Here is a 57,671-nt window from a genome sequence, read left to right on the forward strand (position 1 = left end):
CAAAATGATTTAAATGTGTATTTTAGTGATAGAATAAAATAAAATGACACAGTTTATTGAACACTCCCTTTATTATCGGATTTGGAACTTGTGCAGCTTATTTTAAATTGAATTTGCATTAATCTTTATAAAATCTTTATACTTCTCCCTTACTATTTTATATTCTATTTATAAACCCTGCCGTATCTTTGCTAGGTGAAATTTGGATTTGCACTTTTAGCAAAAAAACAACAAAAAGCACATAAAAATGAAGAAGATTTGGCAGTTTAGTTTACCGTTACTATTAGTTTTTTCTTTTACAGGAAAAGCCCAAACAATAGATTCGTTGAAGATTGATTTTTCGGGATTTATAGAAAGTTACTATGTGTATGATTTTAATCAACCATCAGAAAATCAGAAGATTCCTTTTCTATACAATTACAATCGACATAATGAATTTAACATCAATAATGCGTTGCTGAGAGTAAAAGCAAATTATGAAAATGTCTATGCTTCTTTCGCTCTTCATTCAGGTACATACGTAGAAGATAATTATGCTGCCGAAGATATAAAATTCATTAGCGAGGCAATTGTTGGAATTTATTTAGATGATAAAAGAAAGCACGCTATTGAAATGGGAATTATGCCAAGTTACATCGGTTTTGAAACAGCTACATCATCTTCCAATTTGACATTGACCCGTTCGATGTTGGCTGAAAATTCACCTTATTTTATAACAGGGATAAAATACCAATTTCAACCTTCTGAAAAATGGACTTTTACCACACTTTTGACCAATGGTTGGCAACGAATTTCTAAACTTGAAAAATCAGCACTTCCGGCTTTTGGTTCTCAAATTACGTTTAAACCCATAGAAAATGCAACCTTTAATTGGAGTACTTTTATTGGAGATGAACCAACTGAATTTGGTCTAAAAACTCGTTATTTCAGTAATTTGTATTTTGATTATCAATGGAATGGAAGTTGGCGAACTATTGCCGGTTTTGATGTTGGAGTGCAAAAATCAAGTATTGGTGAAAATTATGAAAATTGGTTCAGCCCGGTTTTTATCGCTCAATATTCTTTTAATTCTAAATGGCAAACTGCCTTTCGAACAGAATATTATCAAGATGAAAACAATGTGATAATTAATGTAAATGATATGGCCTTCAAAACTTTTGGAAATTCGCTCAATGTAGATTTTTTACCAACTAAAAATGTAAAAATCCGAATGGAAGCCCGTTGGTTAAAGTCTGAAGAATCAATTTTTTTGAAAAACAATCAAATAGTTGATAATAATTTCTTCATAACTACAAGTATGTGTTTTGAATTTTAATTTTTTTCTTTCTATTTTTTCTTCGCCATCCCCGTAGAAATAAGATTAGAAATTACCACAGCAGGATATAAAATTCCAACAGCAGACAAAAAGACTGAAGTCATTCGTGCTGCCGCATTGGTTGGGATTAAATCGCCATAACCAACAGTAGTTAAGCTGGTCATGCTGTAATAAATAAAGTTAGGAAAATTGAGTGTTTCTTCGTCGGGTTTCCATCCACCTTCTAGGGAATTTCCGAAGACTAGATGAATAAGTTCTAATAGTGAAACCCCAATCAAACCCAACATTAAATAAACATTTACCGCACCAATGATTCTGTAATAGGTGATTTCTTTATCTCTGAAAAGTAATTTTAAGTTGACAATAATCAGTAAAATTAGGTTCATTAGCATTACGACTTGTTCCCAAAAATAGAATTCGCTATCCGAATCACTAAAACGAATGAATCGTAAGATAACCTGAAGCAAAAAGAAACTTATCGTTAATACTTTAAACCATAAGTGATCTGACGAAAAAATTCCAATTAAAAAAAGAAAAAGGTAAATCGCATTGAGTGAATATTCTCCAATGATTTTTGCATCAATTAAAATCGGAACAATAAAATTTAGACACAACAAAACAATCAGTAAACTGATGAAACTGGTATCAGACAGCCAGAATTTTTTGATTTTTTTGAAGAAATCTATTATCATAATAGTTTAGCAGTCAGCCAAATTCACTCCAACCGCCAATCCACCTTCACTGGTTTCTTTGTATTTGGAGTTCATATCTTTGGCGGTTTCCCACATGGTGTTGATTACTTTATCTAACGGAACTTTTGCATTTAAAGCATCGGTTTCCAAAGCTAATTCAGCCGCATTAATCGCTTTTATCGCACCCATCGTATTGCGTTCGATACACGGAATTTGAACCAAACCTCCAATTGGGTCACACGTCATTCCTAAATGATGTTCCATCGCAATTTCGGCAGCCATCGTCACCTGAGCAGGAGTTCCGCCCATCAATTCACATAATGCTGCTGCGGCCATTGCACTCGATACGCCAATTTCAGCTTGACATCCACCCATTGCGGCAGAAATGGTAGCTCCTTTTTTGAAAATACTGCCAATTTCTCCCGCAACTAATAAAAATTGTTTGATTTCTTTTTCTCCGGCTTCGTGGTTTTCAATTACTAAATAATACATCAAAACAGCAGGAATAACACCAGCACTACCATTGGTTGGAGCAGTGACAACCCGACCTAAAGCGGCATTTACTTCATTCACCGCCAATGCAAAACAGCTTACCCATTTTAGAATTTGACGAAACTTAACTTCTGTTTTTCTGATGGTTTCCAGCCATTCCTGCGGATTGGAATAAGGAAGATTTCCTTTCAAACCTTCGTGCATATCAAATGCTCTTCGTCGAACGTTTAATCCGCCGGGCAAAATTCCTTCGGAATGACAACCGATATAAATGCATTCTAACATTGTATCCCAAATTCGCATTAACTCGTGGTTAATTTCTTCTTCGGAACGCATCGATTTTTCGTTTTCATAGACAATTTCAGAAATCGATTTATTTTCTTTTTTACAATAGTCTAATAATTCATCTGCTTTTTGAATAGGATAGGGGAAAGCACATTTTATTTCTAATTTCTTCTTCGCATTGGTTCGTTCTTCTTTTACCACAAATCCGCCACCAATAGAAAAATAAGTTTCACTAAATTCTTTATCTGATGTGAACAAAGTAAAAGTCAATCCATTGGCATGAAAAGGGAGGAAATTTCTATTGAAAACAATATCTTTTTCAAAATCAAAATCTACCAGAATTTCATTTCCTAAATTGATTTTTTTGGACGTTTTTACGGTTTGAACAATCCCATCAATGTCAGCAATCGGGATGGTTTCCGGATCTTGTCCGCTTAGTCCTAATAGTATTGCTAAATCGGTGGCGTGTCCTTTTCCCGTTAAGGAAAGCGAACCATATAAGTCTGTTTTTATTCTAACAGCTTGATTCAGCATATTTCCTGCTCTACATTCGGCCAAAAAACGTTCGGCCGCTCTCCACGGTCCGAGCGTGTGCGAACTCGATGGTCCAACACCAATTTTAAGCATATCAAAAACAGAAATACATTCTTCCATAACGCAAACGATTTAGTAGAGCAAATATAGTATTTAGTTTGTACTAAAACTAAGGGATGTAAAGTTGAAATTACAAATCGCTTTAGTTCTATGGTTTAGAAAATAACTTATATTTGGGTTCTAAAATTTTAATTATGAATAGAATTCTGTCTCTACTTTTGCTATTGGTTTGTACTTCAGTGTTTTCTCAATTGCAATCGCCCACAGATTATTTGCCAAATTATGGGAAGCAAGTAACTTTTTATCACCAAGTTGAAGATTATTTTACGCATTTAACTAAAAATTCAGATTGGATAAAACATCAAAAGTATGGTCAGACTACTCAAGAGCGTAATTTGAATGCCTATTTTATTTCTACTCCTGAAAATTTAAAGAATTTAGAAACCATTCGAAAAAATCATTTGAATGAAATAGGTTTGTTTCCTTCAAAATCATCCGGCTACAAAGAAGTTAATGTAATTTGGTTAAGTTTTAATGTTCATGGCAATGAAATCGGAGCTATTGAAAGTTCGCTTGCCATTGCATTCGAATTGATTAACCCAAATAATGCAACTACAAAAAAATGGTTAGAAGATACCGTTGTCATATTAGATCCGTGTTTAAATCCCGATGGTTTTTCGCGATATGCCAATTGGCTTCGTGATATTTCAGGAAAAAAAACACATCCCGGATTAACCGATCGTGAACATATGGAACCATGGCCAGGCGGTCGTCAAAATCATTATGTGTATGATTTAAATAGAGATTGGGCTTGGCAAACACAGTTAGAGACGCAATTGCGAATGAATTTGTATCACGAATGGATGCCAATGGTTCATGTTGATGTGCACGAAATGGGATTCAATGAGCCTTACTTTTTTCCACCGGCAGCCGAACCTTTTCATGAACAAATTACACCGTTTCAAAGAGATTTTCATAAAAAAATAGGGGAGTTGACTTCCAAAAAATTTGATAAAGAAGGCTGGATGTATTATTCCGGAGAACGATTTGATTTGTTTTATCCGAGTTATGGCGACACCTATCCAAGTTTTAACGGAGCCATCGGAATGACCTATGAACAAGGAGGTATTGGAGCAGGCAGAGCCGTTTCGCTTAAAAATGGCGATATTTTGACCATTCAAGATAGAATTGATCATCACAAAACAGCCATTTTAGCAGCAGTAGAGTTATCGTATGTATTGAAAGAAACGTTGCGAAAAGAATTTAGAAATTATTTTAAAGACAGTCGTTCAAAACCTAAAGGAAAATACCAAACCTATGTAATTAAAAATAATTCAAAAAATTATGAATTACTAACATTATTAAATAGAAACAGAATTGAAAGCACTTTTGCTGATGAAACCCGAAAAGTATCAGGTTATCATTATCAATCCAACAAAGAGAAAGCATTTACTATTGAGCCCAATGATATAATTGTTTCTGTAAATCAACCTCGTGCTGTTTTAACTCAAGTTTTGTTTGAACCACATCACAAATTGTCCGATAGTTTGTCGTATGATATCACCGCTTGGGCACTTCCTTTGGCATACGGAGTTGAGAGTTATGCAGTAAAAACACCTTTGTCTTTAAAGACTAAAAGTAAGATTGATATAAAATCTAAAGAACCAAAAACTTCTGTTTATGCGTTTTATGTGCCATGGAATGATAGAATATCAGCTAGAGTTTTGAGTCAATTGCATCAAAATAAAATTAAAGTACGCTATGCCAAAAAAGACATTTTATTTGGAAATCAAAAAATTGAAAGAGGCGGACTAATTATTACCAAAGGCGATAATTCTAAAGTTGAAAATTTTGATAGTGTTGTTGCAAAATTAATACAAGAAAAATCAGATTATGCCTTGTTGGAAAGTGGTTTTGGAGAAAAAGGAGGCGACCTTGGAGGCGAAAATTATCCTTTGTTAAATGCACCGAAAGTTTTGGTTTTAGGAGGAACTGGTGTTAGCAATATTGATTTTGGACAAGTTTGGTTTTATATGGACCAAGTGGTGGAATATCCGTTGAGTATTGTTGAGGTAGCAAATTTTAATAGAATAAATTTAGCTGATTATACCACTTTAATTATGCCTGATGGTTGGTATAATTTAACAGATATTCAGAAAAAACGAATTGATGATTTTGTGGATAGAGGCGGAAAAGTAATTGCTATTGATGGAGCGTTGAACTTTTTTGAAGATAGAGAAGGTTATGGTTTGACGGCTTTTGCAACAGAGGATGAAAAAACAGCAGCTCAAAAAGCCAAAGAAGAGGAGCAATTAAAAAATCGTTATTTAGATTTTGAAGGTTATGAAAGAAGGTCTATTTCTAGTTTTATTCCGGGTGCCATTATTGAAAACAGATTGGATAAAACACATCCTTTGGCATTTGGATTAGGAGATAATTATTTTAGTTTGAAAACTTCCGATAGAAATTTCAAATTATTAAAGAATGCTCAAAATGTGATTTATGTTCCTAAAAACTACTTGAGTTTTGGTTTTATTGGAAACAAGCTAAAAAAATCGATTGAAGATTCAGTCACATTTGCCATTGATTATAAAGGTTCCGGAAAAGTGATTTACATGATAGACAATCCCTTATTTAGAGGATTTTGGGAAAATGGAAATTTATTATTTAGTAATGCGTTGTTTTTAGTGGATTAATTTTAATCTAAAATTTATGAGAAAGAAAACACTATGTTCTTTAGGTTGCTTTTTTTTGTTTTTATTCGGATTTTCGCAAACCGTTCAAGAGCGAATAGATCAAGGTGTTGCTCTGCATGAAGAAGGTAACTACAAAGAAGCCATACAAGTTTATGAGAGTATCTTAAAGGATGATTCCAAAAATGCTGATGCAAATTATGAAATAGCATTAACTTATTCATCAATAAAAGAATATGAGAAAGCAATTAAACATTGTGATGTTGTTATCAAATCCAAGTCTGAAATAAGTCATTTAGCATATTTAGTTAAGGGAGCTTGTGAAGATTATCTTGGAAAACCTGAAAAAGCAATAAAAACTTTCAAACAGGGAATAAAGTTCAATTCTGATTATCATCAGCTATATTATAGTTTAGCACTGACATCTTATAACCTTAGAAAATTTGATGATGCGGAATCGGCATTACTAAGCGGAATAAAAGTAAATCCTTTTCATTCCAGTAGTCACATGTTATTGGGTTATTTGAAAAGTGATCAAAAAGAAAGAAGTAAATCGTTACTGTCATTCTTTTACTTTTTGATTTTGGAGCCAACCGGAAATAGAGCCGATCAGGTATTTAAACTGATTGAACAACAACAAAAGCAAAATGTTCGAAGAGAAGACAGTAAAAACATTACTATAAATATCAATTCTAATTTTGATAAAAATGATTTTGGAACTGCAGAAATGATGTTGTCCTTATTAGAAGCAGCCAAAACAACAGAAATCAATGAGAACAAGTCTGAATTTGAAATTTTTTCAGATTCAAATGCTTCTTTTTTTAAAATTTTAGGCGAGCAACGTAAAGATAAAAAAGGATTTTATTGGGATTTTTATGTAGATTTTTTCTACGAGTTAGTTCAAGATAAACCGATGTATGAAGCATTTTCAAATCAAATTTATCAAACTAAAAATGATCCTGACAACAAACAATGGTTGATTGATAATCCAATTCAAATTGAAAAATTATATTTTTGGTTGAAAACATATAAAGTGAAGATTTGATTATTTGATTACTCGATGAGTTGTCAATTTTCACATCCAAAAAAAATGTCATAATGTCATATTTTTTCTGATACGTCAGTTAAAATATGACATTTGTTTTTGATTTCCTTAGTTGGCACAATCCTTGTCATTTAGCAAAACAAGTTGTAAAAAACGAATTAAAAAAAGACATCAAATAAAAAAATTATGAGTAAAATAATTGGAATCGATTTAGGAACTACCAACTCTTGTGTATCCGTTATGGAAGGTGGAGAACCGGTAGTAATTGCAAATGCTGAAGGTAAAAGAACAACCCCATCAGTAATTGCTTTTGTGGAAGGTGGCGAAATTAAAGTAGGAGATCCTGCAAAAAGACAAGCGGTGACTAATCCAACCAAAACCATTGCGTCTATCAAACGTTTTATGGGTAATAAATATTCTGAAAGTGCAAAAGAAGCCGGAAACGTTGCTTACAAAGTAGTTAAAGGTGACAATGATACACCACGTGTTGATATTGACGGCCGTTTGTATACGCCACAAGAATTGTCAGCCATGACACTTCAAAAAATGAAAAAAACGGCTGAGGATTATTTAGGTCAAACAGTAACGGAAGCGGTTATCACTGTTCCTGCTTATTTTAATGATGCTCAACGTCAAGCTACAAAAGAAGCAGGTGAAATTGCAGGTTTAAAAGTTATGCGTATTATCAACGAACCAACTGCTGCTGCGTTAGCTTATGGTTTGGATAAAGCTGGTAAAGATCAAAAAATTGCGGTGTACGATTTAGGTGGAGGTACATTTGATATTTCTGTACTTGAATTAGGTGATGGCGTTTTTGAAGTATTATCAACAAATGGAGATACTCATTTAGGTGGTGACGATTTTGACCAAGTAATCATCGATTGGTTGGCCAATGAATTCAATAGCGAAGAAGGTGTTGATTTACGTAAAGACCCAATGGCATTGCAACGTTTGAAAGAAGCAGCTGAAAAAGCTAAGATTGAATTATCATCTTCTACGCAAACAGAAATCAACTTGCCGTATGTTACGGCTACAGCAAGCGGACCAAAACACTTAGTAAAAACATTAACCAGAGCTAAATTTGAGCAATTGGCTGAAACTTTAGTAAAACGTTCTATGGAACCTGTTGCAAAAGCATTGAAAGATGCAGGTTTGTCAACATCAGATATCGATGAAGTAATCCTTGTAGGTGGTTCAACAAGAATGCCTGTTATTCAAGAACAAGTTGAAAAATTCTTCGGAAAAAAACCATCAAAAGGTGTAAATCCTGATGAGGTGGTTGCAGTTGGTGCAGCTATTCAAGGTGGTGTTTTAACCGGTGATGTAAAAGATGTATTGTTGTTAGACGTTACACCTTTATCTTTAGGAATTGAAACAATGGGAAGTGTAATGACAAAATTAATTGAGTCAAACACAACCATCCCAACTAAAAAATCACAAGTTTTCTCTACTGCTGCTGATAACCAACCTTCTGTTGAAATTCACGTGTTGCAAGGAGAAAGACCAATGGCAAATGACAACAAAACAATTGGTCGTTTCCATTTAGACGGAATTCCGCCGGCTCCAAGAGGTGTTCCTCAAATTGAAGTGACTTTTGACATTGATGCAAATGGTATCATCAAAGTTTCAGCAACGGATAAAGGAACCGGAAAATCACATGATATTCGTATCGAAGCTTCTTCAGGATTAACTCCGGAAGAAATTGAAAGAATGAAAAAAGAAGCGGAAATTAATGCAGAAGCAGATAAAATCGCTAAAGAAAAAGTGGATAAATTGAACGAAGCAGACGGAATGATTTTCCAAACTGAAAGTCAATTAAAAGAATACGGAGAAAAATTGTCAGATACTAATAAGCAATCAATCGAAGCAGCTTTGAACGAGTTGAAAGCAGCTTATGAGACAAAAGAAATTACGATGATTCAACCCGCTTTAGACAAAATCAATGAAGCTTGGAAAAATGCTTCAGAAGAAATGTATAAGGCACAAGATACTCAAGGAGCTCAGCAAGCTGAACCGGCAAATGCAGGTGGTGATCAAACACAAGATGTTGACTTCGAAGAAGTGAAATAATTTCTCTATTATAAAGACAAAAAAGCGAACTAATTTAGTTCGCTTTTTTTGTTTTTAAACATTGTCACAATCACCCAAACATGCGGAAAAGTGATGGCTGCTAAAATTGAAAAAAATAAAGCATCAAAAAAGTAGTCGTTTCTAAAAATAAAGTATAGTGTAAAAATTCCTGCAAGTGAAATAATCCAATATACGAATGCAGACTTTAAATAGGCTTTAAAATTCTCAAATGAAAAAGAACCATAAAGAAAATCAATTTGATCTTTCATCGATGGAATGCTATGCCAAAATATAAAGTACAAAGTAAATCCCCAGATAAGTGATGATGTTTTAAAAATGATAGCAAAAACTAATAAAAACAGCAATTCTTGCAGCATCAACTTTTGAAGTTTTTTTAAACTTATAAATTTCACAACACCTAGTGTTAGAAAGCAACCTAATGAAACATAAAAAAAGCTTGTGATGAATTCAGAAGGAATAGTTATGTTAGAAATAGCAGAGATAATTCTTTGGACTTCATTGACATGAAAAATGAACAACATACTTAATAGGAGTAGTCCATAGAATAGATGAAATAATAAGTTGATAGGTTTACTCCCATCAGACAATTCAATTTGCCAATGTTGCTCCCCAAAGTGATACCCACTAACTAGTATGAATAATAGCAAAGCTACTATTGGTATAAAATAAAATAATAGGGCACCAAGTAAAACTACAATTATATAGTAAGACAAAATTTTATAGAAAGTAATGCTGTTATTTTTTGATTTTGATCTGTTGATAAGCAATAGGTCATTCGCTCCATGAAGTATTCCGAATGAAAAAATTAAAATAAATCCTATAATTAATTGAAAATTCTCATCAAGAAATGAATTTATCCATAACCCCAAAAAGCTAGCAACTATTGAGAAATTGGTAAGTTTTGCCATGTTGAATTTATTTTTGTTTAAAATTAATCAAAAAAAATTAAACAAAATACATTTTATTTGTTTAAAGTTTTATAAATTTGTTTAAACAAAATTCTTAAAACTTTTTTTATGAAAAACTTTATGTTAGTTGCGGACTTAGTTCCGAAGTTAGATCCTACTGATTATGTAGGTTTTACTTTTTTTGTTGGCTGTATGGCTATGATGGCTGCATCAGCTTTTTTCTTTTTGTCATTAAGTCAATTTGACAAAAAGTGGCGTACTTCAGTTTTAGTTTCCGGCTTGATTACATTCATTGCCGCAGTTCATTATTTTTATATGAGAGATTATTGGGCAGCACACATGGAATCTCCTACATTTTTTAGATATGTAGATTGGGTGTTAACTGTGCCATTAATGTGTCTTGAGTTTTATTTAATCCTAAAAATTGCCGGTGCAAAACAATCGTTATTGTGGCGAATGATAGGTTTTTCAATCATCATGTTAGTTACAGGTTACTTTGGAGAAGCAGTTGATAGAGACAATGCTTGGCTTTGGGGTCTTCTTTCAGGAGTTGCTTATTTTGTAATTGTTTATGACATTTGGTTAGGAACAGCTGCAAAATTAGCTAAAGAAGCCGGAGGAGATGTATTAGCTGCTCACAAAATTTTATGTTGGTTTGTATTGGTTGGATGGTCCATTTATCCTTTGGGATATATGTTAGGAACAGACGGCTGGTATAGCGGTTTACACGGTTTAAATTTAAACATTGATGTAGTTTATAACATTGCCGATGCAATTAACAAAATTGGTTTTGGTTTAGTAATCTATTCTTTGGCTGTTAAATCAAGTAAATAAAATCCTTAAAAAAATGTTTTTAAAACCGAGTTTTTAGAAAGACTCGGTTTTTTTATTTAAAAATATATATTATTATTCATAATTGATTGAAAAATTAATAACTTTATTCATAAATTATTATTAAGTTAAAAATGAATAAGGTAAAACTTTTAACTAGTATTCTTTTATTTGTTTCATTAGTTGAAATAACGGCAGAGTATTTTAAAATTTTGCCACTAATTTATGTTTTTAAACCATCTTTGTCAATCATTATAGTGTTGCTTTATTGGTATAGTTCAAACAAGAAAGATTATTTGTTCTTTCTTACCATTGGAACTTCTCTTGTAACAAACGTCTTATTTATTCCAAATCACTTAAACTTGATTTTTATAGCTTTAGTGGTTTTTGTGATTCATAGAATAATCACAATTTATTATATTTTGAAGATAAAAAAAATCAAAGATTATGTGCCTATTATTTTGGCATCCATACCTTTCATGTTATTGTTTTTTTATGTTTTTTTTGATACCGATTTAGTTTCCAAAAAGATTTACTACATTCTTATAATTCACAATATTTTGATTTCTCTTTTGGGAGGTATAGCACTGTCTGATTATATCATGAACCATTCCACATTTAGTTATTGGTTGCTTATATGTGTGATTTCGTTTGTTACGTTACATTTTATTATATTTCTAGAAAAATTTTATATTGATCTTTTGATATTTAGACCAATAGCCATGTCATTGAATATCTTTGCTTATTTTGCTTTCTATAAATTTATTATAGACATGGAAAAAACAGAAGTTTTAGAGTTAAAAAAATAATATCTTGCAACAAAAAATCAAACAACGATTGATCTTCCTTGAGAAATTATCTTTTTATCATTGTCTAAATAGAAATCAATTCGGCCCAAATTAATTCCGTAACAACCCACTTGATTTACTAAAACTTTGTTTCCTTCTACATTTTCAAAAACAGAAGGTTTGTCTAAAAATGTATGGGTATGGCCACCAATAATTAAGTCAATATCTTTTGTTTTTTGAGCCAATATTACGTCACAAATTTTATCAGGTTCATTTTTATATTGATAGCCAATGTGAGAAAGGCAGATTATGATATCACATTTTTCCTGATTTTTCAAAATAGAAACCATGTCCTGAGAAATTTCCAACGGATTATTATAGACCGTTTCTTTGTAATGTTTTTTATCCACTAAACCGGCAAGTTCAACTCCTAATCCAAAAACACCTACTCTAATTCCGTTTTTAATAAACACATGATAGGGTTTTACAAAACCATCCAACACCGTATTCTTAAAATCGTAATTGGCTGATAGAAATTTAAAATTAGCATGCGGAATTTGAGCCGTTAATCCGTCAATACCGTTATCAAATTCATGATTACCAATTGTTGTGGCCTCATAACCCATCATGCTCATTAGTTTGAATTCCAATTCGCCACCAAAGTAGTTAAAATAAGGTGTGCCTTGAAAACTATCTCCGGCATCCAAAAGTAAAACATTCGGATTTTCTTTTTTTATTTTTTCAATTAATGCGGCTCTTCTGGAAACACCTCCCATGTTTGGATTTCTGGGATGATCTGCCGGAAATGGATCAATATAACTATGTACATCATTCGTATGAAGAATTGTTAAATGTTTTGATTTTAAGGTTTCAAAGCTACTTAAACTCAATCCTCCTAATCCAACTAATGCAGAACTTGCAACGGTGTTTCTTATGAATTCTCTTCTTTTCATAATCAATTTAATTGATGATAATTCTTTTTTCTGTGCTTACTTTTAAAGTGTCAACTTCTTTAAAGTGATCAATGAGTACATTTCTGATTTTGTAATCTAAGTCAAAAACACCTTCGTTTTTTTGAAAAAAAGTCATGTTGTCACCGCCATTTGATAAGTAGTCTGAAGTGGCCACATAATAGGTCTGTGATTTATTCACCGTTTTATCATTCACAAGAATAGAAATAATTTCATTAGAAGCGTTGATGTTTATTTTTAAACCGGAAACCGGATGAGGTTTTTTTTCTGAAATTAAATAAGTTGCCATTTCTTCAATTTGTGCTCCTTTTAATGCGATGACATTAATGCTGTTTTCAAAAGGCATAACCTCAAAAGCGGTTCTTGAAGTAATTGATCCTTTTGGAATTATGGAACGAATTCCGCCATGATTTAACAGACAGATGTCTATTTTTTTTTGATGTCTTTTCTCAAAAAGAATCGAAGCTTTCTCAAAACAAACATCAGCCATAAAGTTACCAATGTTAGTTTGCCATTGTCCTTTGCTTTTGTCTAAAGTTTCAGGAGCAAAGGCCAAAACACTATCTAAATCTTTGTTTATATGATCTCTGTAAGGTTTTATAAATGTTTCGAATTCAGCAATAATTGGTAATTCTTGGTTGATTTCAATTTTGCGGCCTTCAATTTTTGAAACATTGTATTGATTGGTGCTACAGGAAATAAAAATCAAAAATGTTATAAATAACACAAAATGTTTCATTTCTATACTGTAGTTTTTTAATTTTATCATCGAAAAAACAACTTTAATTAAATAATTTTGTAACCAAGTAAAGGTAATATGTTTTTAAAAATTTTCAAGAATTTCTCTGCAAAAAGAATCATTAAGAAAAAGTTAGTTAATAGTTATTCAGATGTTTCTGATTGTAAGATTAAAACTGTTGGAATTTTGATTGATGAAACAGATTTTAGCGAAAAAGAAAATCTGGTAAAAGCATTGCTTAAAAGCGGTTTTCAATCAGAAAATATAACCCTACTTGCTTATAAAAATAAATATAAGAAGAAGGAAGAGCTTGATTATTTGCATTTCAGCAAAAAAGATGTGAGTTGGATTGGAACAATTGACAAAAAAGAAGTTCGTGAGTTTAAAGCAAAAGAATTTGATTTGTTGATTGGTTATTTTCAAGAAAAAAAGGCACCATTATTATTGGTGACCCACAATTCAAAAGCAAAATTTAAAGCCGGATTTTCAAATATAGACAAAAGACTTTTTCATTTAATGATAGACATACCTCAAGAGGATTATGCTGTTTTTGTTGATGAATTAGTAAAATACTTAAGAATACTTAATAAATTATAAATATGCAATCATTAATAGGAACGGGTGTTGCACTTGTGACTCCGTTTAAAAAAGATTTTTCAGTAGATGTTGAAGCACTTAAGCGAATCGTTGCTTATCAAATTGAAGGAGGAATTGATTATCTGGTAGTTTTAGGAACAACAGGAGAACCGGCTACTTTAACTCAAGAAGAAAAAGAATTGGTTATCAATACAGTTGTTGAAGCAAACAATGGAAAGCTTCCCCTTGTTTTAGGTGTAGGAGGTAACAATACACATCAAGTTGTTGAGGAATTAAAAACCAGAGATTTGTCTGCTTTTACGGCAGTTTTATCGGTTTCACCTTATTATAATAAACCAACACAAGAAGGAATTTATCAGCATTTTAAAGCAATTGCTGAAGCTTCGCCATTACCCATAATCTTATATAATGTTCCGGGGAGAACGGCAAGTAATATGTTGCCTTCAACAGTAATAAGACTAGCCAATGATTTTAAAAATATTGTTGCAATCAAAGAAGCAGCCGGAGATATTGTTCAGGTCATGAAATTAATTCAAACCAAGCCAAAAGATTTTTTGGTAATTTCAGGAGATGATATGGTAACATTGCCAATGGTTTTAGCTGGAGGAGCGGGTGTGATTTCTGTGATTGGTGAAGGATTTCCAAAACAATTCTCAGCAATGGTTCGATTAGGATTAGAACGAAAAGTTGATGAAGCATATCAATTGCATTATCTTTTGGCAGATGTTATTGATATGATTTTTGAACAAGGAAATCCGGCCGGAATAAAAGAAGTATTCAAGGCGTTAGGTTTATCAGAAAATTATGTTCGATTACCTCTTGTGACTGTTAACGAAGATTTAGCAAACAGAATTAGAAATTTTGTAGAGAAAATTGTAATTTAGCTGAATAATTAAGAAATTAAAATATGTTATCAGCAAAAGTTTTAGACGCGTTAAATAAGCAAATTCAAATGGAAGGCGATTCGTCGCAAGTATATTTAGCCATGGCTTCATGGGCAGAAGTTCAAGGTTATGAAGGAATTTCAACCTTTATGTATAACCAATCAGATGAAGAACGAATGCATATGCTTAAATTAATAAAATATGTTAATCAAAGAGGCGGACAAGCAAAAGTTTCTGCAACGGTGGAGCCTGCTTTAGATTTGACACATTATAAAACCTTATTCAAACAATTGTTGGAACATGAAATTAAAGTTTCTGAAAGCATCAACAATTTAGTTGGAATCACTTTAGATGAAAGAGATTTTGCAACACATAATTTTTTACAATGGTATGTTGCAGAACAAATTGAAGAAGAAGCAAATGCACGATATATTCTTGATAAGGTGAATCTTATTGGAGATGATAAAGGTGGTTTGTATCTTTTTGACAACGAAATGAAAAACTTTGTTAGTCCAATTCCACAGGATAAATAAAAATCATGTTAATCATTACTTAAAAGATGCGGACTTATTCGCATCTTTTTTGTTTTTTTGACTCAAAATCGAACAAAAACTAAAAATGTTTTGTAGTCTGCTAATTATGACTAAATTTGCAGTTCGGTTTTTAGAGAAATAATACCTTAAAAATCAGACAATCAAAATAGTATAATGAATAAATTAGTTGCGTTATTTTTACTTGTTTTCCTTGCTTCTTGTAGCGAATATCAAAAAGCATTAAAAAACGAAGATGTTGCGGTTAAATATCCAATGGCAGAAAAAAAATATGAAGCCGGAAAATATAACAAAGCAATTCGTTTATTTGAACAAATCGCACCAAGTTACAGAGGAAAACCTCAAGCTGAAAAAATGTTTTATATGTATTCACAGAGTTTATATAAAACCAAACAATATTATTTAGCGGGATATCAGTTTGAAAGTTTTGCTTCGGCTTACCCCAAAAGTGAAAAAATTGAAGAAGCAGCATATTTAGGAGCTTTTTGTTATGCTCAATTGTCTCCGATTTATAGTTTAGATCAAACCGATACCTATAAAGCAATTGATAAACTTCAAGCTTTTATTGATAATTATCCAAATTCTGAGTACTTTCCACAAGCTAACACTTTGGCAAAAGATTTGCGTGAAAAATTAGAAAAGAAAGCGTTTGAAATTGCAAAACAGTACAATACAATCAGAGATTATAAAGCCGCTATAATTGTTTTGGAGAATTTCATTTCAGATTATCCGGGAACACCATATAAAGAGGATGCGTTGTATTACAAATTTGATTCAGCTTATCATTTAGCCATTAATAGTGTGGAATATAAGATGAAAGAACGTATTGAAATTGCTAAAGAGGCTTATGATAAACTAATTAAGTTCAATAGCGAAACAAAATATAAAAAAGAAGCCGACGAAATGTTGAGCAGACTAAATAACGATTTAACACAATTTTCAAAATAAAGAAGCGAACATGGATTTAAAGAAAACCAATGCAACGGTAAATACAATCACTTATGATAAAAGTGCAATTGAAGCTCCAACTGGAAATGTTTATGAAGCAATAACAATCATGGCAAAAAGAGCCAACCAAATTAACTCTGAAATTAAAAAAGAATTAATTGAAAAATTGGAAGAATTTGCAACATATAATGATAGTTTAGAAGAAATTTTTGAAAATAAAGAACAAATCGAAGTTTCAAAATTCTATGAGAAATTACCAAAACCACACGCTTTAGCAGTTCAAGAGTGGATGGACGGTAAAATTTATTTTAGAGATACTACACAAGACTAAACGTATGTCAGTTTTAAAAGGGAAAAAAATACTACTAGGAGTTTCTGGTGGAATTGCCGCTTATAAAACTGCATTCTTAGTTCGATTATTAATAAAATCAGAGGCAGAAGTCAAAGTAATTATGACTCCTGCCTCTAAAGATTTTGTAACACCCCTAACGTTATCAACGTTATCAAAAAATCCTGTTCATTCTGAATTTCTAAATGAAGAAGAAGACGGAAATCCTTCCTGGAATAATCATGTGGATTTAGCTTTGTGGGCAGATTTAATGCTTGTGGCTCCCGCTACAGCAAATACGCTATCTAAAATGGCAAATGGCAATTGCGATAATTTGTTAATTGCTACCTATTTGTCTGCAAAATGTCCGGTTTATTTTGCTCCGGCAATGGATTTGGATATGTATAAACATCCTTCAACAATTTCCAGTTTTTCAAAACTAAAATTATTCGGGAATACTATAATTCCGGCTGAATCAGGAGAATTGGCAAGCGGACTTTCAGGCGAAGGAAGAATGGCAGAACCTGAGAATATTGTTGCATTTCTTGAAAACGATTTATCACAGAAATTGCCACTCAAAGGAAAAAAAATACTAATTACTGCCGGTCCAACATACGAAGCAATAGATCCTGTGCGTTTTATAGGAAATCATGCAACCGGAAAAATGGGATTTGATATTGCAGCAGAAGCAATTCAACAAGGAGCAGAGGTGGTTTTGGTTTCCGGACCAACATCATTAAAGCCTTCCAATTCAGGGATTCAGTTGATTAGAGTTACAAATGCAGCTGAAATGTTTGAAGTTTCAAACAAACATTTTGACGAATCAGATGTGTTTATTGCCGCAGCCGCAGTTGCGGATTATAAACCAAAAAATGTAGCTCAACAGAAAATTAAAAAGTCGGATGATGCATTTTTTATTGAATTAGAAAAAACAACAGACATACTGGCAACATTAAGTTTGAGAAAAAAGAAGCAATTGGTTGTGGGTTTTGCATTGGAAACAGAAAATGAAATTGAAAATGCAAAATTGAAAATTCAGAAAAAAAACTTAGATTTGATAGTTTTAAATTCGTTAAATGATAAAGGAGCCGGATTTGGTCAGCCAACCAATAAAGTAACTTTTATTGATAAAGATTTTAAAATAGAAGCCATGCCATTAAAATCTAAAGAAGAAGTGGCAAAAGATATTTTAAATAAGGTAATACACTATTTATATGCGTAATGTTATACTAGTTTTTTTATGTTTTTGTTTTACAACAATTTCTGCACAGGAATTGAATTGTGAAGTTAAAATAAATTCAGATCGTGTAACCGCGACAAATCAGCAAATTTTTAAAACATTGGAAACATCGTTAAATGAATTTGTAAATAAAACAAAATGGACCAATCAAACTTTCAAACAAAATGAGCGTATTGAATGTTCCATGTTTATCAATGTGGCTGAATTCAATGCTAATGCATTTTCTGCAACCATTCAAGTACAGGCTTCCAGACCGGTTTATAATAGTTTGTATTCCACACCAATTTTCAATTTTAATGACAAGGATTTTAGTTTTAGATATGTTGAATTTGAAAATTTATTTTTTAATCCCAATTCATTTGATTCAAATTTAGTGTCTGTTTTAGCGTATTATGTTTACATCATTTTAGGTGTTGATGCGGATACTTATACCTTAAATGGAGGAACAAGTTATTTTGAACAAGCTCAGGCAATCGCTGCAATTGCTCAAACCGGCGGTTATAAAGGATGGGGCCAATCTGATGGATTTCAAAACCGTCATTTTTTGGTAAATGATTTATTGTCAAATACCTTTGATCCAATTAGAGAAACCATGTTTCAGTATCATTCAAAAGGATTGGACTTGATGGCAGATAATTTGAAATTAGGCAAAGAGAATATAAAAGCATCGCTTATGAACTTGAGCAATGTGCACAATGTGCGACCAAATGCTTTTTTAACACGTGTGTTTTTTGATACCAAATCAGACGAAGTGGTTTCTGTTTTTTCTGGTGGACCTGTTGTGAATATTGCAGATTTAGTAGATAACTTAAATCGTGTATCGCCGTTAAATTCTTCAAAGTGGACATCTGTTAAGTTTTAAACTTGTTCATACAATCTTTATTTTATAGTTATTTTTTTAATAGATTTTAAGTACATTGCATTTGGATTTTTTGAATCAAAATGAAATGCTAACGTCTTTATCTATAAAGAATTATGCCTTAATTGAAAAATTGTCTATTGATTTTTCAAAAGGGTTTTCAATCATTACCGGCGAAACCGGTGCTGGAAAGTCTATTCTATTAGGTGCATTAGGTTTGGTCTTAGGGAAACGTGCCGATCTTAATTCCTTAAAAAATAAAGATGAAAAGTGCATTGTTGAAGCTGGTTTCCAAATTGAAAAATATAATTTGCGTTCGTTTTTTGATGAAAATGATATAGATTTTGAAGAACAAACTATCATTAGAAGGGAAATTTTACCAAACGGAAAATCCAGAGCTTTTATTAATGACAGTCCGGTTTCACTTCAACAAGTTTCAGAATTAGGAGCTTTTCTGATAGATGTTCATTCGCAACATCAAACCCTTGAAATTACTGAGTCAAAATATCAATTTGATATGATTGATGCTTTGTCAAATCAGCAAAATAATGTTGCAGATTTTTACTCTAAATTGCAAACTTTAAAGAGTTTTGAATCCGATTTAGAACAACATAAACTTTCTTTACAAAGCCAACTCAAAGAACAAGATTACACTACTTTTCTATACAATGAATTGGTTGCATCTGACCTCAAAATTGGAATTCAGGAAGAACTTGAAGAAGAGTTGTCCAAACTATCAAATGTTGAATTAATCAGAGAACAGCTTGAAAAAGCAATTGCACTATCTGATAATGAACAATTCGGAATTTTACAAAATCTAAAAGAAGTAAAAAATCTTATTTTTAAAATAAGTGCCATTTCACAGCATTATGCTCAAATTCATGAAAGGTTGGATTCTGTTCAAATTGAATTTAAAGATATTTTAGATGAAATGAACATTTTGTCTGATGCAGTTGTTTTTGAACCGGAACAATTGGAATCCATTAATTCAAAATTACAATTGATTTATTCTTTACAAAAAAAGCATCAAGTTCAAACCATTGAGGAATTGTTAGAAATTAAAAATTCACTTGAAGTTAAAGTTGATTCTGTTGCCGCACTTGAAAGCGAAATAAGCCAATTGGAAGAAAAAATTTCAGCGTTAAAGAATGAATTGCGTTCAATAGCTCAAAACATCAGAAAAAACAGATTGGCTAATATTCCAAAATTAGAGTCTCAATTGGTTGACGTTTTGAAGCTTTTAGGAATGCCAAATGCTCAAATCAAAATTGAGTTAGAAGAAACCATTGCATTTAATAATTTTGGACAAGATGCTATTCAATTTTTGTTTTCTGCAAATAAAGGCTCTGATTTAGGGACATTAAAAAAAGTGGCTTCTGGTGGTGAAATGTCTCGTTTGATGTTAGCTGTAAAAGCAGTGCTGTCCAATTATTCGCAATTGCCAACCATCCTTTTTGATGAAATTGACACAGGAGTTTCCGGAGAAATTGCAGATAAAATGGGAGAGATAATGAAAGAAATGAGCAAGAACATGCAAGTTTTTGCTATAACCCATTTACCTCAAATTGCAGCAAAAGGGGATGAGCATTTCAAAGTGTATAAAACCAGTGTTAATGATGCAACGCAAACTCAAATTGAATTATTAAATTCAGAAAACAGAATAATTGAAATTGCACAAATGTTATCGGGTTCATCCGTATCAGATTCAGCAATAAATCATGCAAAAGCCTTATTGAATTAATTCACAATAGTAACTATTTAAACTTTTATCAAAAAGGGTAAACCTTAAAATTTATACATATGATTATAGAACCAAGAATGCGAGGATTTATTTGTTTAACAGCTCACCCTGATGGTTGTGCTCAGAATGTTAAAAATCAAATTAATTATGTAAAATCAAAAGGAAAAATTGATGGAGCAAAACGTGTTTTAGTTGTTGGTGCATCCACAGGTTTTGGATTGGCCTCAAGAATATCAAGTGCGTTCGGATGTGATGCTGCAACGGTTGGTGTGTTTTTTGAAAAACCACCTGCCCCTGGAAAAACAGCAACACCAGGATGGTATAATTCTGCAGCATTTGAAAAAGAAGCTACTGCAGCAGGTTTGTATGCTAAGAGTATTAATGGAGATGCTTTTTCAGATGAAATTAAGCAACAAACTTTAGATTTGATAAAAGCAGATTTGGGTCAAATTGACTTGGTAATTTACAGTTTGGCATCTCCGGTTCGTTTACATCCAAAAACCGGTGTGTTACATCGATCAGTTTTGAAACCAATTGGACAAACTTTTACAAATAAAACGGTAGATTTTCATACCGGGAATGTGACTCAAGTTTCAATTGAACCGGCCAATCAAGAAGATATTGATAATACAGTTGTAGTAATGGGTGGAGAAGATTGGGCAATGTGGATGGATGCTTTGTCGGAAGCAAATTTATTAGCAGAAGGAGCAACTACTTTGGCTTATTCTTACATCGGACCAGCGGTAACTGAGGCCGTTTACAGAAAAGGAACAATCGGAAGAGCTAAAGATGATTTGGAAGCTACAGCATTTAAAATTACAGATAAATTAAAGTCAATTTACGGCAAAGCATTTGTCTCAGTAAATAAGGCATTGGTAACTCAGGCGAGTTCGGCAATTCCTGTTATCCCGTTATATATTTCGTTACTATATAAAATCATGAAAGCGGAAGGAATTCACGAAGGTTGTATTGAGCAAATTCAGCGTTTATATAGTGATAGATTATATCATGGTAATGAAATTCCAACAGATGAACAAGGAAGAATAAGAATTGATGATTGGGAAATGCGTAATGATGTTCAAAGTCAAATAGCAGCTTTATGGGTAGAATCCACTACAGAAAATTTGGCAGCCATAGGAGATCTTGCAGGATATAAGCAAGATTTCTTGAATCTTTTTGGTTTTGGATTTGATGGAGTAGATTATTTGAAAGATTCGGATGAGATGACTTTAATTCCTAGTATAGAATAATTTTTAACTTGAGATACTTGTTTGAATTTGAATTAAATAGATTGAATAAGTAATAGTACATGAGGTGCTCACAGTTTTATAAATTTCGAAAATAAGTAAATGCTATTTTTGCAATTTTTGGCTTCATATTTTTTTAACTTATTAAAGTTATTAACATATTGCTGTTGTATTGATAAAATTTTTACATTTATAAACAATAATTAAAAAATTTTATTAATATGATTAAACTTTACACAAAATCTTGTGAGTCATTACGAAAATCTATTTCTGTTATGACAAGGTTTAAAAAAAGAATCACATCGAGTGGAGGAATTTCTGCTTGTTTGGTTCTTTTTTTATTTTTCAGTTTGAGTCCAAATATTTTGGCTCAAAACGTTACAAATTATGCGTATGTAACTGGAACGGACGCTTCCTTAGCCTTGGACAAGAATAGTAATTCTTTGGACATGGCAACTGCTACAACCCAAATATATGGGGGTGATGTAGATGTTTACGGCACCGCTATTCTTCAAAATCTTGGTTTTGATTTCATATTTATGGGCGTTCCTTATAGTCAATTTAGCTGCAACCCTGATGGGCAAGTTCGATTAGGAGCTTCTGTATTTACTGGTGGACATACTAGTTCTGCTACTGCAAATTTACCTTTAATAATTGTAAATAATGTAGATGGTAAAACGGATATTAGTGGTAAAGTCCATTACAAAGTGTTCGGTTCAGCTCCTAATAGAGTGATGGTTTTGGAATGGAAAGATGTTTGGATTCAATGGAATGGTGCAACAACTACTTTTTCAACATACCAATTAAGATTGTATGAAGGAACCAATGAGATTGAAATGGTCTATGGAAGGATGTATAACAATGCAACCACTGCTCAAACTAATACTGTAGGTTTTTCATCGAGTAACACTTCTGGTACAGTTGGTGTACTAACTACATTAAATACCACGCCTGCATTTGTTGGGAATGTAACTTCTTATACTACAACTTCGTTTCCAGCTACCTCAGATATGGTTAATCTAAATTCAACAACTGATGGTAGTAGAAGGTTTTTTAGATTTTCACCAAATACAACTATTACGGGTTCTGTTCAAAATCTAACATTTTCTGCAATAACACCATCAACAACTACAGTTAATTGGGAAGATAATACAACAAATGAAGTAGGTTTTGCTATACTAAGAGCCACTGATGCCGCATTTACACAAAATGTACAGTCTTTTTTTGTTAGTTCAACCTCAGTAGGAACAACAGGAACTGCATATAATTTACCTCAAACTGGTTTATCGCCAAGTACTACCTATTTTTACAGAGTTTATGCTTCGGTTGAAGGTGGCATTTCTACTCCTTTAGCAAATAGTCAAGCAACATCTGATGCAGCTGTTTATTATTGGGTAGGGCCTAATAATGGATTGTGGAATACTTTTGAAAATTGGAACACTTCCGCCGACGGAACTGGTTCGATACCTGTCGCATGGTCTACTACCGATGTACATATAATTGATGGAGAAGGAACTACTCTGGGTGGAGATTTAACAATTTCTGTTGATAGGGCAAGTTTTACTATAGGTCAATTTTTAATTACTGGCAATACAAATTTAACCTTGCAGTCAAGTATTACTACTACTAGAGTCTTGACAATTTCAGGTGGTACAGGTGATGACTTCGTAATTGAAAACGCAAGTTCACTAAATTTAACTAACGCAAATAACAGAGTGTCATTTGTTTTTACGGGAAGTGGTAATACAGGTTTAATAGCAGGTAATTATACAGCATCTGGAGGTACAACAACTCCAAATAATTTCACAACTACGGGAGGTACTGGGACTTTAGTTAGAGTTGCATCAACTGGGGTTGTTACTTCAAATATAAACGGAAGCACTTCTGGCTTTGTAGGTAGTGTGGCTACTTTGATTTTTGAAAATGGCAGTAATTGGATACATCAAAACAGTACAACTGTAAATTATATTCCTGCAGCTACTTGGGAAGCCAATGCTACAGCAACTCTAAATGGGAATACTACAGGAACTTCTTTGACTTCTACTTCACCGTCTTTAGGAAATTTAATAGTTAATACAACTGGTTCTACGGCAACTTTAAGTGCTTTTACAACTGCTCAAAGAATTATTCAAGGTGATTTAACGGTAAATAATACTGGGACTGGTAGGTTTAGAACTGTTACTTCAGGGGTTTTACAAGTAAATGGAACTATAAACCTAAATGGTGGTATTTTTGAGGTGGCTAATGGTGCAGGTGCTATAATAGCAAAAGGAAATGTTTTGGTAGGGCCTGGAGCAACTTTGGATGTAAATCAAGGAATTTTACAGATAGAAGGGAATTTGGTAAATAATGGTTCTATTTTGAGTAGTGAAACCACTACTTCATCATCTAGAATTAATTTTGTGCTTTCTCCTAATGCACAATCAGTTTCTGGTTCTGGATCTTTTACAGGAAGAGTCTCTGGTGTTGGAGTTAGTAATCCGTTAGGATTGACTATTTCTACACCTGTATTAACTCAGAGAGTTAACTTGTTTACAGGTGGTGTAGTAGGTTCATCTAATATTACTATAGGTACAGGTGCGGCTTTACCAGCTACTGTTCAAATTGGAACAGCTAATAATACAAACCCTGGTGGAAATTTTGATACTTCACCAATTTTTGATTTAGGAACAGGTACTTATACAGTTTTATATTTAGGTGAAACAACACCGAGAACTACTGGTTTTGAAATACCTTCATCAAGAAGTATTACCAACTTATTTTTAGATAATTCCAATGGTTTAACCATTGCTGGAGGTCCTCTAGAGGTTACTGTTGGTTTAACTTTGACCAATGGATTGGTGAATTCTACTTTGGCAAGTCACATTGTACACGGTTCTGCTACTGCAGCTGGTACATTAACTGGAGGATCTGCAACATCATATGTTAATGGTCCAATTGTTAGAACAATCAATGATGCTAATGCCAATTCTAACTATGTTTTATTTCCTGTTGGGAAAGCAGGTTCTTATAATCCAGCTTGGTTGGCTCCTTCAACAACAGCTGCTTCTAGATTTGTTGTAGAAGCTTTTGATAGCAACATTGGCACCGCAGATGCATCAATTTCAAATTTATCTAATACCAGAAGATGGGAGGCAATCAAAGCAACTGGTTCTTTTAATGATATAAATGTGAGATTAGCAGATGCAACTTTATTAAGTGATAATGTTATTGCACACGCAGCTTCTGCAAGTGGTGTTTACAGTGCTCCTTTTGGAAGTGTAAATACTTTTGTTGCTGGAGCACCAAATACAATTCAATCTCAACTGGCAGTTAACGAAGTAGATTATGCTGGGTTTTTATCCTTCGCAACTTCTAATGCTTGTACGGGAGCTCCTGCACCAGGTAATACGGTTGCTTCAAACACTTCAATTTGTTTAGGAGAAAGTGTTACTTTATCCTTGCAAAATACTGATGCTGGGACAGGAATTACTTATCAGTGGTATTCTTCTCCAGATGGAGTAACTTATACTCCAATTGATTTAGCTACATCCAGCACTTTAAATGTAACTCCTACTATGGTAACTTATTACCAAAATGTAGTTACGTGTACTAATAGCAGTCAAAGTACAACTTCTACCCCAATCATGGTTGATTTTGATAACTCAATAGTAAGTACTACTCCTGATACTATTTGTGGAGAAGGTCAGGCAGATTTATCAGCAACCGCTTCCTCAGGATCTACGGTTCGTTGGTATGATGCATCAACCGCAGGAAACTTATTAGGTAGTGGTTTTAATTTCACTACTCCAAATATAAATACTACAACTACTTTTTATGCTGCTGCACAAACATCTACTGCAGGTCTATTGACTCTAGGTTCAGGTGCAACAAATTCATCTGCTGTTGCAGCTTCGTTTTTCCCTGGATTCTGGGGAGGTGCAAAAACACAATATATAATTCGAGCATCTGAATTAGCAGCTTTAGGTTTGTCACCAGGGCCTATTACAAGTTTAGGGTTTGAACCTACGACCTCTGGTCAAACTTATCAAGGATTTTTTGTTTCTATTGGGCATACTATGCAAAGTGTTGCTTCAAGTAGTTTTGTTAGTAGTGGTTTGACTCAAGTTTTTGAAGGGTCTGAAGCAGACAATGGATTTACACCTACTGCTAATGTAGTGAACACATTAAATTTTTCTACCCCATTTGTTTGGGATGGAACTTCCAATGTGGTTGTATCTATTTCATGGAGTAGAGTACCTGCTGCAACAACATCAACAGCATCTACTATGAAAGTGGATAATGTAGGATTTGTTTCAACAGTTTATCATCAAGCGGATAATTTAACACCTGCTCAAATGTTGGCAATTACAACATCAGGTGCTTCTACACCAACATCTTCAAACCGTCCTAGATTCTTTATAAATGGTCAATTGTTGTGTTCCTCTCCAAGAGTTCCAGTTATTGCAACTGTAACTTCAGGACCAACGTTTACATTGAGTTCAAACATTCAAACTATATGTAATGGAGAAACTACTCCTGCTGTAACTATTACAGCTGGTGCTGGAGATTATGATACATATGTATGGAATCCATCTATTGGAGTAAGTGGGAATGCTACTTCAGGTTGGTCGTTTAGTCCTTCTGTTTCAACCAATTATGTTTTAACAGCATCACAGTCTTCAGGAAGCCAATGTCAAACGTCTACTAATGTGCAAGTAAATGTAAATAATTTACCATCTACATTGGTTCTTAACCCTACTTCAGCTGAAACGTGTGAAAATGAAGTTGTACAAGTTTCTGTATCTGGTGGGCAGATAGGTGTTGCAGGTAAATTAGGAAGCGGAACATCTACTAATACAGCGTCAACTCCTTTTAAAGGATTTTTTGGAGGTAACAAGACACAAGCTTTGTACACAGCTGCAGAATTATCTGCACTAGGTGTTTTAGCGGGTGAAAGTATAAATAAAATTGGTTATTTAGCTTTAGCAGGTACTCCAATTGTATTAAATGATTTTCAAATTAAAGCTGGATTTGTTACTGAAAGCTCAGTTTCATCAACCTTTATAGCTGGAGCTACTACTCAAGTTTTTGGGCCCGTAAATTATACTCCTTCAGGCTCTGGAGCAATGGAATTTACTTTTGCTACACCTTTAGTGTGGGATGGTGTTTCTAATTTACTTATAGAGACGTGTTTTAACAATAATAATGGTGGCGGAATATCCGCAAACTCTATTTCTGTTGAGTCAACAACGGTGGCGGCTGGTTTAATCACATTTTTGTCACAAGACAATAATGCTACCGTTTGTACCAATAATACACCAGGAGCATCTACTTTACGACCAAACTTATTGATATCTACACTTGAGGAGTATGATTTTGTATGGTCTCCGGCAACTAATTTGTTTACAGATGCCCCAGCAACTATTGCTTATATAGCAGGAAGCAATGCATCAACGGTTTATTTCAAAGGTAATACTACTGCAAATTATACTGTAACAGTTACATCAGCTTCGCAATGTTCTACCTCAGCAAATATTGAAATAGTAGTTAATCCAACTCCATCAGCTCCAACTGGAGATGCTGCTCAAGATTTTTGTGATGATACTTTGGCTGATTTAGTTGTTGTTGGAACCAATGTAATATGGTATGATTTAGCAACTGGCGGTAATGTGTTGCCTAATTCAACTACCTTGGTTGATGGAGCAACTTATTATGCTTCGCAAACAGTTAATGGATGTGAAAGCACAAGTAGACTTGCTGTTACAGTAACTGAAGATTGTCCAATTGCAGGCTGTTTAATAGCTACATATGGTCAATGGCCTTCAGGGCCTATAACACCGGCAACTTGTGATGGTGTAACCGTTAACGAGGTAACACCTGAAGGTTGGGCTGGAGAATATTCTAGAATAAATGTGGTTTCTGGACAGACATATACATTTAGTAGTTCAGTGTCTTCAGATTTCATAACAATAGGAAATGCAGATGGTACAACAGTGTTTGCTTCAGGAACAGGAAGCGTTACTTGGGTTTCAACAGTAACAGGTCAAATAAGATTCTACACCCATGTAAATGCCGCATGTGGAGATGCTATGGTAGAAAGAACACGTTCTATAATTTGTGGAATTCCTTCAACTGATGCACCTGACTATGTGAGTCTACAATGGCCTCCTTCTATTAACATAGATCAGGGAGGATCTGGAACTGTTTATGGTCAAGTTTATGAAGCTGGTTTAACAGATGTAGTACCAAATATCGTTGGTCAAGCTCCCGGTATTACTGCTTGGGTAGGTATTAGTCCAGTTGGACAAAACACCAATCCAAATACATGGACAACATGGGTTCCTGCAACATGGAATTCCGGACATGTTAGTAATAATGATGAATATGAAGCTACAATTGGAGCAACATTAGCACCGGGTACTTATTATTATGCCACACGTTTCAGATTAAATGCTGGACCATTCGTTTATGGAGGTATTGATTCAAATAATCAAGGAAATTTCTGGGACGGAACTGCTTATATAAGCGGCGTGTTAACAGTTACTCCAGCACCAGCACCAGCTAATGATTTGTGTGCAGACGCAGCACCTTTAACAGTAGGTTTAAATTTTGCAGCAAATGCTACAACAGGAACAATTTTAGGAGCAACTACAACTGCGGGATTGACTCCTACTTGTCAAGAAGAATTTGGATTTGATGTTTGGTATTCAGTTGTGGTTCCTGCATCAGGTAATTTGACAATTGAAACAAAAAGTGGAACTACAAACGGAATGACAGATTCTGTTGTAACAGTTTATTCTGGTTCTTGTGGTGCATTAACACAGGTAGGTTGTGATGATGATAGCGGTGATGGATTTATGTCGTTATTGAACTTAACAGGTCAAACGCCAGGAAGTGTTTTATATGTTGCAGTTTGGAAATATGGAGTTGCAGTACCAGGTACTACTAACAGTAACTTCTTAGTTTCTGCTTATGATGCTGACTTAAGTGTTGGCGGATTTGACAGTTCTAAATTTAGTTACTATCCAAACCCTGTTCAAGATGTGTTAACATTAAATTATTCACAAACAATAAGTGAAGTAACCGTGTTTAATATGTTAGGACAACAAGTAATTACAAAACAAAACAATGACGTACAAGCTCAAGTTTCTTTAAACAGTTTACCAAATGGAACTTATTTGGTTAGAGTGGTTTCAGAAAATGAAAGTCATATTGTTAAAGTGATAAAGAATTAAAAATTAATTAGCTAACTTAAAACCGCTTGAGAGATCAAGCGGTTTTTTTATAACAAAAATTTGTTGAAATGTTGAATTTTTTTGCACGTTGATTTGTTTCTTTTCTTACATTAGCATTCTAACACAAACTCAATATTTTATGAAAAAAATTACATTTTTTAAGGTAAAAAGATGGTATTTACTCTTTTTACTTGCGAGTATTTCTTATTTTTCTAATGGGCAATGTGTAAATACTATTCCCTATATAACGGAAACTTCTAATAATTCCGGAAATGTACAAAGCATTTCAACGTGTACATATTCTACAGAATATAATACAATTAATGGATTAGTTATTGGTGAGAATTATATTTTTACAGCAACTTCAGATGATGTTGATAAATATGTTACGATAACAGATACAGATAATGTTACAATTGCGCATGGTGCTTCACCATTAGTTGTTAATAGTATAACAGTAACAGCAGTGCGGTTGCATGTAACCAATAGTGCAGCTTGTGATGGTGGAAGTATTTGTCATGTCACAACAATACAATTGTTAGCTGATTGTCCTGCTCCCATATCTTTAGGGGTAAATGGTTTGTCAACAACAGAAGTTACTATGTTTTGGACACCTCTCGGAACTGAAACGGCATGGGACTTACAATATGGATTGACTGGATTTGATTTAGGAACAGGTATGTTTCAAAATAACTTAGCAACGGCTAATTTTGATGTTATAAACTTATTGCCAGGAACAACCTATCAATTTTATGTTCGTGCAAAATGCTCAACTGAAGATAGTTTATGGGCAGGTCCGTTCAGTTTTACAACGGTTTGTTTGCCGGCTACTGAAATTTCAGAAAATTTTGACACTACACTTGCTAGTTTTAATGGACCCTTACCAAATTGTTGGGAAAAAGGTGGTAATGGAACTATATATGTAGAAGGATTTGGAGTGAGCACACCTTTTTCTGCTCCTAATGCATTATATATGTATTCAAGTGATTTTTCAACACCAAACACTTCTTATGCCTTATTACCACTATTGTCTAATTTACAAGCTAATACACACAGGTTAAGATTTAAAGCATATAGTACAACAGGTACTGATAGGTTTTTGGAGGTAGGATACTTGACTAATATATCAGATGTAGATTCTTTTGTTTTTATGGAAGAGATTTCGCTACCCGGAACTTCACAAGCAAGTGCACAACAGTTTATTGTGATTCCTAACAATTTACCGGTTGGGGCTGTTAGATTAGCAATAAAAAATCCTGGTTATCCGGGTAATTCAACAACAATTTTTATTGATGATGTCTTCTGGGAGGCTATTCCAACATGTATAGAACCATCTGATGTTTCGGCCTCTAATGTTTTGGCAACCACTGCAACAATTAATTGGGATGCTGCATCTGTACCACCAGCTAATGGATATGAGTATTATATTTCTAATAGTTCAACAGCACCAACAGGAACAACAACACCATCAGGATCTGTTGGTGCAGGTATTACTTCTGCAAATGTTATAAATCTTACTCCAGTAACTCAATATTTTGTGTGGGTACGATCAGTTTGTGCCGTTGAAGATTATAGTTATTGGACATCTGTGGCAACATTCACAACGCCATGTGCAGCATTTACACCTTATTATGCACAAGATTTTTCAACTTTTAACTTTAATCCAGATTCTTTGCCATGTTGGGGTAGATATGGTCAAGGGGATTTAACAACAGGGCCAACAGGTGATACGAATTCAGGTTCTTGGTTTTCTGATGGATGGTTAAATAATGGGTTTTCAGGTGCAGCAAGGATTAATATCTATTCTGATTTTATTAGAGGTTGGTTGGTAACGCCTGTTTTTGATTTAACAACAGGTGGTTATCAGGTAAAATATGATGTTGGTGCAACTCAATATGCACAATCGGGGCCAATTACTGCAGGAGGTGGTGTTTTGGGATCTGATGATTTTGTTTACTTTGTTATGTCAACTGATGGTGGTTCCACATGGACAACTTTAGAAACGTTTAGTGCCACAAATACACCTTCTAATTTAGGAACGACTAAGGTTTATAATATTCCTTCGACGACATCATCGGCGGTTAAATTTGCTTTTTATGGTACTAGTGGAACAGTAGTTGATGATGTAGATGTTGACTTTTTTGTAGACAATTTTATTGTTCAAGCTATTCCTCTTACTGCTCCAGATTGTGCAACAAATGTAGAGGCTACAGTTGATGCAAGTTGTGGTAATTTTGCAACTCAATTATCTTGGGATGCGGTATCTGGTAATGATGGCTATAAATTGACTATTGGAAGCACTTCAGGTGGTAACGAAATAGTAGATAACTTAATTTTAAACGTAACATCTTATAGTTTTGTCGGAAATTTTAATACTACTTATTATTTTAAAGTGGTTCCTTTTAATGCTATTGGAGATGCAGTAGGTTGTGCAGAAGTTTCTTTTACAACTGCTGTTAATGGTTGTTATTGTGTTCCGGAATATACTACTGGTGTTGAATTTAGTGATTTAATGTCAAATTTTGTAATAAATGGCACTTCATTGTCTCATAATTCTGGGACTAGTACAGATGCTCCTAGTTATCATTATTACTCAGGTCAACCAAATTTAACAGCAACTTTAGTGGAAGGGACAACCTATACAATTACTCCAACTGTTGGGTTTAGTAATCAAGCTTTTTCTGTTTGGATAGATTTCAATGATAATCTAACTTTTGAAGAGTCTGAGCGTATTGGTTTTACTGCCTCAGGGGCAAATATTAATACTACAGGAGGCGGTACATTTACAATAACAATTCCATGTAATGCTCCTGTTGGATTACATAGAATGAGAGTAAGAATGGTTTATGCTAATACTGGAAACACTATAGATCCATGTAGTTCCTATACTTATGGTGAAGTTGAAGATTATGATATTACTATTGCTGAATTAAGCACTCCAACAGGTGATGCTGTTCAAACGATAAACGTTTCATTGACAACAGATGCAACTATTGAAGATTTAATTGTAACTGGAACTGGAATAAAATGGTTTGCAACTGAGGCAGATGCCTTGGCGAATACAAACCAATTACCTGTTGGAACTGTTTTGGTCGATGGAACAACTTATTATGCCGTAAGTACTGCAGGCTCATGTAATAGTGATGCATTTGCTGTTACTGCTTTTGTAACATTGAGTGTTGGAGGGTTTGATTCTGCTAACTTTAGCTACTATCCAAATCCTGTTAAAGATGTTTTCTCTTTTTCATATAATAATGTAATTTCTGATGTAAAAGTGTATAATCTTTTAGGACAACAAATGATTAATTCTAAAATTGATGCAAATCAAGGACAAATTGATATGTCTGGATTGTCAGATGGAGCTTATTTAGTTAGATTAGCTTCTGATAATCAAGTCAAAACAATGAAGATTATTAAAAATTAAATAGGTTTCTCCAATAAATTTTTAGAAACCACCTGATTTTTCAGGTGGTTTTTTGTTTTTTTATTATTTTCGATTTTTTAAACGTTAATTTGCTGTTAAATTAATGGGTTAATCATTATCTTTACTGTTCAATTTTCAAAACTTTAACTTTATGAAAAAAATTACTCTTCTATTGTTTTTGATTACAATAGTCACAAGTTCTTACTCCCAACTCGGGGTTTATGAATTTTCGCAATCTACAAGTACCTATACCGAAATTACAGGTGGTACTTTACTTGGTACAGAGACTACCGATGATCAAAGATTTGTTGATCCGGATGTTTTGGCTGGAGGAACTGTCTTGACGGGACCTGGTTTTTCAATAGGGTTTGATTTTACATTCAACGGCGAGGTTTATGACCGATTTGCGGTAAATGCAAATGGTTGGATTTCGTTAGGTAAATCAGCTCTAACGCCTTCAATTAATAATGGAACAACAAGTGCATACACTCCAATTAGTTCTGTTGCTGTTATTACACCGGAAGATTTAACAGCTAGAGTATCGGGGTTGGGTAAAGATTTACAGGCTCAAGTAGGTGCAACTTTACGTATTGAAACTATCGGAACAGCTCCAAATAGAGAGTTAGTTGTGCAGTGGAAAAACTATAAAAAGTTTGGAACCAATGGTGATGGGGATAATTTTAATTTCCAAATCCGGTTGATTGAAACATCTAATGAAGTAAAAATTATTTATGGTTCATTTGTAAGTAATGCAAATACTGCTCAAACTTTTCAAGTTGGTTTGAGAGGTGCTCCATCTACATTTGCTACAAATTTCAATTCGCGAACATCAACAACAAGCTGGTCTGCAACTAATCAAAGTGTTGATGCCGGAGGTTCAATCTTAATGAACAACTTAATTTTTCCGTCTAATGGATTGACCTATACATTTTCAATACCTAATTGTCCTCCGCCAAGCGGACTTGTTACAACTAATATAACAACGAATTCTGCAACAATTAACTGGAATGCATTAACTCCTGCACCAACTACTTATGAATATTTTGTTTCAATGTCCAATACAATTCCAGCTGGCTCAGGAACAACTACAACGGACACCAATGCTGCAATCATTAGCTTATCTCAAAACACAACCTATTATGTGTTTTTAAGATCTAATTGTGCTTCAGAAACGAGTCAGTGGTACTTAGCAGGGACTTTTAAAACATTATGTGATGGAGTGTCAGATTATCTTCAAAACTTCGAAGGGCTAACTACTGGTGTAGGAACTTTACCGGATTGTTGGTCAAGAGCTGGTACTTCTGCAAACGTTTACAATACAACTGCAAGTGTGGCTCCTATGTCACCTCCCAATCGCTTATATATGAACATATCTGCCACAACAACTGCTTATGCTTTAGTCGCACCTTTCTCAAATTTGCAGGCTGATACACATAGATTTAAATTTAAAGCTTATGCTACGGCAACAGGTAAAATTCTTCAAGTAGGTTATTTTACTAATCCTGCTGATGTATCAACTTTTGTCTCTTTAGAAGATTATCAAATGCCAAGTACTGCGGCTACTACAGCCGTTGAGTTTACTTTAGTACCAACAGGTGTTCCTGCAGGAGTTTCACAGTTAGTGTTTAGTATTTTCCCTGGTACGGCTACTACTATCTACATAGATGATATAAAATGGGAAGTTAATTCAACTTGTGTAGAACCATCTGCTTTAAGTGCTGTTTCAATATCAAATTCAAGTGCTGATTTAACTTGGACTCCTGGTGGTTCTGAAACTAGTTGGGATATTCAATGGGGATTACAAAATTTTACATTAGGTTCAGGAACAATTGTTTCAGGTGTTTCAAATCCTCATACTCTAATTAATCTAACAGAGAATACGTCTTATAAATATTACGTAAGAGCAGTTTGTGATGGAAATGTTTTAAGCCCATGGGTAGGTCCATTCATTTTTAAAACACAATGTGATGATAAAACAGAATGGGAAGAAAATTTTGATAGCTATCCATCAGGAACTAATAGTTTACCAGATTGTTGGGCTAGAGGAGGTTCTTCAATTTTGACGTATGTTACCACAGGAAGTGTGCTTCCTGGATCTCCTGCAAATAGACTGTTTATGTCTGCAAATGGATCAGGTGCAACGCCTACAGAAACATATGCTATGTTGCCTTTAGTATCAAATTTGCAAGCAAATACGCATCGACTTAGATTTAAAGCTTACAGCACATCAGGGACTGACCGTTTTATTGAATTAGGTTATTTAACTGACCCAAGTGATGTAAATTCATTCTTCTTTTTGGAGGAAATTTCATTACCAGGTACCACTGCGGCAAATGCTCAGCAATTCATATACACTCCAACAGGAATTCCTGCTGGCGTAAAACGTTTAGCCATTAAAAATCCGGGACATCCAAGCGGAACAACTGTTGCTTATGTTGATGATGTTTATTGGGAAACAATTCCAACCTGTATCGAACCATCTGCGGTTGTTATAGGAAGTGTTTTAGCTGAATCTGCTTCAATTTCTTGGACAGCTCCTTCAACAGCACCCGCTGAAGGTTATGAATATTATTTATCAACAAGTAATGTACAACCGGCAAATGATGCCGTTGCAACTGGTTCAGTTGGAGCAGGAGTTACTACTGCAAATTTAACAAGCTTAAATCCTACAACAGTTTATTATGTTTGGGTTAGATCAGTTTGTAGTACTTCTGATAAAAGTAACTGGACAGTTATTACTTCATTTACAACACCTTGTGCTTCATTTGTACCGTATTATCTTCAAGATTTTACTACCTATACAAGTAATGCAACTTTAGAGGCTTTATGTTGGACTAGATTTGGTACAGGTGATCAAACAACGGGTCCTACTGGAGGTACGAATGCCGGAAGCTGGATAAATGACAGTTGGTTAAATGGACCTGGCTCTTCAGGTGCAGCTAGAATTAATATATATACAACAACAATTAGAGGTTGGCTGGTAACTCCAATTTTTGATTTAACTACAGGTGGCTATCAAGTGAAATATAAAGTGGGAGCGACTCAATTTGCTGCTACTACTCCAATTACTTCCGGTCCTTCTCCAACAATGGGTTCTGATGATTTTGTATATTTCATGATGTCTACAGATGCAGGAGCTACTTGGACTATTTTAGAAACGTATAGTGCTACAAATACACCATCTCACCTAGGCGAATCTAAAACCTACAACATTCCTTTAGTAAATACTAATGCAGTTAAATTTGCTTTTTATGGAACTAGCGGAACTGTAACAGAAGGTCAAGATTTAGACTTCTTCATTGATGATTTTGAAGTGCAAACTATTCCTCTTACTGCTCCGGATTGTGCTACCAATATAACAGCAACAATTAACGCGAACTGTGGTAATGAGGGAACTTCTATCTCATGGGAGGCTTCTTCTGGGTCTGATGGATATAAATTAAGTATTGGAACAACACCCGGAGGTTCAGAGGTGTTAGATGATTTTGTTGTAAGTGGATTGACATATAATCATGTTGGTAATTTTAATACAACCTATTATTTCAGAGTTGTACCCTTTAATGCAAATGGTGATGCAACCGGTTGTTTAGAACAATCATATACCACCGCAGTAAATGGCTGTTATTGTGTCTCTGCTCCACCAAACAATGATGGATTGGGAATTACAAACGTATTGTTAGGTGCAACTAATTTTGTAACACCTGATGTTACTTATTTTGATCATTCGGCAACTCAAGTTAATTTAATTCAGGGAGCTACTGCAAATTTACAAGTTTCCTATGCTACAGGTTATGCTTATAATACATTTGTTTGGATTGATTACAATGACAACTTAACTTTCGATGCCAATGAATTGGTGTTTTCAGGAGTTTCTTCTGCTGACAATCCAACAGTATACGATGCTTCTTTTCTGATACCTGCTGATGCGACTTTAGGAGTTCATAAAATGAGAATGTCAACAGGAGATGCTAATTTTAACACCACACCAAATCCTTGTTATAACGGAAGTTGGGGAGTTACTTTAGACTTTACTGTTAATATTGAAGAGGACTTAAGTGCAGGCTCTTTTGATTCTTCAATTTTTAGAGCTTATCCAAACCCTATAAGAGATGTGTTTAATTTTGCATATAGCAATATTATTTCAAATCTGAATATTTACAATCTTTTAGGGCAACAAGTTTTAGAAATAAAACCAAATGCTACCCATGGTCAAGTTGATATGTCAGGTTTGCCTAATGGAACTTATTTGGTTAAAGTCACTTCAGACAATCAAACAAAAACAATAAAAGTGATTAAAAATTAATTTCAAAAATCACTTTTTCTTACAAAACCGCCTTTAAAATGGGCGGTTTTTTTATATTTCTAACATTTTCGAGCTATTTTTTGATAATACATCAAACAATGTGTTTTGTACTTTATAAGTTTTAATTTTACCCAAATAATTAAACTATTTATTATGAAGAAAATTACATTTATGTACTTTATCTTATTGCTTTTGGGAACAATAGGATATAGTCAACAGTTTCAAGTTTCAACCTGTAATGGAGGTGTGGCAGGAAATATTTATGGACCCATGAATAGTGTTGCAACAGCAAATGCTACCAATAGAACAGTTAGTATTTATCCTGCAAGTCAATTGGCAGGAATTTCCGGACAAACTTTAACTAGTGTGTATTTTAGTAGAATTGGGACAGCGGGTCCCATGATCGGTAATCCAAACTTTAAAGTTTATTTCAAGGAAACTACAGATGCAGATTTTGGGGATAATGCACTAGTTTGGACTACAGCAATAACAGGAGCCACTTTGGTTTATGATTCTAATCCAACAGCAAATGTTGGAAGTGCAACCGGCTGGAAAGCTTTTCCACTCACAACAACTTATACCTACTCTGGTAGTCAGAATTTAGTTGTTCTGATGGAATATTCCAATCCTGAAGCAATGGGAAATGCTGTTCAATGGGAATATGAATATTCAAGTCCTTGTATTTCAACAGCTAATAGTAACACTACAAAGTACAGTAATAATACAACGGGTGTTTTAGCTGATAATTTATCAACATCAAATTACAGAAGACCTTGGATAGGATTTGATTTTTTATTAAGTTGTAATGCTCCAACTACTGTTGCAGCTTCTAATATCACTACAACTAGTGCAACTGTGTCATTTATTCCGAGTTCAATACTACCTAGTGAAGGACATGATTATTTTGTGTCAACAATTAATACACCACCGGGTATTTCTGATACACCAACTGGAAGTTTACCCACAGGAAGTGCTATCAATTTGATAGATTTATTACCTAATACGCAATATTATGTTTGGGTAAGAGGGAATTGTGGTGTAACTGACGGATTTAGTACGTTAGCTTCGGGTTCGTTCAGAACTGCATGTGGTGAAGTTACTGAATTTACAGAAGTTTTTGAAGGTTTACCTACCGGAACAACTAGTCCAATGCCTCCATGTTGGGCAAAGGCGGGTGCAGGAGCAGTTTATGTTACTACAGGGAGTGTAGTACCAATGTCTCCTGCAAACAGATTATATATGACCGCTAGCGGAACTACACCTACAGAAAGTTATGCAATCATGCCTGCTGTTTCAAACTTACAAGCAAATACACATAGACTAAGGTTTAAAACCTATTCTATTTCTGGAACCGATAGAACCATGGAGATTGGTTATGTTACAAATCCTGAGGATATAGCTACCTATGTATATTTACAAGACATTAATTTACCGGGAACTGCTGCTGCAAGTGCTGAAGAATTTATTGTGTATCCGGGAGCTTTACCTGCAGGGGTTAAACATTTAGTATTTAAAAATCCAGGCCACCCTGGAGGTGTTAATACCTTATATATTGATGATGTTATTTGGCAACAATCACCATCTTGTTTAGAAGTTTCTAATGTTACCACAACTTTGATTACAGAAAATTCTGCTCAAATAAACTGGACAAATGTTGGCACCGAAACGGCTTGGGATATTGAATATGGTACACCTGGATTTACTCTTGGTAATGGTACAATGGTTTCTGGCGTAGCTACAAATCCTTATGTTTTAACAACGTTATCTTCGAATACAAATTATCAGTATTATATAAGAGCATCTTGTTCTGTTTCTGATCAAAGTGCATGGATGGGACCTTATAATTTTAAAACGCTTTGTGAAACGGTTACAGATTATATTGTAAACTTTGAAGGGTTGCCAACAGGAACAGGAAATTTACCTGATTGTTGGTCAAGATTAGGAACTTCTGCGAATGTTTATACTACAACTACAAGTACAGCTCCAATGTCACCGCCTAATAGGTTATATATGAATATTACTGCATCAACAACCGCTTATGCCTTAATGACGCCGGTTTCTAATTTACAAGCCAATACTCATAAATTAAGATTTAAAGCTTATGCTACTGCAGCTAGTAAAATTCTTCAAGTAGGTTATTTTACTAATCCAACTGATGCTTCTACTTTCGTATCATTAGAAGATTATCAAATGCCTAGTACTGCAGCCTCTACAGCACAAGAATTTCAATTAATTCCAACTGGTGTTCCTGCTGGTGTAACTCAATTAGTATTTGGTATGGTTGCGGGTTCAGCTACTACAATTTATATTGATGATGTGATTTGGGAAATAAACTCACCTTGTCAAGAACCATCAAGTTTGACAGCTACAGGTATTACTTTTGAAAGTGCCGATTTAAGTTGGGCAAATGGTGGAGATGAAACTATTTGGGATATCGAATATGGTGTTCAAGGGTTTCAGTTGGGAACTGGAACACAAGTTTTAGGAGTTAATACAAATCCATATACATTAAATGGATTATTATCAGCTACTACTTATCAATATTATGTGAGAGCAGTTTGTACAGGAAATATACCTAGTGCTTGGTCAGGACCTTTTAGTTTCAAAACAGCATGTACAGATTTTGACGTGTATTCAACTGATTTGTCGGGTCTAGCTACAGGAACAGCTGCTCCTATGCCCGATTGTTGGAGTAAATTAGGAAATGGATCAGTGTATCCTACTACAGGAAGTGTGGCTCCAATGTCACCTACTATTCGTTTGTATATGTTTTCAAGTAGTACAGCAGTTCCTGCTACTGAAGGTTATGCTATTTTACCGGCATTTTCTAATTTAAGTGCAAATTCTCACCGTTTACGTTTTAAAGCTTATGCAACTTTAGCAGGTAGATTTTTAGAATTTGGCTATTTTACTGATCCTTCTGATATTAGTACTTTTGTTTATTTGGATGAAATTAGTTTACCTGGAACAGCCGCAGCTTCTGCTTTAGAATTTGTAATTACTCCTGGAGCTTTACCTACTGGAGTTAAACACTTAGCACTTAAAAATCCTGGATTCCCCGGAAGTACTTCAACAGTATATTTAGATGATTTTATTTGGGAACCTATTCCATCTTGTTTAGAGCCATCTAACTTATTGGCTTCTCAATTGGCTCAAACTTCTGTTTCTTTGAGCTGGAACGCAAGTGGCTCTAATGAGACAGAATGGGATATCGAATATGGAGCACCTGGCTTTACACAGGGATCAGGAACTCTGGTAGCTGGTGTTACATCTAATCCTTATACTTTAGGAGGTTTAACTGAAAACACATCTTATGAATTTTATGTTAGAGCGGTATGTGGTGTATCTGATACTAGCGTTTGGATAGGACCATTTGCATTCAAAACATTATGTTCACCTGTAACAGAATATACTATGGATTTTACAGGTCAAACAACAGGTGTTGGTAACTTACCTAATTGTTGGTTAAGAGCAGGAACTTCAACAAATGTTTACACAACAACAGGAAGTGTTGCTCCAATGTCACCATCGAATCGTCTTTATATGAATATTTCTGCTGTAAATGAAGCTTACGCAATTTTACCTCCGTTTTCAAATATTCAGGCAAATACACATCGTTTGAAATTTAAAGCTTATGCTGCTACTGCAAATAAAGTATTGCAAGTAGGATATTTTACAGATACTCCAAATATTAATACATTTGTAGCTCTCGAAGATTTTCAATTGCCGGGAACAGCGGCAAGCACCGCACTTGAATTTATAATTGCTCCAACTGGAGTTCCGGCTGGTGTATCTCAATTGGTTTTACGTCCGGTTCCCGGAACTGCTTATACTGTATATTTGGATGATTTTGTATGGGAAGCAATACCAACAATAGTCCCTTTATGTGCAACAAATGTTGTTGCAACACCAAACGCAACTTGTGGAAATTATGCTACGCAAATAACTTGGACAGCTGTAGCTGATGCAGATGCATATAGAATTTCTATGGGAACAACACCAGGTGGTACAGATGTTTTAGATAATGTTAATATTGGTCCGGTTACATCTTACACATTTACGGGCAATGCAAATGCAACCTATTATTATACTATTGTGCCTTATAATACATTCGCATCCGCTGTTGGTTGTGTTGAACAAGCTTTTACTACAGCTCTTAATGGATGTGCTTGTGTTGCTTTGCCAACTTCAAATGACGGTGACGGTATTACTAATATTCAAGTAGGAACTACTAATTTCCCTAATGGAGATGTATTTTATTTTGACCATTCTGCAAATGTAGTGGATTTACAACGTGGTGTTAATGCTAATTTACAGGTTTCATATAATACTTTAACGTATGCTTATTATACCTACGTTTGGGTTGATTATAATGATAACTTGACATTTGAACCAAGTGAATTGGTTTATTCAGGGCAAGCTAGTGCAACAAATCCTTCTACTTTAGATGCATCTTTCTTAATTCCAATGTCAGCTCCGCTAGGTCAACATAGAATGAGAATAGGTGGAGTTTGGACTGAGCAAACACCTCCTAATCCATGTTATACAGGGACTTATGGAGTTTATCTTGATTTTATGATTAATGTTGTGACTGATTTAAGTACAAATACGTTTGATTCGTCAAATTTCAAGTATTACCCTAATCCGGTAACTAATACTTTGACAATTTCATATACTAATTCAATTTCTGAAGTAGTTGTTTCAAATTTATTAGGACAACAAATTAGTGCCGTTAAACCTAATGTAACGCAAGCAGACATTGATATGTCTTCTTTACCAAATGGAACGTATTTGGTAAAAGTTACATCAGAAAACCAAACGAAAACTGTTAAAGTAGTTAAACAATAAATAACACATTTGTTTTGTTCGAAAAGCCACGCTTCATGCGTGGCTTTTTGTTTTTGAAAATGTATCTTTGTTAAAAACTAAGTAATGCTTTTTTCAATAATTATACCTGTTTATAACAGACCTGATGAAGTTCATGAATTGCTGGAAAGTCTTTCAGTTCAAGATTTCAATCAATCTTTTGAAATAGTTATTGTTGAAGATGGGTCGTCTATTTCATGTAAAAACATTGTTGATTTGTATGCTGACAAACTAGATATATCCTATTTTTTTAAAGAAAACTCAGGTCCGGGAGATTCTAGAAATTTTGGTATGAGAAATGCAAAAGGTAATTATTATTTGATTTTTGATTCCGATTGTATTATTCCCAGTCACTATTTAACAACTGTTTATCAATCTTTACATCTTGATTTTACAGATTGTTTTGGCGGACCCGATAAAGCTTTAGATTCTTTTTCTTCTATTCAAAAGGCCATAAATTTTTCTATGACTTCTTTTTTAACAACAGGAGGTATTAGAGGTGGCTCTGAAAAAATCAATCAATTTCAACCTCGAAGTTTTAATATGGGGCTTTCCAAAAAAGCTTTTGAAGCTAGTAGTGGGTTTGGAACTATTCATCCGGGAGAAGATCCTGATTTAACAATTCGGTTATGGAAATTGGGATTCAAAACGAAGCTTATTTCTGAAGCTTTTGTATATCATAAAAGAAGAATCGATTGGAATAAGTTTTATACTCAAGTGAATAAATTTGGAAAAGCCAGACCAATTCTAAACAGTTGGCATCCTGAATATGCCAAACCTTCATATTTGTTTCCAACTTTATTTATTATTGGACTAGATATTGCAATTGTACTGCTATTTTTTGGAATTTATTTTCCATTATTTAGCTACGGAGTTTATTTTGTTTTACTTTTTATTGTTTCAATTATAAGTAACAAAAGTGTCAAAATTGCGTTTTTATCAATAGTAGCTACAATAATTCAATTTTATGGTTATGGATTGGGTTTTCTGATATCATTTATTGCTGTTCAAGTAGTGAAGAAAGATCCAAAAAAACAATTTCCTGAATTATTCTTTAAATTAAAATGACAAAAATAATTGGCTTAACGGGCGGCATTGGAAGCGGAAAAACAACGCTTGCCAATTATATTGCCTCCAAAGGAATACCGGTTTACATAGCGGATAATGAAGCAAAGAAATTATTCGAAAGTTCTAAAGTGATAGACGAACTAATTGCAACATTTGGTGAAACAATAAACGATGAAAATGGAATAAATAAAGAAAAATTATCAAAGTTAGTATTTGATTTTCCTGAAAAATTAAAGCAATTAAATGAAATCATCCATCCAAAAGTAGCTGAGCATTTTAAAAAATGGTTGAATTCAAATCAAAATCATCCCATTGTAGTAAAGGAAGCTGCCATTCTATTTGAATCAGGAGCTTTTAAGGACTGCGATATAATTATAACCATCATTGCACCTGAAAAAACTAGAATTCAACGAGTTATAGATAGAGATAAAACTTCAGAGGAATTGGTGAAAAGAAGAATACAGAATCAATGGAGTGATGAACAAAAAATTGCTTTAAGTACTTATGTTGTTTTGAATGAAAATTTGATTGAAGCTAAAAAGCAAATAGATGCCATTATAGTAGAAATTTTAGCATCATAAAATGAATTTGGTGTTAATTTTTGGTTAATCTAACAACAGAACAAATGTTAAAATGTTAAATTTGTAACGATGAATAAATTACTTTTTAGGTTGCTTGTTGTATTGATGAGCATTTCACTTATCGGTATTATTGTTGTTCAAGTTTATTGGTTTAACTCATCTTTTCAGAATAATCAAGAACAGTTTGGGTTTCATGTGAAACAAGTTATTGGCAATGTTGCTACTAAGTTGAAAGAACAAGAAATTATGTCTTTTGTTGAAAAAATTAATCAGTATAAAGACAGCACCGGTAGTGATAAAGTGGATACTGAGTTTTTAGAATTTGGCTATTATCAAAGAAATTCTCAAACTAATGAAACCATAATTTATTCAAATAGTATAATTACGGATGATTTCAGTATTTCACCTTCGTTCTTTGATACAAATTATGATAGTTTACGTGTAAAAAGTTTTTCTTCAAAAAGCAAAACAGAAGTTTATTCAAAAGGAATAGATAAAAATGATTTACAACATAAAACGAGACCTGATTTAAAAATTGAAAAATCCGGAAAATTGGATGTGTTAAAAAAATTGCAATATGAGATTTCATACAATGACATTGCTTTAACCTATCCTATTCAGCGAAGAATTTCTGTTGAGAAATTACAAGAATTATTAAATAAGGAGCTAAAGGAATATGGCGTTGAAACGCCCTTTGAATTTGGAATATATAGCAACGGTTTTGCAACAAAAGTTCGCTCAGAGCAGTTCAAGTTTGATAAAGATAATACCTATAGTGTGCCAATATTTACTGATAATGAGGGGATTAGTAAATACCAATTAATGCTTAGTTTTCCTGAGAAGAAGAAATTTTTATTTTCAAATTTAATAGGAATTACACTATTATCACTTGTTTTTACGTTAATAATAATAATAGCATACACAAGTGCATTAAATCAATTGATAAAACAACGTCAAATTTCTGAAATCAAAACAGATTTTATTAATAACATGACGCATGAGTTTAAAACACCAATTGCAACAATTAATTTGGCATTGGATGCAATTAAAAATCCAAAAGTAATTGAGGATTCAGAAAAAGTGAAACGATATTTACAAATGATTCGTGATGAGAATAAACGAATGCATGCTCAAGTTGAAAATGTTTTGCGAATTTCAAAATTGGAAAAGAAAGAATTAGAAATCAATAAAGAAGCTATTGATATTAATGAAATTATTAATGATGCAATCGAGCACGTTAGCTTAATAATTGAAAATAGAGAGGGAACGATAGAAACACATTTTGATGCAAAAAGAACTAATGTTTTATTGAATGATGTACATTTTACCAATGTGTTTGTAAATATTTTAGATAATGCTATAAAATATTCGCCAGAAAAACCGGTGATTAAAATAGTTACAGAAAACATTAAAGATTTTATAATAATAAAAATAAAAGATCAAGGTGCCGGAATGAGTAAAGTAGCTCAAAAAAGAATTTTTGAAAAATTTTACAGAGAGCACACCGGCGATATTCACAATGTAAAAGGACACGGATTGGGCTTGGCCTACGTAAAAAGAATTGTAGAAGAGCACAATGGTGAGATTTTTGTAGAAAGTGAAAAAGGAAAAGGAAGTACGTTTAGTATAAAGATACCACTTATCAATTAAATACCACTAAAATTAATTAACCTATGGAATTAGAAAACAAAAAAATTCTTTTAGTTGAAGATGATCCAAATTTTGGAGCCATACTAAAAGATTACCTAATGCTAAATGATTTTGATGTCGTTTTGGCAAAAAATGGAATGGAAGGATTTGAAAAATTCAAAAAAGACAGCTATGATTTGTGTATTTTGGATGTTATGATGCCTTACAAAGATGGTTACACTTTGGCGAAAGAAATTCGTGAAAAAAATAAAGAAGTTCCATTGATTTTCTTAACTGCAAAGTCAATGAAAGAAGATGTTTTAAAAGGGTATAAAGTTGGAGCAGATGATTATTTGAACAAACCTTTTGACTCAGAAGTACTATTGATGAAAATCAAAGCTATTATGCAACGCAAACAATCGGAATCTAAAACTGATAATTTGAAGTTTGAATTCCAAATCGGAAAATTTCATTTGAATTCTAAATTGCGATTTTTAACCTTTGGAAGTGATGAACCAATAAAATTGTCTCCAAAAGAAAATGAGTTATTGAAAATGTTAGCTCTTCATGAAAACGATTTAATGCCACGTGAGTTGGCTTTAACAAAAATCTGGAGAGATGATAATTATTTCACCTCAAGAAGTATGGATGTTTATATCGCCAAACTACGTAAATATTTGAAATTGGATGAGGATGTAGAAATTCTTAATATCCACGGAGAAGGTTTCCGTTTGGTAGTTAAAAATAAAGTAGTTTAAAAATTAAAAAGTCTCAGTAATGAGACTTTTTTTTTGAAAAATAATTATTCTAATTCAAGTGCAAAGCAGATTTTTCCGTTTTTTATAACCGTAAATTGCATTGGATTTTTTGTTGAAGAGGCATTTATAGAAATTTCATCTTGCCAATGCAATTCCCTCAAATAATTCATCTCAAAAGCTTTGATTTTATTTTTTAGGATTAGATTTGGATCAACACAATCCAAGCACCACTCCAGATATTTTACATTATTAGCGTGGTTGACAATATCCAAATCAGAAAGTAAAACGGTTTTGTTTTTTAAAAATACCATTTCTGTATTCAAATTTATTTTTTCGAATAATTTTGAAGTGGGAAGTCTATTGGGATATAATTCAAAATGATCAAATGGCAAAGCCAAGGTTTGTGGTTTTCTTAGTTGGGTATTTAAAACAACCCAAAAGGTGAGAGCTCCTACTAATTTTGTAGCACCAACATAAAGTTCTAAAGCACGAATTGACCTAGAATCTTTCATTTCAACGATCCAAGTTTTTACAGTAACAACATCTCGCCATTTTGGTAAACCTGAAACTTCAACACGCATTCTACTCAATACCCAAGCTTGATGGAATGTTTGCATGTCACTAAAACTCAATCCGCCCATTTCTGCATGAAATCCTGCTGTAAGTTGTAAAATATTACAGAGTTCAGTTAGTTTTAACTGCCCGTTTGGATAACACTGAATGAAATTAATTTCCCAGTCTTTAGAAAATTCGGAGGTAAAATTGGGTGTGATTGGCATTTGTCTAAATTTTTATTCTACTTCGAACGTAAACGTATTACTTTCAATTCCATTAAAATCAGTATACATCGCAAACACAGTGTAATTACAACCTACGGGTTCTACATGATAGGAAGATATATTGGTAATTTTTAAAGTGTAAGTTCCTGATTCTAAAAGTTTAATTCCGATTTTACTCTTATACTGCTCACCATCTTTAACTAAAATAATAGTATTAAAAAGTGCTTCACCTTGTTCAATTATCGTTGAATTCTGATTTAAAAAAATATAGTTAAAATCATTAAAAGCGGATAATTTAATTAATTCAATGTAATAGGAAAGTTTTTCATCCTTTGCAAATAAATCTACAGTGGTGTTCGATTCGTTTATGGTTTGAAACCGATCAACAGTTGAGGAAAGCCACAGCACATCATTCATATTATAAACGGGTTGACTATTTTCAATCGTTATCAAATCAGGTTTTTCAATTTCCGTAAAACCTCCACAAGGTGCGTCATCTTCAACGCAACGCAACGCAAGTAAAAAAGGGAATAAAGCAAGAATAAAGATAATTTTTTTCATAAAGTTTTTAATTTAGTTTTAACCCAATAGTAAGGTTTATAGAATGTGAGTGATTAAAATAATCTTTAAATTCAGGAGTTGTATTGACATTCAAATGATAATAATTATATCCTACATTTGAGAATACAGCAAGCCCATCACTAAAATTATAGAGAACATCAACCCCAATTCCTATAGTAGAACCTTTTTGATTGCCATAAAATTTTGAACCACTTTTTTGTCTTAAATCAACTGTACCGTATTTTATTTGTGGATCAAAGGTAAATCTTTCGGAAGTATAAACTCTATAGGAAAGTAAACCTCTAAAAGAGTTCATATTTGTTTTGTCAATATTTCCACCAATAGCAAAATCAGCAACTTTTGAAGTGTTTTTTTCAAATTCAAAGCCTAAAATAAAATTAGTATAGCGTAGTAAATTTAATTTTAAAACGGCTCCCACAGCATGCTTTTTATGACCTTTTGATAAATAATTATCTCCCAAAAAAACGTGATTTATAAATCCAATCCCTAATTCTGTTTTAAATCTTAACCCTTCTTCATTTTGTCCCCAAGCAAATGATGATAGTAACAAGAATGAATAAATATACTTTTTCATACTAAAAGGTTAACGTGTATTCAGTTATATCAGAGCCATCAATGAGTAAGCTTTCTTCAAAATTTAAAACTGTATTTGTTGTTCTATTTATAACTTCCCATTTAATAATTAATGTTTGATTTTTTTTTACCAATGGATACAATTCATAATTAAAAAAGTCGTAGTAGTCAAGTGGTTTAAAAAAACTAATTTCATTCGTAAAATCGCCTTCATAACTTATACTGAGCAATTCAGAGTTGGGTGTAACTTGATTTATAGTTACAAAAAGTCGCGATAAGTCTGATGCAGTATATAGAAATGAATTTTCAAGGTTTAATTCAAAATCAATAAAATCTTCTGAAACAATATTTCTGATTTGTCTTTTGTTATATGGATTAAATTCACCATCATTAATTTCCACAATTATTTCGTCGTAATTTAATTTTGGCTTAGGAATTACCATTAAATATTCGCCTTCAGAATTTGTGTTGGTAACACCTATAAAATTTGTTTCACCACCGGAATAATATATAAAAGCAGCTCCGCCACCTTCTCTTGAAACATAAAGTTTAACTTCATGATTGACCAAAGGTTGATTATTTTCGAGAAGAATTTTCCCTTTGACAACTAATTTTGTTTCTCCATCATATTCAATGCCACAAGAAATGAAATTGAAAACGATCAAAAAAAGTAAGATTTTTTTCATTAGGTGTTTTTCAAAAGATGCAATTTTATACAAAAGGTTGTGTTAAGAAATCATCATTTTAATCAAATCTATAATTTTAGATCTATCACCTTCATAATCAAACCATTTGACTTTTTCTGTTCGTTTAAACCACGTTAATTGTCGTTTGGCAAATCGGCGTGTGTTTTTTTTGATTTCTTCAACAGCAAAATCTAAAGTTGTTTTTTCGTCAAAATAATCAAATAGTTCACGATAACCAACCGTTTGCAGAGCATTCAGATGTTTGTTTGGATATAAATTTTTGGCCTCTTCCAATAAACCGTCGTTTAGCATTATGTCAACTCTACGATTAATACGATCATACATAATTTCTCTTTCAGCTTCCAAACCAATAACAATCGGAACAAAATTTCGCTTATTTTTTTTCTGATTTAAAAAAGAAGAATACGGTTTTTCGGTACCGATACAAACTTCTACAAAACGCATCATTCGTTGTGGGTTTTGTAGGGTTTGCGGATTTTCAATACTTATCTTTTCAAAATAAATGGGATCTAATTCTTTTAATTTTTTTTGTAAAAATGCTAAACCGCTTGCTTCAAATTCTCGTTTAATTTCTTCCCTGATTTTTGGTTCAATTTCAGGAAAATCATCAAAACCTTTCAAAATAGCATCCACATACAAACCAGAACCGCCAACCATAATTTGAATGTTGTTCTTTTCAAATAATTCATCCAATTTCAAAATGGCTTCACGTTCAAAATCACCAACTGAATAATTTTCAAAAATCGATTTTGTTTGAATAAAATGATGCGTTGCAGCTTTCAGTTCTTCATCAGATGGAACAGCTGTTCCAATTCTCATTTCTTTATAAAATTGTCTGCTGTCACAAGAAATAATTTCACATTTGAAATGATTGGCTAAAGCGATGCTTAAAGCTGTTTTTCCAATGGCAGTGGGGCCAATTATGGTAATGAGAAAATTTGAATTTTCCAAGTTTTTGAAATTTATGAATTTTTGCCTAACGCATTACCACACTGGTCGCAAAATTTTGAATTTTCAGCATGGTTTTTTTTGCCACAATTTAAGCAGTCATTTGGAACTGTTTCTAGACCTCTTTGGTATTCAGATTTTGCAAATTCAGCAGTAACAATTCCGGTTGGAACTGCAATAATACCATAACCCATAATCATGACAAATGAAGCAATAAATTGACCCAGTGGTGTAACAGGAGTAATGTCGCCAAAACCTACAGTGGTTAGTGTTACAATACACCAATATATACTGATTGGAATACTCGTGAAACCTGATTCTTTTCCTTCTATAACATACATTAGCGAGCCTATCAGAATACAACTAATCAGTACAAAATAGATGAAGGCAATAATTTTTCCACGACTTGCAATGAGTGATTTTCGAAGTTGGAGTGATTGACCTGAAAAATGGGGATGGTTTAAGATTTTAAATAATCGCAATAATCGCAAGGCTCTAATGACTGCAAACAAATTAGAACTCGCAAAGAAATAGCTCAAATACATCGGAAGAATGGCAATCAAATCAATGATTCCATAAAAACTAAAAATGTAACGTTTAGGTTTATCAATGCAGATGATTCTTAGGATATATTCAATGCTAAAAAAAATAGTGATTATCCATTCCAAAAAAAGAATTTGGTTATGATATTTTACATCAAATCCTTCAATCGTTTCAAGCATTACTAACAAAACACTTAAAAAAATTAAACCCAAAAGTATTAAATCAAACATTCTACCGGCAACGGTATTGGTGCCATATATTATGATATGGGTTTTTTGCTTGAAAATTTCAAAAGGTGTTTTTTGTGATTTCATTTAGATTTAAAAATCAATTAAGCTAAGATACTCTAAAATTTAATAATTTTCATCACTTTGTGTTTTCTGAGATAGCCTTGAATAATATTTCGGGTATCCCGATTGTTTTGCATTGGAATAAGAATGTTTTTTAAAACTTCAATATTTGTTATTTGATAATTTAAATCATAAAAACAATAGCCTTTATAAATGCCATTTTCAATCAAAACTGCTGAACGTTCTTGTAAACTTCTACCACGGTCAATAATAACCATGTTTTCATTTTCAAACAAATTGGATTCAATAAATTCTTGAACTCTATCATTGTATTCTTCCGGTGAAACTTCACCAATACAGGCTCCATCACATTCTTTTATTTTGTATTTAAAACAAGCATTTTTGGTGTCATACAAGCCATTAATTTTCTGGCATAAATTAAACTGATCTGTAATTTTAAACAAAGAATTTTTTCCTTCTTGAAGTGAGGTATATGAAGTTATTTCCTTTTTTCGCCCATCTGCTTTTTGAATTAAAAGACTCAAGTAGCCATTTTCATCTTTAACAGGATACAAAGCCCATTGAAACAATGTTTTTCGTTGCGAACGGTTGTAAATAGGTTTGTTGATTTTAATTTCTTCGCTTTCTTTTAACAAACCAATTAATTCGCTGCCGGTTTCTTCAAAAGTTACGGCATAAACTTCCAATTGTATTTTTTTACATTTATTTGTTGTTCCTGTAAAATGTTGATTAACACGTTTTTTGATGTTTTTACTTTTGCCAATGTAAATTAAGTCACCTTTTTCATTATGTATGTAATAAATTCCTGTTTTGGAAGGTAGATTTTCTACAATATCCAATAATTTGGGTGACATACCGGATTTAATTTCCGTTTTTACCAAACTTTTCACGATTTCCTTTTCAACATCCTGAGCCAAAAGCATTTTGAATAATTTCACTGTAGCCATGGCATCACCACTTGCCCGATGACGATCTGCCATGGGAATACCAAGAGCACGAACTAATTTCCCTAAACTATAGGATTCATGACCGGGTAATAATTTTTTGGATAATTCAACCGTGCAAAGTGTTTGTTTTTGAAATTTAAAACCCAATCGTCTGAATTCCGTTTGCAAAATTCGGTAGTCAAACGAAGCGTTATGTGCAACTATAATGCAACCTTCTGTCATTTCAATGATGCGTTTGGCCACCTCATAAAATTTAGGAGCCGAACGAAGCATGGCATTGTTAATTCCGGTTAATTTCACCACAAACGGCTGAATTGGAATTTCAGGATTTACCAAACTAATGAATTGATCCACAACCTCGTGCCCATCAAATTTATAGATGGCGATTTCGGTTATTCCTTCTTCGTTGTATTGACCTCCGGTGGTTTCTATGTCTAAAATTGCGTACATTTTCAATGGCAATATCAAAAATCAATATCAATATCAAAAATCAAATGCAATGTCAATATCAAAAATCAATTTTTTAACTATTCCTTAAAATTGTTTTTTGATATTGTCATTGGTATTGTTATTGCTTTTTGATATTGATATTGAGTTACTTTTTATTAATTATCATTTTTGATGAAATAGCTATTAACTCTTCAACTTCTTTTAAAAGTAAAATTCTAGTATTTTCATCACCTTCTTTAATGTAGTTTAATATTTTTAAAGAGTTTCTAGATTCTTTTAATTCTTTTACAACTAAGGTTAACTTAAAAATGAAATCTTTATCACTTATTGTTCCTTGGGCTTCTCCAAAATTTAAAGAGGAACTTCCGGAAGATCTAATTAGTTGATTTTTATAATATTCATTTTCAAATGATTTATTCAATTGTCTTGTAAAGAAAATACATTCTCCTGCAAAACGAACTAATCTATCTTCAAAATTGAAAATTTTCTCACTAAAGATATTATTTTCCTCCATTTAATAATTGGTTTTTGAAATTGAAATTGATTTTTGATATTGTAATTGATTTTTGATATTGTAATTGATTTTTGATATTGTAATTAATTTTTGATATTGTAATTGATTTTTGATATTGCCATTGATTTTTGATATTGAAGTTGATTTTTGCCATTGAATTTTACCTGCCGCCAAAAATACTACTTCCAATTCGAACCATGTTACTTCCGCATTCGATGGCGAGTTGATAATCACCGCTCATTCCCATGGATAAAGTTTCAAGTTTCAAGTTTGAAGTTTCAAGTTGTTTGAGTTGATCAAAAATCGATTTTAAATGTAAAAATTCACGTTTAATTTGTTCTTGATTTTCGGTAAAAGTAGCCATTCCCATCAAGCCAACAATTCGAATGTTACTGAATGACGCATTATCATTCTGAACTTGTTTTAGAATCTCATCCAATTCTTTTTCATCCAAACCAAATTTGGTGTCTTCTTCTGCAATGTGAATTTGCAATAAACAATCTACTTTTTTACGCCATTTTGCAGCTAAACGGTTGATTTCTTTTAGCAATTTCAAACTATCCACTCCGTGAATTAAACTCACATACGGAATCATGTATTTCACTTTATTTGACTGAACATGACCAATCATGTGCCACTGAATATCTTTAGGCATTTGTTCCCACTTTTCGGTCATTTCTTGGATTTTGTTTTCGCCAAAAATACGTTGACCTGCGTGGTAAGCTTCCATTAAATCCGTAACCGGTTTGGTTTTGGAAACGGCAACTAAGGTTACGTGAGATGGAAGTGAGGATTTTATTTTAGAAATATTTTCAGTTATATTCATTTTCAAATTTTCAAATTGGCACATTATCTCATCATAACTCATACACAATCAATCCACTTCTAAACTTAGGTTCGATATATGTACTCTTCGGTGGCATAATCAAATTATTATCTGCCAAGGCTTTAATTTCAGAAATATCAGAAGGATAAAGCATAAAACCTACTTCAAATTCACCTTCGTCAATCAATTCTTTGAGGGTTAAAATCGATTGCTTTCCCGGAATGTATTCAATGCGTTCGTCATTTCGTAAGTCTTCAATTCCCAATAAAGGTTGCAATACTTTATCATATAAAATTTGAGCATCCAAGTTTTCTAAAATGGTTGGATTGCTATTTTCCAATTTATAAAATAAAGCATAAAAGTTGCCATCTAAATACATCCCAAATTCAAACTTGCTCTGAGGTTTCCATAATTCTTGTTCTTTGTTTTTTATGATAAAATGTTCGTCTAATCGGGCTAAAAAATCATTGACTTCATAACCGTTTAAATCGTGGATAATTCGATTGAATTCATAAATTTTTACTTCACTTTCTGCAATTAGAAAACTCATAAAATAGTTTAGATTTTTATTTCCAGAGGTTTTAAATTCATCATATAACAACTCTGCCGAAGCCGAACGGTGGTGACCATCAGCAATATACAATTCCGGGATTTTTTCAAATTGTTGTTGCAACCACAAGATGTCATTATCCAAATCTACTCGCCACAACGTATGTTTTTCTTTATTTGTTGTTGAAAAATGATATATCGAAGGTTCTTTTTTCTTGTTTAAAATCCAATTAGTTAATGATTCATTATCAGGATAAGTAATCAAAACCGGTTCTGTATTAAAACCCGTTTGATGCAAATAATCTTTAAACAACTCCACTCGATACTGCAACGTATCTTCGTGTTTTTTAATGACATTATTTTTATAATCGTCAATCGAAGTTCCGGCAACAATTCCGGTAAACGAATTGCTTTTGGTTTGAATTTCATAAACAAAGAAAACCGACTTTTCTTCTTCCACAAAAATTTTATCGTCTTTAAAATCTTGGTATTTGTGAGCAACACCTTTGAAACGTTTATCTAACGTAATTTTCTGCGAATGTACATACGCAGGATGAATTACATGCAAAAACGAATACGGATTAAAACTCAACCAAGCTGCTAGTTCAGCCGAACTGTAATCATCATAATTTCTGCATGTAACTAAAGCAACTTTATCTGCGGTAGGACGAACGGCTTTGAAGGGGATTATTTTGCTCATTTTTAGAAATAAAAAGAACCGTAAAGTTACAAATTAAACAAATGTAACAATACGGTTAGTGTTCTAAAAAATTATTTTAAAATTATGTAATCTTTTCGGGATTAAAACTTAAATTCAAATGAAAAATTAACGGTATTAATCTCTTCCATTTTTCTTTCAGCACCATTTTTTTTCATTTTCGTAAAATCGGATTGCGATTCAAAGCCAATTCCAAAATTTATATTTTCAGAAACGCCAAATCTCACACCCAGATTGAAGCCTAATCCTGCATTCCACCCTTGGTTTTTGTTTTTGAATGTCTCATCAACAGTTTGAATTTCTTCTTTCATTAAAGAGTTCGCATAAATACCAATACCACCGTAAGTGGAGAGTTTACTGTCTAATTGCTTTTCAAGAATAGTTAGTGAATAATTAAGGTATAACGGAATTCTTAAATAAGTTTGTTGCAACGCATAACTTTCTCCGGCACTAACGCCATTGGCATTAAAATCCATCATTCCAATACCGGTGCTAAAAGATGTTCCTGATGGAAGTCGGTAAAAGAAAAGTAAATCGCCCGAATTTATGCTACCATTTAGATTTACCATTTCGTTTTGAATAAGTTTTGCAAATCCAATTTTTGCATTTAGATTTAAACCTACTTCCGATTTTTTTGGTTCTTCTTGAGCCTTAGCTGCTAATGTTATTAATGCTATAAACAGCGTAAAAATTGTTTTTTTCATTTGTATTTAATTTAGTGGTTAAAAAAAGTTTTATTATCATATTGACTGTTGTTGCAAGAATTATAAATAATAGGTGCGTTTTATAATACTTTAGTAGAATATTCAATTATTTTTGAAACCCAAACATCTCGTTCATTTTCAGCAACAAAAAATTTGAACTCTTCATTTGCTTTTTGAATAATAAAAATATTGTGGATAAAACCATAAGTATTTTGTTTCTCTACTTCGGTAATTTTGTTTAAAGGAATTTCGACAAACGTTTTTTTGGAATTTAGATTGTGGGGTTTAAATACCAGTCTTTTTGTAGTAAGTACAAGTTTTCCTCCCGCTGAAAAATTGCTTTTTAACGTTGAAGCACCTTCATGTACTAATTGTTCGTCCTCTTTTAGCTCAATAATTGTTTTTTTTAGAACCCTATCGGTTGCAATTTTAGTAATTACCGGGAAAAGAATACCCATAAATATTCCAAAAAAAGTAGCATTAAAAATAAATTGCCAAGTGTTGAACTTTTCTCCCCAAATTAATCCAAACAGAGCCATTATACTTGCATATGTAAACCCCATAATAATTGTTTGCACAATCATTAATTTTAAATTCAATTTTACCATATTTTTTTAGATTTTTTTACAATGCAATATTACAATGCAGTAAAATATCAAAATTGTAAAATTGAGACAATACAAATTTTAATCTTCAAAATACCAATACGTATCTTCCATGCCGAGGTGTGAAACTTTAGATAGTAATGTGTTCGGCGTTTCTTTAGTAATTGATTTAAAGTGCTTTATAAAGTGAGCTTGATCGTAATACATACTAAATAAAGCAACGTCAGTTAGATTTGTTTTTTCTTTATTTTGATGAAAAAAATTAAAAGCTTGTCGGAACATCACCATTTTTCTGTATTCCTCAACCGACATAAAAGTATGTTTGTTAAATAAACGGAGTAGAGTTTTTCGATTAACATTTAGTTTCTCTGATAATTCGGCCACTTTAATGCCACCATTGGAAATTATAATTTCACCAACAGCTTTCTTAACAATTGGTTCGTCAAAAGGCTTGAGTTTTTTTTCAAAAAAATCATCTAATAAATTAACTTTTTTTTCTACTTCTTTTACAGCATAAACTTGACTTAAAATAAACTTGAATTCCTCTCCAAAATGGGAAAAATTTCCAAAATCGAATGTAATTATTTCATAAAGAGGCTTTTCTAAGAAATGATTTATACCTAAAGGATTAAAAACAATACCAATTTTATCAAAAGCACCGCTTATACTTACTTTTATGCTTTTTTCTTTATTAATGGAATATAGCGGTTGAAGACCACTATTTTTTGATGGTTTTATAGTAGATTCATCATTTGATATTATAACTTCTGAATCTTTATAAACCGTTATTGCATGCTTGTAATTAGGGTAGAAAATAAAGTTTTTTTGATAATTCTGGTCTTCTGATTTGTGTAAATAGTAATACGAAATGTACTTGCTTATCTTGTTTGATGCAGGTTTTTGTGTAATAAAAATATCATTGTCCTTTTTTGAATCTTCCAAGATGATTTAAGTTAAAATCTTAAAATTGAATAAATGAAAAGTTTTTATTTATTGAAGTTGTTTATTCAAGATTCAATGCAAGTTAAAAGTGTTCAGTAATTGCCAACTGATTACTGCCAACTGATTACTGTTTACTGAACACTAAATACTGAACACTTTATTTAAATTGCTTCGAAACTTTCTCCGCTTTCTTACTTTCGGAATAATCATAAAATCCTTCTCCGGATTTTACACCTAATTTTCCGGCCATTACCATATTCACTAAAAGTGGACACGGAGCATATTTTGGATTTTTGAAACCGTCATACATGACATTCAAAATGGAAAGACAAACATCTAAACCAATAAAATCAGCCAATTGCAATGGTCCCATCGGGTGAGCCATTCCGAGTTTCATAACCGTATCAATTTCTTGAACTCCGGCAACTCCGTTGTATAAAGTTTCAATCGATTCATTAATCATCGGCATTAAAATTCGGTTCGCCACAAATCCGGGATAATCGTTTACTTCCGTTGGCGTTTTGCCTAATTTCATAGATAAATCCATAATGATTTTAGTCACTTCATCCGAAGTAGTGTAACCTCGAATGATTTCAACCAATTTCATAATCGGCACCGGATTCATAAAATGCATTCCGATTACTCTTTCAGGATGAACTACTTGAGCAGCAATTTGCGTAATGGAAATAGAAGAAGTATTCGTTGCCAAAATTACATTATGATTACAAATGTCACTCAGTTGTTTGAAAATATTCATTTTTAAACCTACATTTTCAGTGGCAGCTTCCACCACTAAATCCGTTCCAACTACACCATCTTTAATGTCGGTATAAGTGATAATATTTGAAATGGTTTTGTGTTTATCCTCTTCCGAAATAGTTCCTTTTGTCACCATTCTATCTAAGTTGGAAGCAATAGTTGCCATTCCTTTTTCCAATGACTTTTCGGAAACATCAATTAATTTTACGGTAAATCCGCTTTGAGCAAAGGTGTGGGCAATTCCGTTACCCATGGTTCCTGCTCCAATTACTGCAATTGTTTTCATTATGTATTTTTAGTTTGTTTTTGTTTTTAGTTTCAAGTTTCAGGTCTCACAATAACTTAGCTCGAGCCTAAAAGGAGAACAGGCGAAGCAAACCTGAAACAAATTATTTTTCTTGCATCGAATCAATAATCATATATGCAACTCGTAAAGCTTCCGTTCCGTCTTCCAAAGTCACTACGGGAGTAGTATTGTTGTTAATCGCATCTGCAAACGTTTCCAATTCATCCAAAATGGCGTTGTTCA

The 57,671-nt window shown here is 33.1% G+C and carries 43 protein-coding genes (1 of these 43 running past the window's edge); 23 read left to right on the plus strand and 20 right to left on the minus strand.

What is annotated here, in order from left to right; genetic code table 11:
* Positions 1-247: 247 nt before the first annotated feature.
* Complete coding sequence (locus B3L86_RS04975; protein WP_291115746.1) at positions 248-1,315, plus strand: outer membrane beta-barrel protein; 1,068 nt, start codon at positions 248-250, stop codon at positions 1,313-1,315.
* A gap of 11 nt (positions 1,316-1,326) precedes the next feature.
* Here B3L86_RS04975 and B3L86_RS04980 read toward each other — a convergent pair whose 3' ends face one another.
* Positions 1,327-2,007 (minus strand): potassium channel family protein, encoded by a 681-nt coding sequence (locus B3L86_RS04980; RefSeq protein ID WP_291115749.1) that lies wholly within the window; start codon positions 2,005-2,007, stop codon positions 1,327-1,329.
* Positions 2,008-2,013: 6 nt separating this feature from the next.
* Positions 2,014-3,438, minus strand: a complete 1,425-nt coding sequence (locus B3L86_RS04985) for an L-serine ammonia-lyase (protein ID WP_291115751.1) — start codon at positions 3,436-3,438, stop codon at positions 2,014-2,016.
* A 134-nt stretch (positions 3,439-3,572) separates the two neighbouring features.
* Between B3L86_RS04985 and B3L86_RS04990 the strand changes: the two genes are divergently transcribed.
* The 3 genes from B3L86_RS04990 to dnaK all read left to right on the plus strand — a co-directional run bounded on the left by B3L86_RS04990 (position 3,573) and on the right by dnaK (position 9,186).
* Complete coding sequence (locus B3L86_RS04990) at positions 3,573-6,074, plus strand: M14 family zinc carboxypeptidase (RefSeq protein WP_291115754.1); 2,502 nt, start codon at positions 3,573-3,575, stop codon at positions 6,072-6,074.
* A 16-nt stretch (positions 6,075-6,090) separates the two neighbouring features.
* Complete coding sequence (locus tag B3L86_RS04995; RefSeq protein ID WP_291115757.1) at positions 6,091-7,116, plus strand: tetratricopeptide repeat protein; 1,026 nt, start codon at positions 6,091-6,093, stop codon at positions 7,114-7,116.
* Positions 7,117-7,302: 186 nt separating this feature from the next.
* Positions 7,303-9,186, plus strand: a complete 1,884-nt coding sequence (gene dnaK, locus B3L86_RS05000; RefSeq protein WP_291115760.1) for a molecular chaperone DnaK — start codon at positions 7,303-7,305, stop codon at positions 9,184-9,186.
* A gap of 29 nt (positions 9,187-9,215) precedes the next feature.
* On the opposite strand, the gene B3L86_RS05005 is transcribed toward dnaK, so the two are convergent.
* Positions 9,216-10,115, minus strand: a complete 900-nt coding sequence (locus tag B3L86_RS05005) for a Brp/Blh family beta-carotene 15,15'-dioxygenase (RefSeq protein WP_291115763.1) — start codon at positions 10,113-10,115, stop codon at positions 9,216-9,218.
* Positions 10,116-10,223: 108 nt separating this feature from the next.
* Here B3L86_RS05005 and B3L86_RS05010 point away from each other — a divergent pair, with 108 nt between their 5' ends.
* Both B3L86_RS05010 and B3L86_RS05015 read left to right on the plus strand, forming a co-directional pair.
* Entirely contained in the window at positions 10,224-10,949 is a 726-nt protein-coding gene (locus tag B3L86_RS05010; RefSeq protein ID WP_291115766.1) for a bacteriorhodopsin-like, read from the plus strand.
* 131 nt (positions 10,950-11,080) lie between these two features.
* Positions 11,081-11,755, plus strand: a complete 675-nt coding sequence (locus B3L86_RS05015) for a hypothetical protein (RefSeq protein WP_291115768.1) — start codon at positions 11,081-11,083, stop codon at positions 11,753-11,755.
* Positions 11,756-11,772: 17 nt separating this feature from the next.
* Here B3L86_RS05015 and B3L86_RS05020 read toward each other — a convergent pair whose 3' ends face one another.
* Positions 11,773-12,687, minus strand: coding sequence for a bifunctional metallophosphatase/5'-nucleotidase (locus B3L86_RS05020; protein ID WP_291115771.1), 915 nt, complete (start codon positions 12,685-12,687; stop codon positions 11,773-11,775).
* Positions 12,688-12,694: 7 nt separating this feature from the next.
* Complete coding sequence (locus B3L86_RS05025) at positions 12,695-13,474, minus strand: 5'-nucleotidase (protein ID WP_291115773.1); 780 nt, start codon at positions 13,472-13,474, stop codon at positions 12,695-12,697.
* A gap of 48 nt (positions 13,475-13,522) precedes the next feature.
* Between B3L86_RS05025 and B3L86_RS05030 the strand changes: the two genes are divergently transcribed.
* The 17 genes from B3L86_RS05030 (at position 13,523) to B3L86_RS05110 (ending at position 45,685) form a co-directional block, all read left to right on the plus strand.
* Complete coding sequence (locus tag B3L86_RS05030) at positions 13,523-14,041, plus strand: DUF6913 domain-containing protein (RefSeq protein WP_291115776.1); 519 nt, start codon at positions 13,523-13,525, stop codon at positions 14,039-14,041.
* A 2-nt stretch (positions 14,042-14,043) separates the two neighbouring features.
* Complete coding sequence (gene dapA / locus B3L86_RS05035) at positions 14,044-14,925, plus strand: 4-hydroxy-tetrahydrodipicolinate synthase (RefSeq protein WP_291115779.1); 882 nt, start codon at positions 14,044-14,046, stop codon at positions 14,923-14,925.
* A gap of 23 nt (positions 14,926-14,948) precedes the next feature.
* Positions 14,949-15,458: a ferritin gene (locus B3L86_RS05040; RefSeq protein WP_291115782.1), complete on the plus strand. Its 510-nt coding sequence runs from the start codon at positions 14,949-14,951 to the stop codon at positions 15,456-15,458.
* A 174-nt stretch (positions 15,459-15,632) separates the two neighbouring features.
* Complete coding sequence (locus B3L86_RS05045) at positions 15,633-16,424, plus strand: outer membrane protein assembly factor BamD (RefSeq protein WP_291115785.1); 792 nt, start codon at positions 15,633-15,635, stop codon at positions 16,422-16,424.
* A 10-nt stretch (positions 16,425-16,434) separates the two neighbouring features.
* A complete protein-coding gene (locus B3L86_RS05050; protein ID WP_188360871.1) occupies positions 16,435-16,755 on the plus strand; it encodes a DNA-directed RNA polymerase subunit omega in 321 nt (106 codons plus the stop codon).
* A gap of 4 nt (positions 16,756-16,759) precedes the next feature.
* Positions 16,760-17,974, plus strand: a complete 1,215-nt coding sequence (gene coaBC, locus B3L86_RS05055; protein ID WP_291115790.1) for a bifunctional phosphopantothenoylcysteine decarboxylase/phosphopantothenate--cysteine ligase CoaBC — start codon at positions 16,760-16,762, stop codon at positions 17,972-17,974.
* The gene (locus B3L86_RS05060) at positions 17,967-18,854 is read left to right on the plus strand and encodes a DUF4835 family protein (RefSeq protein ID WP_291115793.1); all 888 of its coding nucleotides are present in this window, start codon (positions 17,967-17,969) and stop codon (positions 18,852-18,854) included. The genes coaBC and B3L86_RS05060 overlap by 8 nt, the downstream gene beginning before the upstream one ends.
* A gap of 85 nt (positions 18,855-18,939) precedes the next feature.
* Positions 18,940-20,592: a DNA repair protein RecN gene (gene recN, locus B3L86_RS05065; RefSeq protein ID WP_291115796.1), complete on the plus strand. Its 1,653-nt coding sequence runs from the start codon at positions 18,940-18,942 to the stop codon at positions 20,590-20,592.
* A 59-nt stretch (positions 20,593-20,651) separates the two neighbouring features.
* A complete protein-coding gene (gene fabV, locus B3L86_RS05070; protein ID WP_291115799.1) occupies positions 20,652-21,842 on the plus strand; it encodes an enoyl-ACP reductase FabV in 1,191 nt (396 codons plus the stop codon).
* 272 nt (positions 21,843-22,114) lie between these two features.
* Positions 22,115-29,056 carry a T9SS type A sorting domain-containing protein gene (locus tag B3L86_RS05075; protein ID WP_291115802.1) on the plus strand — a complete coding sequence of 2,314 codons (6,942 nt, stop codon included), beginning with the start codon at positions 22,115-22,117 and terminating at the stop codon, positions 29,054-29,056.
* Between the two features lie 139 nt (positions 29,057-29,195).
* Positions 29,196-32,480 carry a GEVED domain-containing protein gene (locus tag B3L86_RS05080; RefSeq protein WP_291115805.1) on the plus strand — a complete coding sequence of 1,095 codons (3,285 nt, stop codon included), beginning with the start codon at positions 29,196-29,198 and terminating at the stop codon, positions 32,478-32,480.
* A gap of 151 nt (positions 32,481-32,631) precedes the next feature.
* Entirely contained in the window at positions 32,632-36,783 is a 4,152-nt protein-coding gene (locus B3L86_RS05085; protein WP_291115808.1) for a fibronectin type III domain-containing protein, read from the plus strand.
* A gap of 153 nt (positions 36,784-36,936) precedes the next feature.
* Positions 36,937-41,631, plus strand: a complete 4,695-nt coding sequence (locus tag B3L86_RS05090) for a fibronectin type III domain-containing protein (protein ID WP_291115810.1) — start codon at positions 36,937-36,939, stop codon at positions 41,629-41,631.
* 84 nt (positions 41,632-41,715) lie between these two features.
* On the plus strand, positions 41,716-42,717 hold the full coding sequence (locus B3L86_RS05095; RefSeq protein ID WP_291115813.1) for a glycosyltransferase: 1,002 nt from the start codon (positions 41,716-41,718) through the stop codon (positions 42,715-42,717).
* Positions 42,714-43,298 (plus strand): dephospho-CoA kinase, encoded by a 585-nt coding sequence (coaE, locus tag B3L86_RS05100; protein WP_291115814.1) that lies wholly within the window; start codon positions 42,714-42,716, stop codon positions 43,296-43,298. Before B3L86_RS05095 ends, coaE begins: the two co-directional genes overlap by 4 nt.
* 69 nt (positions 43,299-43,367) lie before the next feature.
* Positions 43,368-44,948 (plus strand): sensor histidine kinase, encoded by a 1,581-nt coding sequence (locus tag B3L86_RS05105; RefSeq protein ID WP_291115817.1) that lies wholly within the window; start codon positions 43,368-43,370, stop codon positions 44,946-44,948.
* A gap of 23 nt (positions 44,949-44,971) precedes the next feature.
* Entirely contained in the window at positions 44,972-45,685 is a 714-nt protein-coding gene (locus tag B3L86_RS05110; protein ID WP_291115819.1) for a response regulator transcription factor, read from the plus strand.
* Between the two features lie 44 nt (positions 45,686-45,729).
* On the opposite strand, the gene B3L86_RS05115 is transcribed toward B3L86_RS05110, so the two are convergent.
* From B3L86_RS05115 to B3L86_RS05185, 15 genes are all read right to left on the minus strand, one after another.
* Positions 45,730-46,464 carry an acyl-[acyl-carrier-protein] thioesterase gene (locus tag B3L86_RS05115; RefSeq protein ID WP_291115821.1) on the minus strand — a complete coding sequence of 245 codons (735 nt, stop codon included), beginning with the start codon at positions 46,462-46,464 and terminating at the stop codon, positions 45,730-45,732.
* A gap of 12 nt (positions 46,465-46,476) precedes the next feature.
* Positions 46,477-47,025 carry a hypothetical protein gene (locus B3L86_RS05120; RefSeq protein ID WP_291115824.1) on the minus strand — a complete coding sequence of 183 codons (549 nt, stop codon included), beginning with the start codon at positions 47,023-47,025 and terminating at the stop codon, positions 46,477-46,479.
* A gap of 7 nt (positions 47,026-47,032) precedes the next feature.
* Positions 47,033-47,620, minus strand: a complete 588-nt coding sequence (locus B3L86_RS05125; RefSeq protein ID WP_291115827.1) for an outer membrane beta-barrel protein — start codon at positions 47,618-47,620, stop codon at positions 47,033-47,035.
* A gap of 1 nt (position 47,621) precedes the next feature.
* Positions 47,622-48,305: a hypothetical protein gene (locus B3L86_RS05130; RefSeq protein ID WP_291115829.1), complete on the minus strand. Its 684-nt coding sequence runs from the start codon at positions 48,303-48,305 to the stop codon at positions 47,622-47,624.
* Between the two features lie 42 nt (positions 48,306-48,347).
* Entirely contained in the window at positions 48,348-49,277 is a 930-nt protein-coding gene (miaA, locus tag B3L86_RS05135) for a tRNA (adenosine(37)-N6)-dimethylallyltransferase MiaA (RefSeq protein WP_291115831.1), read from the minus strand.
* An 11-nt stretch (positions 49,278-49,288) separates the two neighbouring features.
* Positions 49,289-50,131, minus strand: coding sequence for an ion transporter (locus B3L86_RS05140; RefSeq protein WP_291115834.1), 843 nt, complete (start codon positions 50,129-50,131; stop codon positions 49,289-49,291).
* 32 nt (positions 50,132-50,163) lie between these two features.
* A complete protein-coding gene (locus B3L86_RS05145; RefSeq protein ID WP_291115837.1) occupies positions 50,164-51,525 on the minus strand; it encodes an exonuclease domain-containing protein in 1,362 nt (453 codons plus the stop codon).
* A 145-nt stretch (positions 51,526-51,670) separates the two neighbouring features.
* Positions 51,671-52,039: a four helix bundle protein gene (locus tag B3L86_RS05150; RefSeq protein ID WP_291115840.1), complete on the minus strand. Its 369-nt coding sequence runs from the start codon at positions 52,037-52,039 to the stop codon at positions 51,671-51,673.
* A gap of 160 nt (positions 52,040-52,199) precedes the next feature.
* Complete coding sequence (locus B3L86_RS05155; RefSeq protein WP_291115843.1) at positions 52,200-52,865, minus strand: YggS family pyridoxal phosphate-dependent enzyme; 666 nt, start codon at positions 52,863-52,865, stop codon at positions 52,200-52,202.
* A 31-nt stretch (positions 52,866-52,896) separates the two neighbouring features.
* A complete protein-coding gene (locus tag B3L86_RS05160; protein ID WP_291115846.1) occupies positions 52,897-54,114 on the minus strand; it encodes a DUF1015 domain-containing protein in 1,218 nt (405 codons plus the stop codon).
* Positions 54,115-54,215: 101 nt separating this feature from the next.
* Entirely contained in the window at positions 54,216-54,836 is a 621-nt protein-coding gene (locus tag B3L86_RS05165) for an outer membrane beta-barrel protein (RefSeq protein WP_291115849.1), read from the minus strand.
* Positions 54,837-54,916: 80 nt separating this feature from the next.
* Positions 54,917-55,414: a GRAM domain-containing protein gene (locus tag B3L86_RS05170; protein ID WP_291115851.1), complete on the minus strand. Its 498-nt coding sequence runs from the start codon at positions 55,412-55,414 to the stop codon at positions 54,917-54,919.
* Between the two features lie 108 nt (positions 55,415-55,522).
* Positions 55,523-56,383, minus strand: coding sequence for a helix-turn-helix domain-containing protein (locus B3L86_RS05175; protein ID WP_291115853.1), 861 nt, complete (start codon positions 56,381-56,383; stop codon positions 55,523-55,525).
* Positions 56,384-56,540: 157 nt separating this feature from the next.
* Positions 56,541-57,428, minus strand: coding sequence for a 3-hydroxyacyl-CoA dehydrogenase family protein (locus B3L86_RS05180; RefSeq protein WP_291115856.1), 888 nt, complete (start codon positions 57,426-57,428; stop codon positions 56,541-56,543).
* A gap of 103 nt (positions 57,429-57,531) precedes the next feature.
* Positions 57,532-57,671 carry the 3' end of a Gfo/Idh/MocA family protein gene (locus B3L86_RS05185; RefSeq protein ID WP_291115859.1) on the minus strand. It continues 829 nt past the right edge of the window, so 140 of the gene's 969 nt are visible here — the last part of the coding sequence; the start codon falls outside the window, past its right edge; it ends in the stop codon at positions 57,532-57,534.

Origin of the sequence: Flavobacterium sp. UBA6135 (assembly GCF_002428305.1) — a bacterium.
Classification (GTDB): domain Bacteria; phylum Bacteroidota; class Bacteroidia; order Flavobacteriales; family Flavobacteriaceae; genus Flavobacterium.

Excerpts from the sequence above, each read along its gene's own strand:
- B3L86_RS05130 (WP_291115829.1), bottom strand. The coding sequence starts at position 48,305 with ATGAAAAAAATCTTACTTTTTTTGATCGTTTTCAATTTCATTTCTTGT.
- B3L86_RS05105 (WP_291115817.1), top strand. The coding sequence starts at position 43,368 with ATGAATAAATTACTTTTTAGGTTGCTTGTTGTATTGATGAGCATTTCA.
- B3L86_RS05150 (WP_291115840.1), bottom strand. The coding sequence starts at position 52,039 with ATGGAGGAAAATAATATCTTTAGTGAGAAAATTTTCAATTTTGAAGAT.
- B3L86_RS04980 (WP_291115749.1), bottom strand. The coding sequence starts at position 2,007 with ATGATAATAGATTTCTTCAAAAAAATCAAAAAATTCTGGCTGTCTGAT.
- dapA (WP_291115779.1), top strand. The coding sequence starts at position 14,044 with ATGCAATCATTAATAGGAACGGGTGTTGCACTTGTGACTCCGTTTAAA.
- recN (WP_291115796.1), top strand. The coding sequence starts at position 18,940 with ATGCTAACGTCTTTATCTATAAAGAATTATGCCTTAATTGAAAAATTG.
- B3L86_RS05075 (WP_291115802.1), top strand. The coding sequence starts at position 22,115 with ATGACAAGGTTTAAAAAAAGAATCACATCGAGTGGAGGAATTTCTGCT.
- B3L86_RS05040 (WP_291115782.1), top strand. The coding sequence starts at position 14,949 with ATGTTATCAGCAAAAGTTTTAGACGCGTTAAATAAGCAAATTCAAATG.
- dnaK (WP_291115760.1), top strand. The coding sequence starts at position 7,303 with ATGAGTAAAATAATTGGAATCGATTTAGGAACTACCAACTCTTGTGTA.
- B3L86_RS04985 (WP_291115751.1), bottom strand. The coding sequence starts at position 3,438 with ATGGAAGAATGTATTTCTGTTTTTGATATGCTTAAAATTGGTGTTGGA.
- B3L86_RS05155 (WP_291115843.1), bottom strand. The coding sequence starts at position 52,865 with ATGAATATAACTGAAAATATTTCTAAAATAAAATCCTCACTTCCATCT.
- B3L86_RS05050 (WP_188360871.1), top strand. The coding sequence starts at position 16,435 with ATGGATTTAAAGAAAACCAATGCAACGGTAAATACAATCACTTATGAT.
- B3L86_RS05110 (WP_291115819.1), top strand. The coding sequence starts at position 44,972 with ATGGAATTAGAAAACAAAAAAATTCTTTTAGTTGAAGATGATCCAAAT.
- B3L86_RS05140 (WP_291115834.1), bottom strand. The coding sequence starts at position 50,131 with ATGAAATCACAAAAAACACCTTTTGAAATTTTCAAGCAAAAAACCCAT.
- B3L86_RS05095 (WP_291115813.1), top strand. The coding sequence starts at position 41,716 with ATGCTTTTTTCAATAATTATACCTGTTTATAACAGACCTGATGAAGTT.
- B3L86_RS05125 (WP_291115827.1), bottom strand. The coding sequence starts at position 47,620 with ATGAAAAAGTATATTTATTCATTCTTGTTACTATCATCATTTGCTTGG.
- coaE (WP_291115814.1), top strand. The coding sequence starts at position 42,714 with ATGACAAAAATAATTGGCTTAACGGGCGGCATTGGAAGCGGAAAAACA.
- B3L86_RS05145 (WP_291115837.1), bottom strand. The coding sequence starts at position 51,525 with ATGTACGCAATTTTAGACATAGAAACCACCGGAGGTCAATACAACGAA.
- B3L86_RS05045 (WP_291115785.1), top strand. The coding sequence starts at position 15,633 with ATGAATAAATTAGTTGCGTTATTTTTACTTGTTTTCCTTGCTTCTTGT.
- B3L86_RS05080 (WP_291115805.1), top strand. The coding sequence starts at position 29,196 with ATGAAAAAAATTACATTTTTTAAGGTAAAAAGATGGTATTTACTCTTT.
- B3L86_RS05160 (WP_291115846.1), bottom strand. The coding sequence starts at position 54,114 with ATGAGCAAAATAATCCCCTTCAAAGCCGTTCGTCCTACCGCAGATAAA.
- B3L86_RS05020 (WP_291115771.1), bottom strand. The coding sequence starts at position 12,687 with ATGAAAAGAAGAGAATTCATAAGAAACACCGTTGCAAGTTCTGCATTA.
- B3L86_RS05120 (WP_291115824.1), bottom strand. The coding sequence starts at position 47,025 with ATGAAAAAAATTATCTTTATTCTTGCTTTATTCCCTTTTTTACTTGCG.
- B3L86_RS05060 (WP_291115793.1), top strand. The coding sequence starts at position 17,967 with ATGCGTAATGTTATACTAGTTTTTTTATGTTTTTGTTTTACAACAATT.
- B3L86_RS05085 (WP_291115808.1), top strand. The coding sequence starts at position 32,632 with ATGAAAAAAATTACTCTTCTATTGTTTTTGATTACAATAGTCACAAGT.
- B3L86_RS05115 (WP_291115821.1), bottom strand. The coding sequence starts at position 46,464 with ATGCCAATCACACCCAATTTTACCTCCGAATTTTCTAAAGACTGGGAA.
- fabV (WP_291115799.1), top strand. The coding sequence starts at position 20,652 with ATGATTATAGAACCAAGAATGCGAGGATTTATTTGTTTAACAGCTCAC.
- coaBC (WP_291115790.1), top strand. The coding sequence starts at position 16,760 with ATGTCAGTTTTAAAAGGGAAAAAAATACTACTAGGAGTTTCTGGTGGA.
- B3L86_RS05005 (WP_291115763.1), bottom strand. The coding sequence starts at position 10,115 with ATGGCAAAACTTACCAATTTCTCAATAGTTGCTAGCTTTTTGGGGTTA.
- B3L86_RS05165 (WP_291115849.1), bottom strand. The coding sequence starts at position 54,836 with ATGAAAAAAACAATTTTTACGCTGTTTATAGCATTAATAACATTAGCA.
- B3L86_RS05015 (WP_291115768.1), top strand. The coding sequence starts at position 11,081 with ATGAATAAGGTAAAACTTTTAACTAGTATTCTTTTATTTGTTTCATTA.
- B3L86_RS05090 (WP_291115810.1), top strand. The coding sequence starts at position 36,937 with ATGAAGAAAATTACATTTATGTACTTTATCTTATTGCTTTTGGGAACA.
- B3L86_RS04990 (WP_291115754.1), top strand. The coding sequence starts at position 3,573 with ATGAATAGAATTCTGTCTCTACTTTTGCTATTGGTTTGTACTTCAGTG.
- B3L86_RS04975 (WP_291115746.1), top strand. The coding sequence starts at position 248 with ATGAAGAAGATTTGGCAGTTTAGTTTACCGTTACTATTAGTTTTTTCT.
- B3L86_RS05030 (WP_291115776.1), top strand. The coding sequence starts at position 13,523 with ATGTTTTTAAAAATTTTCAAGAATTTCTCTGCAAAAAGAATCATTAAG.
- B3L86_RS05180 (WP_291115856.1), bottom strand. The coding sequence starts at position 57,428 with ATGAAAACAATTGCAGTAATTGGAGCAGGAACCATGGGTAACGGAATT.
- B3L86_RS05025 (WP_291115773.1), bottom strand. The coding sequence starts at position 13,474 with ATGATAAAATTAAAAAACTACAGTATAGAAATGAAACATTTTGTGTTA.
- B3L86_RS04995 (WP_291115757.1), top strand. The coding sequence starts at position 6,091 with ATGAGAAAGAAAACACTATGTTCTTTAGGTTGCTTTTTTTTGTTTTTA.
- B3L86_RS05010 (WP_291115766.1), top strand. The coding sequence starts at position 10,224 with ATGAAAAACTTTATGTTAGTTGCGGACTTAGTTCCGAAGTTAGATCCT.